Annotated in this window: 56 protein-coding genes (2 of these 56 cut by a window edge); 31 read left to right on the top strand and 25 right to left on the bottom strand. The window is 68.3% G+C overall.

Annotated elements, in window-relative coordinates:
* Positions 1-796: the 5' portion of a 2,3,4,5-tetrahydropyridine-2,6-dicarboxylate N-succinyltransferase gene (gene dapD / locus CH42_RS12120; RefSeq protein WP_053353625.1), read on the bottom strand. Its footprint begins 161 nt before the window's first position; 796 of the gene's 957 nt are visible here — the first part of the coding sequence; the start codon lies at positions 794-796; its stop codon lies beyond the left edge, outside the window.
* 99 nt (positions 797-895) lie between these two features.
* Between dapD and dapE the strand changes: the two genes are divergently transcribed.
* Both dapE and CH42_RS16070 read left to right on the top strand, forming a co-directional pair.
* Positions 896-1,993: a succinyl-diaminopimelate desuccinylase gene (dapE, locus tag CH42_RS12115; RefSeq protein ID WP_053353624.1), complete on the top strand. Its 1,098-nt coding sequence runs from the start codon at positions 896-898 to the stop codon at positions 1,991-1,993.
* Positions 1,994-2,090: 97 nt separating this feature from the next.
* Positions 2,091-2,261 (top strand): DUF3117 domain-containing protein, encoded by a 171-nt coding sequence (locus CH42_RS16070; RefSeq protein WP_075201434.1) that lies wholly within the window; start codon positions 2,091-2,093, stop codon positions 2,259-2,261.
* 76 nt (positions 2,262-2,337) lie between these two features.
* On the opposite strand, the gene CH42_RS12110 is transcribed toward CH42_RS16070, so the two are convergent.
* Positions 2,338-2,970 carry an O-methyltransferase gene (locus CH42_RS12110; RefSeq protein WP_053353376.1) on the bottom strand — a complete coding sequence of 211 codons (633 nt, stop codon included), beginning with the start codon at positions 2,968-2,970 and terminating at the stop codon, positions 2,338-2,340.
* 183 nt (positions 2,971-3,153) lie between these two features.
* Between CH42_RS12110 and CH42_RS12105 the strand changes: the two genes are divergently transcribed.
* Positions 3,154-3,522: a twin-arginine translocase TatA/TatE family subunit gene (locus CH42_RS12105; protein ID WP_053353375.1), complete on the top strand. Its 369-nt coding sequence runs from the start codon at positions 3,154-3,156 to the stop codon at positions 3,520-3,522.
* Positions 3,522-5,273 (top strand): putative bifunctional diguanylate cyclase/phosphodiesterase, encoded by a 1,752-nt coding sequence (locus CH42_RS12100; protein WP_053353374.1) that lies wholly within the window; start codon positions 3,522-3,524, stop codon positions 5,271-5,273. Before CH42_RS12105 ends, CH42_RS12100 begins: the two co-directional genes overlap by 1 nt.
* A gap of 30 nt (positions 5,274-5,303) precedes the next feature.
* Here CH42_RS12100 and CH42_RS12095 read toward each other — a convergent pair whose 3' ends face one another.
* From CH42_RS12095 to CH42_RS12085, 3 genes are read right to left on the bottom strand one after another with little or no spacing between them, the layout of a single operon-like run.
* Positions 5,304-6,470, bottom strand: coding sequence for a P-loop NTPase (locus tag CH42_RS12095; RefSeq protein ID WP_053353373.1), 1,167 nt, complete (start codon positions 6,468-6,470; stop codon positions 5,304-5,306).
* Positions 6,467-7,054: a DUF1003 domain-containing protein gene (locus CH42_RS12090; protein ID WP_053353372.1), complete on the bottom strand. Its 588-nt coding sequence runs from the start codon at positions 7,052-7,054 to the stop codon at positions 6,467-6,469. The genes CH42_RS12095 and CH42_RS12090 overlap by 4 nt, the downstream gene beginning before the upstream one ends.
* Positions 7,051-8,367 carry a magnesium transporter MgtE N-terminal domain-containing protein gene (locus CH42_RS12085; protein ID WP_053353371.1) on the bottom strand — a complete coding sequence of 439 codons (1,317 nt, stop codon included), beginning with the start codon at positions 8,365-8,367 and terminating at the stop codon, positions 7,051-7,053. Before CH42_RS12085 ends, CH42_RS12090 begins: the two co-directional genes overlap by 4 nt.
* A 401-nt stretch (positions 8,368-8,768) precedes the next feature.
* Between CH42_RS12085 and CH42_RS12080 the strand changes: the two genes are divergently transcribed.
* The 3 genes from CH42_RS12080 to CH42_RS12070 all read left to right on the top strand — a co-directional run bounded on the left by CH42_RS12080 (position 8,769) and on the right by CH42_RS12070 (position 11,800).
* Positions 8,769-9,965: a YncE family protein gene (locus CH42_RS12080; protein ID WP_053353370.1), complete on the top strand. Its 1,197-nt coding sequence runs from the start codon at positions 8,769-8,771 to the stop codon at positions 9,963-9,965.
* A 72-nt stretch (positions 9,966-10,037) separates the two neighbouring features.
* Entirely contained in the window at positions 10,038-10,538 is a 501-nt protein-coding gene (locus CH42_RS12075) for a general stress protein (RefSeq protein ID WP_239684034.1), read from the top strand.
* Positions 10,539-10,546: 8 nt separating this feature from the next.
* Complete coding sequence (locus CH42_RS12070) at positions 10,547-11,800, top strand: hypothetical protein (RefSeq protein WP_053353368.1); 1,254 nt, start codon at positions 10,547-10,549, stop codon at positions 11,798-11,800.
* On the opposite strand, the gene hrpA is transcribed toward CH42_RS12070, so the two are convergent.
* The 4 genes from hrpA to CH42_RS12050 are packed head-to-tail and all read right to left on the bottom strand — an operon-like array spanning position 11,797 to position 17,630.
* The gene (gene hrpA / locus CH42_RS12065; RefSeq protein ID WP_053353367.1) at positions 11,797-15,786 is read right to left on the bottom strand and encodes an ATP-dependent RNA helicase HrpA; all 3,990 of its coding nucleotides are present in this window, start codon (positions 15,784-15,786) and stop codon (positions 11,797-11,799) included. The genes CH42_RS12070 and hrpA overlap by 4 nt on opposite strands.
* A 32-nt stretch (positions 15,787-15,818) precedes the next feature.
* Positions 15,819-16,109, bottom strand: a complete 291-nt coding sequence (locus CH42_RS12060) for a DUF3349 domain-containing protein (protein WP_053353366.1) — start codon at positions 16,107-16,109, stop codon at positions 15,819-15,821.
* A 1-nt stretch (position 16,110) separates the two neighbouring features.
* Positions 16,111-16,413, bottom strand: coding sequence for a hypothetical protein (locus CH42_RS12055; RefSeq protein ID WP_053353365.1), 303 nt, complete (start codon positions 16,411-16,413; stop codon positions 16,111-16,113).
* Between the two features lie 14 nt (positions 16,414-16,427).
* Positions 16,428-17,630 carry an inorganic phosphate transporter gene (locus CH42_RS12050; protein WP_053353364.1) on the bottom strand — a complete coding sequence of 401 codons (1,203 nt, stop codon included), beginning with the start codon at positions 17,628-17,630 and terminating at the stop codon, positions 16,428-16,430.
* Positions 17,631-17,817: 187 nt separating this feature from the next.
* Here CH42_RS12050 and CH42_RS12045 point away from each other — a divergent pair, with 187 nt between their 5' ends.
* From CH42_RS12045 to argG, 3 genes are all read left to right on the top strand, one after another.
* On the top strand, positions 17,818-18,654 hold the full coding sequence (locus CH42_RS12045; RefSeq protein WP_053353363.1) for an aldo/keto reductase: 837 nt from the start codon (positions 17,818-17,820) through the stop codon (positions 18,652-18,654).
* 7 nt (positions 18,655-18,661) lie between these two features.
* Positions 18,662-19,660, top strand: coding sequence for a malate dehydrogenase (locus CH42_RS12040; protein ID WP_053353362.1), 999 nt, complete (start codon positions 18,662-18,664; stop codon positions 19,658-19,660).
* A gap of 89 nt (positions 19,661-19,749) precedes the next feature.
* A complete protein-coding gene (gene argG, locus CH42_RS12035; RefSeq protein WP_053353361.1) occupies positions 19,750-21,171 on the top strand; it encodes an argininosuccinate synthase in 1,422 nt (473 codons plus the stop codon).
* A gap of 298 nt (positions 21,172-21,469) precedes the next feature.
* On the opposite strand, the gene CH42_RS12030 is transcribed toward argG, so the two are convergent.
* A complete protein-coding gene (locus CH42_RS12030; RefSeq protein ID WP_010156721.1) occupies positions 21,470-21,718 on the bottom strand; it encodes a WhiB family transcriptional regulator in 249 nt (82 codons plus the stop codon).
* Positions 21,719-21,909: 191 nt separating this feature from the next.
* On the opposite strand from CH42_RS12030, the gene CH42_RS12025 reads away from it, so the two are divergent.
* The gene (locus tag CH42_RS12025; RefSeq protein ID WP_053353360.1) at positions 21,910-22,329 is read left to right on the top strand and encodes a hypothetical protein; all 420 of its coding nucleotides are present in this window, start codon (positions 21,910-21,912) and stop codon (positions 22,327-22,329) included.
* A 237-nt stretch (positions 22,330-22,566) separates the two neighbouring features.
* On the opposite strand, the gene bcp is transcribed toward CH42_RS12025, so the two are convergent.
* The 3 genes from bcp to aroA form a co-directional block, all read right to left on the bottom strand.
* Positions 22,567-23,040, bottom strand: a complete 474-nt coding sequence (gene bcp, locus CH42_RS12020) for a thioredoxin-dependent thiol peroxidase (protein WP_053353359.1) — start codon at positions 23,038-23,040, stop codon at positions 22,567-22,569.
* 98 nt (positions 23,041-23,138) lie between these two features.
* A complete protein-coding gene (gene rsgA, locus CH42_RS12015) occupies positions 23,139-24,200 on the bottom strand; it encodes a ribosome small subunit-dependent GTPase A (RefSeq protein ID WP_053353623.1) in 1,062 nt (353 codons plus the stop codon).
* A 4-nt stretch (positions 24,201-24,204) separates the two neighbouring features.
* Positions 24,205-25,710, bottom strand: coding sequence for a 3-phosphoshikimate 1-carboxyvinyltransferase (gene aroA / locus CH42_RS12010; RefSeq protein WP_053353358.1), 1,506 nt, complete (start codon positions 25,708-25,710; stop codon positions 24,205-24,207).
* Between the two features lie 44 nt (positions 25,711-25,754).
* Here aroA and CH42_RS12005 point away from each other — a divergent pair, with 44 nt between their 5' ends.
* Together CH42_RS12005 and CH42_RS12000 are read left to right on the top strand one after the other, a co-directional pair.
* Complete coding sequence (locus CH42_RS12005; RefSeq protein WP_156316697.1) at positions 25,755-26,369, top strand: sigma-70 family RNA polymerase sigma factor; 615 nt, start codon at positions 25,755-25,757, stop codon at positions 26,367-26,369.
* The gene (locus CH42_RS12000) at positions 26,366-26,623 is read left to right on the top strand and encodes a zf-HC2 domain-containing protein (protein WP_053353356.1); all 258 of its coding nucleotides are present in this window, start codon (positions 26,366-26,368) and stop codon (positions 26,621-26,623) included. Before CH42_RS12005 ends, CH42_RS12000 begins: the two co-directional genes overlap by 4 nt.
* A 20-nt stretch (positions 26,624-26,643) precedes the next feature.
* Here CH42_RS12000 and CH42_RS11995 read toward each other — a convergent pair whose 3' ends face one another.
* From CH42_RS11995 to CH42_RS11980, 4 genes are all read right to left on the bottom strand, one after another.
* A complete protein-coding gene (locus CH42_RS11995; protein WP_053353355.1) occupies positions 26,644-27,564 on the bottom strand; it encodes an alpha/beta fold hydrolase in 921 nt (306 codons plus the stop codon).
* A 9-nt stretch (positions 27,565-27,573) separates the two neighbouring features.
* Positions 27,574-27,942, bottom strand: a complete 369-nt coding sequence (locus CH42_RS11990; RefSeq protein WP_239684033.1) for a Fe-S oxidoreductase — start codon at positions 27,940-27,942, stop codon at positions 27,574-27,576.
* Positions 27,939-28,820, bottom strand: coding sequence for an arginase family protein (locus tag CH42_RS11985; protein WP_075205359.1), 882 nt, complete (start codon positions 28,818-28,820; stop codon positions 27,939-27,941). The genes CH42_RS11990 and CH42_RS11985 overlap by 4 nt, the downstream gene beginning before the upstream one ends.
* A gap of 66 nt (positions 28,821-28,886) precedes the next feature.
* Positions 28,887-29,723: a DUF3097 family protein gene (locus tag CH42_RS11980; protein WP_053353352.1), complete on the bottom strand. Its 837-nt coding sequence runs from the start codon at positions 29,721-29,723 to the stop codon at positions 28,887-28,889.
* A gap of 192 nt (positions 29,724-29,915) precedes the next feature.
* Between CH42_RS11980 and CH42_RS11975 the strand changes: the two genes are divergently transcribed.
* The 3 genes from CH42_RS11975 to CH42_RS11965 are packed head-to-tail and all read left to right on the top strand — an operon-like array spanning position 29,916 to position 32,962.
* Complete coding sequence (locus tag CH42_RS11975; protein WP_156322547.1) at positions 29,916-30,440, top strand: hypothetical protein; 525 nt, start codon at positions 29,916-29,918, stop codon at positions 30,438-30,440.
* A gap of 24 nt (positions 30,441-30,464) precedes the next feature.
* Positions 30,465-31,787: an MFS transporter gene (locus CH42_RS11970; protein ID WP_082309417.1), complete on the top strand. Its 1,323-nt coding sequence runs from the start codon at positions 30,465-30,467 to the stop codon at positions 31,785-31,787.
* A 41-nt stretch (positions 31,788-31,828) separates the two neighbouring features.
* Positions 31,829-32,962 carry an enoyl-CoA hydratase/isomerase family protein gene (locus tag CH42_RS11965; protein ID WP_053353350.1) on the top strand — a complete coding sequence of 378 codons (1,134 nt, stop codon included), beginning with the start codon at positions 31,829-31,831 and terminating at the stop codon, positions 32,960-32,962.
* 13 nt (positions 32,963-32,975) lie between these two features.
* On the opposite strand, the gene CH42_RS11960 is transcribed toward CH42_RS11965, so the two are convergent.
* Positions 32,976-33,332, bottom strand: a complete 357-nt coding sequence (locus CH42_RS11960) for a VOC family protein (RefSeq protein ID WP_053353349.1) — start codon at positions 33,330-33,332, stop codon at positions 32,976-32,978.
* A gap of 85 nt (positions 33,333-33,417) precedes the next feature.
* Between CH42_RS11960 and CH42_RS11955 the strand changes: the two genes are divergently transcribed.
* The 4 genes from CH42_RS11955 (at position 33,418) to CH42_RS11940 (ending at position 37,411) form a co-directional block, all read left to right on the top strand.
* Positions 33,418-34,284 (top strand): DNA-methyltransferase, encoded by an 867-nt coding sequence (locus tag CH42_RS11955; RefSeq protein ID WP_053353348.1) that lies wholly within the window; start codon positions 33,418-33,420, stop codon positions 34,282-34,284.
* Positions 34,281-35,879 carry a MocR-like pyridoxine biosynthesis transcription factor PdxR gene (gene pdxR / locus CH42_RS11950; RefSeq protein WP_075205358.1) on the top strand — a complete coding sequence of 533 codons (1,599 nt, stop codon included), beginning with the start codon at positions 34,281-34,283 and terminating at the stop codon, positions 35,877-35,879. The genes CH42_RS11955 and pdxR overlap by 4 nt, the downstream gene beginning before the upstream one ends.
* A 4-nt stretch (positions 35,880-35,883) precedes the next feature.
* Positions 35,884-36,606 (top strand): metal-dependent transcriptional regulator, encoded by a 723-nt coding sequence (locus CH42_RS11945; protein ID WP_082309438.1) that lies wholly within the window; start codon positions 35,884-35,886, stop codon positions 36,604-36,606.
* A 148-nt stretch (positions 36,607-36,754) separates the two neighbouring features.
* Positions 36,755-37,411 carry a hypothetical protein gene (locus CH42_RS11940; protein WP_053353346.1) on the top strand — a complete coding sequence of 219 codons (657 nt, stop codon included), beginning with the start codon at positions 36,755-36,757 and terminating at the stop codon, positions 37,409-37,411.
* 42 nt (positions 37,412-37,453) lie between these two features.
* On the opposite strand, the gene CH42_RS11935 is transcribed toward CH42_RS11940, so the two are convergent.
* Complete coding sequence (locus tag CH42_RS11935) at positions 37,454-37,774, bottom strand: GNAT family N-acetyltransferase (RefSeq protein WP_053353345.1); 321 nt, start codon at positions 37,772-37,774, stop codon at positions 37,454-37,456.
* 61 nt (positions 37,775-37,835) lie between these two features.
* On the opposite strand from CH42_RS11935, the gene CH42_RS11930 reads away from it, so the two are divergent.
* The 7 genes from CH42_RS11930 to CH42_RS11900 all read left to right on the top strand — a co-directional run bounded on the left by CH42_RS11930 (position 37,836) and on the right by CH42_RS11900 (position 45,583).
* Positions 37,836-38,492 carry a hypothetical protein gene (locus CH42_RS11930; protein WP_156322546.1) on the top strand — a complete coding sequence of 219 codons (657 nt, stop codon included), beginning with the start codon at positions 37,836-37,838 and terminating at the stop codon, positions 38,490-38,492.
* On the top strand, positions 38,482-40,113 hold the full coding sequence (locus CH42_RS11925) for an adenosylhomocysteinase (protein WP_239684032.1): 1,632 nt from the start codon (positions 38,482-38,484) through the stop codon (positions 40,111-40,113). Before CH42_RS11930 ends, CH42_RS11925 begins: the two co-directional genes overlap by 11 nt.
* Complete coding sequence (locus CH42_RS11920) at positions 40,110-41,435, top strand: amidohydrolase family protein (RefSeq protein WP_053353343.1); 1,326 nt, start codon at positions 40,110-40,112, stop codon at positions 41,433-41,435. Before CH42_RS11925 ends, CH42_RS11920 begins: the two co-directional genes overlap by 4 nt.
* Positions 41,436-41,503: 68 nt before the next feature.
* Complete coding sequence (locus CH42_RS11915) at positions 41,504-42,334, top strand: ABC transporter substrate-binding protein (RefSeq protein ID WP_053353342.1); 831 nt, start codon at positions 41,504-41,506, stop codon at positions 42,332-42,334.
* Between the two features lie 7 nt (positions 42,335-42,341).
* Positions 42,342-43,226: an amino acid ABC transporter permease gene (locus tag CH42_RS11910; protein WP_053353341.1), complete on the top strand. Its 885-nt coding sequence runs from the start codon at positions 42,342-42,344 to the stop codon at positions 43,224-43,226.
* Positions 43,223-43,990, top strand: coding sequence for an amino acid ABC transporter ATP-binding protein (locus CH42_RS11905; protein ID WP_053353340.1), 768 nt, complete (start codon positions 43,223-43,225; stop codon positions 43,988-43,990). Before CH42_RS11910 ends, CH42_RS11905 begins: the two co-directional genes overlap by 4 nt.
* Positions 43,991-44,110: 120 nt before the next feature.
* Positions 44,111-45,583: an MDR family MFS transporter gene (locus CH42_RS11900; RefSeq protein WP_053353339.1), complete on the top strand. Its 1,473-nt coding sequence runs from the start codon at positions 44,111-44,113 to the stop codon at positions 45,581-45,583.
* A 49-nt stretch (positions 45,584-45,632) separates the two neighbouring features.
* On the opposite strand, the gene CH42_RS11895 is transcribed toward CH42_RS11900, so the two are convergent.
* A complete protein-coding gene (locus CH42_RS11895; protein WP_075205381.1) occupies positions 45,633-46,547 on the bottom strand; it encodes a LysR family transcriptional regulator in 915 nt (304 codons plus the stop codon).
* A gap of 123 nt (positions 46,548-46,670) precedes the next feature.
* Here CH42_RS11895 and CH42_RS11890 point away from each other — a divergent pair, with 123 nt between their 5' ends.
* Positions 46,671-48,296: an aminotransferase class I/II-fold pyridoxal phosphate-dependent enzyme gene (locus CH42_RS11890; RefSeq protein ID WP_082309416.1), complete on the top strand. Its 1,626-nt coding sequence runs from the start codon at positions 46,671-46,673 to the stop codon at positions 48,294-48,296.
* A 101-nt stretch (positions 48,297-48,397) separates the two neighbouring features.
* Here CH42_RS11890 and CH42_RS11885 read toward each other — a convergent pair whose 3' ends face one another.
* The gene (locus CH42_RS11885) at positions 48,398-48,622 is read right to left on the bottom strand and encodes a hypothetical protein (RefSeq protein WP_053353337.1); all 225 of its coding nucleotides are present in this window, start codon (positions 48,620-48,622) and stop codon (positions 48,398-48,400) included.
* Positions 48,623-48,753: 131 nt separating this feature from the next.
* Between CH42_RS11885 and CH42_RS11880 the strand changes: the two genes are divergently transcribed.
* Positions 48,754-50,442, top strand: coding sequence for a DUF885 domain-containing protein (locus CH42_RS11880; protein WP_053353336.1), 1,689 nt, complete (start codon positions 48,754-48,756; stop codon positions 50,440-50,442).
* Positions 50,439-50,825, top strand: coding sequence for a YchJ family protein (locus CH42_RS11875; RefSeq protein WP_053353335.1), 387 nt, complete (start codon positions 50,439-50,441; stop codon positions 50,823-50,825). The genes CH42_RS11880 and CH42_RS11875 overlap by 4 nt, the downstream gene beginning before the upstream one ends.
* Before the next feature lie 19 nt (positions 50,826-50,844).
* Here CH42_RS11875 and CH42_RS11870 read toward each other — a convergent pair whose 3' ends face one another.
* The 3 genes from CH42_RS11870 to CH42_RS11860 are packed head-to-tail and all read right to left on the bottom strand — an operon-like array spanning position 50,845 to position 53,410.
* Complete coding sequence (locus tag CH42_RS11870) at positions 50,845-51,387, bottom strand: hypothetical protein (protein ID WP_053353334.1); 543 nt, start codon at positions 51,385-51,387, stop codon at positions 50,845-50,847.
* Between the two features lie 11 nt (positions 51,388-51,398).
* Positions 51,399-51,968: a hypothetical protein gene (locus CH42_RS11865; protein ID WP_053353333.1), complete on the bottom strand. Its 570-nt coding sequence runs from the start codon at positions 51,966-51,968 to the stop codon at positions 51,399-51,401.
* 53 nt (positions 51,969-52,021) lie between these two features.
* Positions 52,022-53,410, bottom strand: coding sequence for an aminopeptidase P family protein (locus CH42_RS11860; RefSeq protein ID WP_053353332.1), 1,389 nt, complete (start codon positions 53,408-53,410; stop codon positions 52,022-52,024).
* A gap of 63 nt (positions 53,411-53,473) precedes the next feature.
* Between CH42_RS11860 and CH42_RS11855 the strand changes: the two genes are divergently transcribed.
* Positions 53,474-54,328, top strand: coding sequence for a PHP domain-containing protein (locus CH42_RS11855; RefSeq protein ID WP_053353331.1), 855 nt, complete (start codon positions 53,474-53,476; stop codon positions 54,326-54,328).
* A 28-nt stretch (positions 54,329-54,356) separates the two neighbouring features.
* On the opposite strand, the gene CH42_RS11850 is transcribed toward CH42_RS11855, so the two are convergent.
* Positions 54,357-55,738, bottom strand: partial view of an ABC transporter ATP-binding protein gene (locus CH42_RS11850; RefSeq protein WP_053353330.1) — the 3' portion only. It continues 406 nt past the right edge of the window; the window shows 1,382 of its 1,788 coding nt (coding positions 407-1,788); its start codon lies beyond the right edge, outside the window; the stop codon is at positions 54,357-54,359.

Here is a 55,738-nt window from a genome sequence, read left to right as displayed (position 1 = left end):
GCGGCAACACAACCTTCGTGCCGGCGGTGACGTACAAGCCGGCCTCGACGACACTGTCGTCGCCGATCGAGATGCCGATACCCGAGTTCGCGCCGAGGAGCGCACGCTCACCCACCGAGATGCGCTGCGTGCCGCCGCCCGACAGCGTGCCCATGATGGACGCGCCGCCGCCGATGTCGGAGCCGTTACCCACGACGACGCCCTGCGAGATGCGGCCCTCGACCATCGACGCGCCGAGCGTGCCCGCGTTGAAGTTGACGAAGCCCTCGTGCATGACGGTGGTGCCGGGAGCGAGGTGCGCGCCGAGGCGCACGCGCGACGCATCGGCGATGCGTACGCCCTGCGGTACGACGTAGTCGGTCAGGCGGGGGAACTTATCGACGCCGACGGCGGTGATGCCGGCGCGCTTGAGCTGGGGGAGACGAGCCGCGAAGGTTTCGGGCTGCATTGGGCCGGCGGTGGTCCACGCATTGTTGGGAAGCTGACCGAAGATGCCGTCGAGGTTGAGCTCGTTCGGACGCACGAGGCAGTGCGACAGGAGGTGCAATCGCAGGTACGCATCCTCGGTCGACGAGGGGCCGGCGTCGAGATCGATCTCGACATTGACGAACTGCAGCGTCACCTCGCGTGTCTCATCGCGACCGACGAGCCCCTCGAGATCCGCGGGAGCGATGTGCGGATCGCGATCGGCGGGTCGAGCTCCGAGTTCGGGAGCGGGGAACCAAGCGTCGAGAACGGTGCCGTCGGTCGCGATCGTAGCGATACCGGCGGCCCAGGCAGTGCGAGAAGCAGTCATGCGATCCATCGTATCGTCGCGGGTACGGTCGCCGACGGGCGGAAGGCCACAGAAAGCAATAGGCTGATTCGGGTGAGCAACACATCGAATCCGACGCCGATCACCACCCTCGACCCCACGGCGGGCCCGGTCGCGCTGACGCGTCAGTTGTGCGATATCGCCTCGGTCTCCGGCGACGAGCGGTGCATCGCCGACGCCATCGAGGCGACCTTGCGCGAGCACGCCCCCCACCTCGTGGTGACGCGCGACGGCGACACGGTCATCGCGCGCACCGAACTCGGCCGGTCGCGGCGGGTGGCGATTGCGGGGCACCTCGACACGGTGCCCATCAACGAGAATCTGCCGGTGCGCGATGTGACCGACGACGTGTCGGGCGAACCGATGATCTGGGGCCGCGGCACGGTCGACATGAAGGCGGGCGTCGCGGTGCAGCTCGCGCTCGCCGTCGAGCTCGTGGAGCCGACCGTCGACCTGACCTGGATCTGGTACGACCACGAGGAGGTCGCTTCCGAGCTCAGCGGTTTGGGTCGCGCGATGCGTCACCACCCCCAGCTGTTCGGTGCAGACTTCGCGATTCTGGGGGAGCCGTCGAACGGCACCATCGAGGGTGGCTGCAACGGCACGCTGCGAGCACGCGTCACCCTGCGCGGCACCCGTGCCCACTCCGCGCGCAGCTGGATGGGCGTCAACGCGATCCATCGCGCCGGAGCACTGCTCGAACGCTTGGCACAGTTCGTCCCCGAGCGGATCGTCGTCGACGGCTTGGAGTACCGGGAGGGTCTCAATGCCGTGCGTATCGAGGGCGGTGTCGCAGGCAATGTCATCCCGGATGAGTGCGTATTCGAGGTCAACTACCGATTTGCTCCGAGCCGGAGCGGCGCCGAGGCGAGCGCGTTCGTCGAGCAGTTCTTCGCGGATGCGGACGCGGTCGACATCGTCGACCTGGCTCCGGGAGCGCGGCCCGGGCTCGACGCGCCGCTGGCGCAGCGATTCGTTGATGCGGTGGGAGAAAATCCGACGGCGAAGTTCGGCTGGACCGACGTGTCGCGGTTCTCGGCACTTGGCATCCCGGCGGTGAACTTCGGCCCGGGCGACCCCCTGCTCGCACACGCCGACGATGAGAGCGTTCCGATTGCGCAGATTGAGTCGAGCGCGGCGGCTCTGCGTGCGTGGCTGACGAGCGAGTTCGACGACTAAGCGCGAACTTCCGCGTCATTCCGCGACGATCAGTTGGCTCTCGCCTGCCTGAAACCGATAAAATGGAATCTATCCATCAAACCTGCAAGGAGGCGTCATGGCTGCAATGAAACCGAGGACCGGGGACGGGCCCATGGAAGCGGTGCGTGAGAGCCGCTTGATCGTGGTTCGTGTACCGCTCGAGGGCGGCGGACGTCTGGTGGTGTCGGTCAACGATCAAGAGGCCGCTGAACTCCGCGATGTGCTCGCAGGCGTGCTCGACGGCTGAGCAACGCCATAGCAATAGCTGAGCCCCCGTGATCCGCATGGACACGGGGGCTCAGCTGTTGCTGGAGACGCGCGACTCAGCCGTCGAGGCGAACGAGTGTGAGCAGACCGTCACCCGCCGGCGACAGGATCGGAGCGATCGCCGTCGACTCCGCCACGAGCGCCAGCAGATCACGCATGGCCTGCGTGCCCTCGTCGCGTGCCGCAGGGTCGGGGACCCGGCCGTGGGCGAAGGCGCCGGGCACGATCACGCTGCCACCGGGGCGCACGATGCCGAGCGCGTGCTCGAAGTGTTCGAGCAGCTGAGACGGCTCGGCATCGAGCAGCACCAGGTCGTAGGCTTCCAAGTTCAATCGCGGCATGACGTGTCGCGCGTCGCCCTCGATGAGTCGGAGACGCGATGTGGCGATGCCCGCTTCGGAGAACACGCTTTTGGCTTCGCGCAGATGCTCCGACTCGAGCTCGATCGACGTCAGCGTCGCGCGATCCGAGTAGCGCAGCAGCGCGAGTCCGCTGACGCCCACGCCGGTGCCGACCTCGCAGATCGCCTGCGCGCGCGACAGCACGGTCAGCCCCGAGAGCTGAGCCGCGATCGAGCGGCTCACCGGCTCGATCCCGAGTTCGAGCGACAGCCGGCGGGCCCGCACGAGGGCTTCGGTCTCGCCGGGGTACTGCTCGGCGTACTGCCAATTGCGTTCGAGCTTGCTCACGATTTCCTCCGGTGCTGCGGGCGCTCAGGCCAACGACGAGCGGCCGTGGCGGGATGCGATCCTGCACCATAGCGTAGGCCCCGGGCCGCGGCGGGCGCGTCGTACACGCGGAGGCGGTGCAAAGCGGTCAGACCGCATGCGTTGCGCACAGCGTCTCGCAGCGCCGTGAGCGGTACGATGAGCATGATGGGCCTGACGATCGACAAACTCATGGTGATCCTTGTGATCGCCCTGTTTGTGCTGGGTCCAGAGCGCCTTCCGGTGTATGCCCGAAAGCTGGGGGAGCTCGTGCGCTCGCTCAAACGCATGGCCAACGGGGCGAAAGATCGCCTGCGCGACGAAATGGGCCCGGAATTCGATGATGTCGATTGGCGGCAGCTCGACCCCCGTCAATACGATCCGCGTCGCATCATTCGTGACGCGCTGCTCGAAGACGAACGCGACGCGCAGGGCGAGGCCAGGCGATCGCGGATGGCCGAAGCCGAAGCCAGGCGCGGCATTCGTGAAGAGTCGACCGTGGGCAGCCTGCACTTCGACGAGGAAGCGACGTGATGGTGGCTCCCGAACCGGCGCGGTTCTTCGACGAGATCATGGGAGCGCTCAATGCGCACTCGATCGTGGTGATCACCGATCTCGACGGGCGCATCACGTATGCGAACGACCGGTTCTGTCAGATTTCGCAGTACTCGAGCGATGAGCTGATCGGGCAGACGCATCGCATCGTCAACTCCGGGTTCCACCCGCCCGAGTTCTTCGCCGAACTCTGGCGCACGATCACGCGCGGCGAGGTCTGGCAAAACGAGATCTGCAACCGGGCGAAAGATGGCTCGGAATACTGGGTGAATACGACGATCGTTCCGCTGCTTGACGCCGATGGGGCTCCGACGAGTTACGTGTCGCTCCGCACCGAGGAGACGCAGCGGCATCTCGCGGAGCAAGAGGTGCGGCGACTCGCCTACGTCGATCCGGTCACCGGGCTCGACAACCGTGCGGCGATGCTGCAGGCGATCGAAGATCACGGGGCACTAGATGCCGACGGACAGACGTTCGCGGCGTTTCTCACCGTGAGCGTCGACCAGCTCTCGACGGTCAACGATGCGTTCGGCTTCGAAGCCGGTGACCGATTGCTGCTCGACGCCGCCCAGCGGCTGTGTCGGCTCGAAAGCGGCGCGGTGCGCATCGGCCGCATCGGCTCCAACACCTATGGACTGCTGCTGACGGACCTCGGAGCAGACCTCGACGTCGCCCAGCGTCGCACCGTGACCATGATCGAATCGGTGCTCGATCTGCTGGTCGACACTGTCGAACTCGGCTCCGATATCACCGTCGGTTCAGGCGCCAGTGTGGGCTACGTGATCTGGGCGTCCGAACGGGCCGATATCGGGGCGTGGCTCGACGCGAGCACCTTCATCGTCTCGAACGATCCGAACGAGATCGTCAAATGCTCGGAGATCGCGCGCAAGCGGGCGCGCCGCCTGAGCGGTCAGCGCCGCGTGCAACCCTTCGAGCAGCGCATGATGACGGCGGTTCAGGAGCGCATGATGCTCGTCTCCGAGCTGCGCACCGGAATCCGCCAGGGCGAGCTCCGGCTCTTTGCGCAGCCGATCGTGGATCGCGAGCGGCGAGTCATCGGGCATGAGGGGTTGATTCGCTGGCAGAACGGGTGCCGCGGGTTGGTGCCGCCCGACGACTTCATCCCGCTGGCCGAGCAGACGGGCCTCATCGTCGAGATCGGCGAATTCGTGCTCGAGGAAGCCTGTCGCATCCTCTCGACGTGGGCGTTGCGCCCGGAGACCCGCGACCTCACCTTCTCGGTCAATCTCAGCGAGCGACAGCTTCGTGTGCCCGATTTCGCGGAGCACATTCGCGACGTCATCACTCGTCACGGTATTCCGGCTGATCGCCTCAAGCTCGAACTCACCGAGAGCGTGCTGCACAGCGACCTCGACCGCACGGTGCGCCTGCTCAAGAGCCTGCGAGCGGAGGGGGTGATGTCGTCACTCGATGACTTCGGCACCGGCTACTCGTCGCTCAGCTATCTGCGGCAGTTGCCCGTGCAGCAGCTGAAGATCGATCGCTCCTTCGTGTCTTCGGTCGTCGAAGACCCGCAGGCTGCGGCAATCACGGAAACGATCGTGCAACTCGGCCGCATTTTCGATCTGCAGGTCGTCGGCGAGGGCGTCGAGACGGAGGAGCAGTTCGAGATGCTGCGCAGCCTCGGTGTCGATGCGTTCCAGGGGTATCTGTTCGGCCGACCAGTTCCGATGGGTGCCGAACTCGAAAGTACGGCGCCGCGCGACTGAATATCGGGCGCGTGAGCGCCGAACGCTCCGTCAGGGGCGCACGCTGATGCCGAGCGGCTTTCCGGCGAGTCCGCGACCCGATGCGCTGATGGCGTCGGCGATGCTGATCACGGCAGCCGCTGCAGGATCGCCGGGGCGTTCGAGTACCGCAGGTGTGCCGGCATCCCCGCCGGCACGGAACTCTGCACTGAGCGGCACACTGCCGAGGAGCGGCACCGTACCGTGCTCCGCGTCGCTCAGCCGATCGGCGACGAGGGCGCCGCCGCCGGTGCCGAAGAGGTCGAGCACGGTGCCGTCGGGCTGTGCGAGACCCGCCATGTTCTCGACGACCCCGATGACTCGTTGCCCGGTCTGACGGGCGACGAGTGCGCTGCGCACGGCGACATCGGCGGCGGCCTCCTGCGGCGTCGTCACGACGAGTACTTCGGCCTGGGGCAGCAGCTGACCGACACTGATGGCGATATCGCCGGTGCCGGGGGGTAGATCGAGCAGCAAGACGTCGAGATCGCCGAACCAGACATCGCGCAAGAACTGTTCGATCGTGCGGTGGAGCATCGGCCCGCGCCACGAAACGGCGGTCGTGCGCGGGTCGGCGTCACCGAGAAACATGCCGATCGAAATCACCTTCACCCCGTGGGCGACCGGAGGCAGAATCATGTCGTCGACGCGGGTCGGCTGCTCGGTGCGCCCGTCACGGCTGAGCCCCAGCAGGCCAGGAATCGAGAATCCGAAGACATCGGCGTCCACGATGCCGGCCGCGAGGCCGCGCGCCGCGAGCGCGACGGCGATGCCTGCGGTCAGCGATGACTTGCCGACACCGCCTTTGCCGCTAGTGACCGCGATGATGCGGGTCAGCGAGTCGGGTCCGAACTGCTGCGGACGCGTGCCGCGATCGCCGCGCACGCGCTCGATGAATCGCTGCCGTTCGTCGCGGCTCATGACGCCGACGACCACCTCGGCATCGGTCACGCCGGTCGCAGAAACGGCGGCTGCGTGCGTATCGGCTTCGATGCGCCGTGCGGCGGGGCACCCGGCGATGGTGAGCAGGATCTCGACGCGGGCGCGACCCGATGCGTCGACCTCGACGGCCTGCACCATGCCGAGGTCGGTGATCGGGCGCAGGATCTCAGGATCTCGAACGCGATCCAGTGCCTCCCAGACCGCCCGAGCCGCACCGTCAGCCGGGCGGGCGTTCATCGTTCGGACTCGGATTCGGATACGGAGGCGGAGTCGACGGCCCGGGGCACGACGTCTGGCGCGTCATCGGTGTCGTCTGCATCGTCTTCGGTGGCGAGCTCGGCGAGCAGCGACTTCAACTCGGCCCGCACGAAGTCGCGGTCGGGCAGGTCTTTGAGCGCCAGCCGCAGCGCGACGACCTCGCGAGCGAGAAACTCGGTGTCGGCGAGATTGCGCTCGGCGCGCTGGCGATCCTGCTCGATCTGCACGCGGTCGCGGTCGTCCTGGCGGTTCTGCGCGAGCAGCAGCAGGGGAGCGGCGTATGAGGCCTGCAGCGAAAGGATGAGCGTCAGCGCAGTGAAGCCGAGTGCGGCGGAATCGAACCGGTAGGTTTCGGGCCCGAACGTGTTCCATGCCAACCACGCGACGCAGACGACCGTCAGCGCGAACAGGAACCACGGGGTTCCCATGCCGCGCGCAATGCTCTCGGTCCAACGCCCGAATCGTTCGCTCTGGCCCGATTTGCCGTCTTCGGATCGGGGCGTGACTCGGCCAGCGAGGCCGAGTGGTGCGTCGAGGCCGTCGCCACGCTTGAAGAAGCTCATCGCCGCGTCTCCGCGGTCGAACTTGCGGTCGAACGTGTGGGGGTCGTCTGCGCCGAGGTGTGCGCGTCGTCGTCTGCGTGGCGCCAATCGTCGGGGAGGAGGTGATCGAGCACGTCGTCGACCGTGACGACCCCGACGAGCCGCTGCTGATCATCGACCACGGGGAGTGCGACGAGGTTGTAACTGGCCAGTCTGCGAGAGACCTCGGCCGCGCTGGCGTGCACGGTCACGGGCTCGATCTCGGCGTCGAGCAGGGACGCCATACGCTCATGGGGCGGAAACCGCAGCATGCGCTGGAAGTGGGCCAGACCGATGTATTCGCCGGTCGGCGTCTCGTACGGGGGGTGGGTGACGTAAACCGCAGATGCCATCGCCGGTGAGATCTCGGCGCGACGAATCATCGCGAGGCCTTCGGCGACGCTCGATTCTGCGGCCAGCACGATGGGTGCGGGGCTCATGAGACCACCGGCGGTGTCGGCGTCGTACTCGAGCAGGCGGCGCACGTCTTCGGCTTCTTCCGGCTCCATCAGATCGAGCAGTTCGGCGCCCTGGGCGGCAGGCAGCGCTGAGATCAGGTCGGCTGCATCGTCGGGCTCCATCTGATCGAGCACGTCGGCGGTTCGATCTGCGGGGAGCTGCGCGAGAAGCTCGAGCTGATCCTGCTCGCTCATCTCTTCGAGTGCGTCGGCGACACGCTCATCTGCGAGCTCCTCGATGACCTCGATCATGCGTGGCTGCGGCAGCTCGAGCAGTGCTTCGGCGAGATCGGCGGGCTTCAGATCGACCAGCGTTTGAATGAGGAGCTCGGCCGATCGCGTGCCTTCGGCGTCGCTCGGGAACTGCAGCTCCGACCAGCGGACAATGCGCGCGTCACCGCGACTGAACGGCGCGGCGGGCTTGGGAAGGCGCACGAACACCTCGGAGACGAGCCACTCGCCCGTGCGCGAGCGTTCGATCGCGGCGTCTTCGATGCGGGCGGAGATCGGTGCACCGCCCGGCTGGTCGCCGGTCAACTGGGCATCGCGGCCGATGAGCTCTGCAATCATGCGAGTCTCGCCACCGCGCTGCTCGAATCGTCGCACATTGATCAGCCCCGTGGTGATGACCTGCCCCGAGCCGATCGACGTCACTCGGCCGATAGGCACGAACACGCGGCGCTTGCCCGGAATCTCCACGATCAAGCCGACGACGCGTGGAGCGCTCGCTGCGCGGAACACGACCAGCACATCGCGCACCTTGCCGATGCGATCGCCGACCGGGTCGAAGACGCCGCGCCCGGCGAGCCGACCGACGAAGACCCTCGAAGTACTCACCCTCCTACGGTACCGCTCCCGGTGCACAGGGGATGCCCTACGCGGCGAAGTCGGCAGGCATGTTCACCCGGGGTTCAGGTGCGCCAGGACTCGGAACCCAATGAATATCACCGAAACTGAAACCCTGGGGTGTTTTATGTTAGAATTTCAACATCGGATGCGCGGCACAACGCTCACCCGATATCGGTACATCGACATCGACATCCTCCCCCACTTGACGGCGTCGATGTGCCGCAGAGCCCCGGTCTCACCCCATTCGTGACCGGGGCTCATTTTTGTTCGCGCAACGCAATGCAACGCAGCGCAACTCGTCGCGAACACCGCACTGTGCGTGTGCACGTCGCGCACAGATCCATCGATCGGTTGAGGCGCTCGTTGAGAGCCGCCGCGACACTGGGATCATGACTGCTTCTTCCTCGCGGCCCGTTGCGCGTCGCAGACTGCTGACCGCCGTCGTCGCGATCGGTGTCTCGGCGGCTGCGCTCCTGCTCGCCGGGTGTGCCCCCGAACCCCGCCCGACGTCCGCGGCCCCGTTGGAGCCCTCCGTGCAGGCGGATCCGACGCCACTGGAGACACCCGCGCCCGAAACGGAGTCTTCGCTGCTGCTTGCGTCACTCGCGCACACCGATGCCGTCGCGATCATCGACCCCGCGCAGCCCGAGGCATCCGCGGTGCAGCGCATCACCGTGGGCGCTGCCCCCTGGGGCGTGGGCGTCGCTGACGACGGTGCTACCGGGTACGCGGCAACCGCAGAGGGCCTTGCCGTCATCGACCTCGACTCCCGTGAGCGCACCGCCCTCGTCCCGTTCCAGCACCCCGCCGACCGCCTCGGTGTCGGCGAGTACCGTGCTGGTGGGTTGGGGTTGACCGTCTCTCCGAATGATGCCCCGGGTGGTGCGCGGGTGTACGTGGCGACGACGTCGGGCGACGGAACGTACTTCCTCGAGGTGTTCGACGTCGCGACCGAGCAATTCATTGCTGCGGTGCCGGTCGGTCTGCGCCCGTTTGACGTGCTGGTCGCGCCCGATGGCAGCTGGGCCGCGACCGTCGACCACGACGGATTTACGGTCACTGTGGTCGATGCGCAATCGCTCGAGGCCACGACGCATACCGTTGCGCCGTTCGGTACCGAGGGCGGCCTCGCCTCTTGGGAGAAGCCGCACTACGGTGCGGTCGCCGCTGACGGCTCGATCTTGCTGCCGTACCAGGGCAAGGTCGTCGTCAGGCTCGATCCCCGCTCCGGGCTGATGTCGACGATCGCCAGCGCCGCCGACTCTCACGCGCACGGCACCGCGCTCGACGGTGATCTGCTGCTGACCGTCGGCACCGGGTCGTTCGGCAATGCGACCGGATCGCCCAACCTGTCGCTGCTCGACGCCGTGAGCGGCGAAGAGCGCATCGTGCCCCTCGACGTGCCGCACGAGACGGTCGCGGTGTGGACCGCCGCCGACGGTGCCCACTTCGCTGCCGTCGCCGGGGGAAATACGCGGAACGAGGGGTGGGACGGCATCACTCTCGTCTCCGTGGACACGCTCGACACCCGCGCACTGCCGGTCGATGGGTACCCGCAGGCCGTCGTCTCGTACGCGCACAGCTGAACTCACCTCAAATTCGACCTAGTTTCGCGGGTTCCTGGGCGCGCAGCCGGTCGAAATGGGAGAATCGGGGGTATGAGCTCTCCTGGTGGACCCATCCGATCGTCGCGTCTCCCGATGGTGCCCGAGATTCCCAAGGGCGACATCGTCTCGACCTACGACCGGTACGAGGACGCGAAGCATGCCGTCGACGTGCTCGCCCGTGCGAGTTTTCCGGTGCAGCAAATCAGCATCGTCGGCAACGACGTCCGCAGTGTTGAGCGTGTCACCGGCCGATTGACGTACGGTCGCGTGGCGCTGATGGGGGCGCTCTCGGGGGCGTACCTCGGTCTCTTCCTCGGCCTCCTGCTGTTCATCTTCCAGCCAGACAACGGCGCGATTCTCGGGGTCTTCGTTGCCGCCGTGGTGATCGGTGCGGGCTTCGGCATGCTGTTCGGTGTGCTCTCGTACGCCATGAATCGCAACCGCCGCGACTTCTCGTCGGTCATGCAGATGGTCGCGACGCGGTACGACCTCGTGACCGAGCCCGAGCTCGTGCACGAGGCACGGCGCGTGCTCACCGAGTCGGCCCGCTGACCCCAGCAGTGCGCGAGCAGCGGCGACGGGCGTCGAGTCAGCATCGCGAGTCGTCACGAACACGACGTGCGTGGCGATCCGCGCTCGCCTGGGTCGTGGTGCTCGCGGTGCTGGGCTCGATCTTCGGCGTGCCGCCCCTCATCCGCTATCTCAAAGCGCCGAACATCTCAGAGGATTTCGGCATTGAAGATGCGGTCGTGGCGCTCCGGCTCGAGGCGCGAGATGTGTCGTATCTCACGCTGATCTCCGAGACCGGGGAGACCCGATCGGTGCGCGTCGATGAGCGCGGGTTCGAGCAGGCCAGAATCGCTTGGTCCGAGCACGGGCTCAGCACGGGGAGTCGCGACACGGAGTACCTGTTGCGTGCCCACGACCTCACGGCGCTCCCGCTTCCGGCGTCGACGGCCAATCGCACGGAGAGCCGTCGCGTCGCCACCGATGACGGCTTTGTCGTCTGGTCGTCTTCTCCCGTCGAAGAACGCATCGTGTCGTTCATCGATGCCGAGCACGGCACGATGGAGAATGCGGAGGCCGTGTACGGGCCCCCGGGTCTCACCGTTTGCGCTGGGGCGCCGGTCTTCGTGCGCGATGCGGAGGCGCCGATGAGCGGTGTCGGCACCGATGCCGATGCGCCCGACGATCGCCCGCTCATCACTGAGCTGACCCCCGCAACCGCGGGCATGCCAGGTCTCGGGGTGTTCGACGATGTCGAGGCGCTGGCGTGCGACTCCGGGACGGTATTCGGGCTCGGCCACGTCTGGGGCGCACCGGATTCGCGTCAGGTGCTGCGCGCGTGGAGCGAGGGGGACGACGCCCCGCGCGAGATCGAGATCCGGTACCCGCAGGCGTTGACCTGGACGACGCCGTCGACTTTCTGGGTCAGCGAGGGCACCGCCTACTGGGCGATTGACAGCACCCTGTGGTCGGCACCCGTCGCGGCCGACTCCGAGTCGGTCGACGCGACTCCTGTCAGCGATATTCGGGATTCCCTCGGTGACGGGTTCTGGCCGGTGGTGGGCACCGACAGCGGGGTCCTCGACCATATCGGTGACCGGGTGTACGGCGTCGCGGTCGATGAGGAGTTCGTGCAGCGGCGTCGCGGGTCATCGTTCGACCGACTCGATGGCTTGGCGATCTTCAGCGCCGATGTCGCCGGCGACGCACCGCGCATCGAACTCACCGTGAGCGACTTCGACATTCCGCGCCGTGATCTTCGGGTCAGCGCGATCGCCGTCAACCCCGAGTGGGCCGCTGCACGCTAGCCGTCGCGCAGGGCCTTCTGAATGCGCTGCAGCGATACCGGCTCCGCCGTGCGCAGCTGCTGCGCGAAGAGGCTGACGCGCAGCTCCTCGATCAACCAGCGGGTGCGGTGCAGGCGCTGTGGCGCGTCGGGCGGCAGCGGGATCGTGCCTCCCGCCTCCGAGTACATGATGAGGGCACGGTCGACGTCGTTCTGCCAGGCGCGGTCGCGGCCGGCATTCTCGGTGAGACCCTGCATGCGCTGTTGGAGCGCTTCGAGGTAGACCGGCACACGTTCGAGCTGCGCGAGGCCGGTCACCGAGACGAACCGGTCGAAGACGAGCCCGTCGATCAGCTTCGCGGCGTCGGCGACCTGGCCCAGCACCTGGATCGACTTTGCGCCGTCGATCGCCTTCCGCGCCAGACGCGCGCCGTCGAGCACGCGCGCGGCGAGCGCGATGGCGCCGTAGATGTCATCGATGAGGGATCGCGCATAGTCGTCGGCGAGCGCCTCGAAGGCGGACGCCGTCCAGATGAGCCCGTCGGGCGCGTGCCGTCGAATCACCCGGTCGGCCACCGCGAGCGACACGTCGGCGATCGCGAGATCGAGCGAGCGGTACGGCCCGGCGCCGAGCAGCAACTTCTCCTGGTTCGAGAGATGGTCGCGCACGTAGGAAGCGGGCGACGGCGAGCTCAGCACAAGTAGCCGTCGAATACCGCGGCGAGAGATCCGCGCCTGCTCGGCCTCGTCGGCGACGAGGGCCAGGTCGACCGAGGTACGGCGATCCACTATTGCGGGGTAGGCCCGCACCACGCCCGCGCCCGCTCCGCCGCGTCCCTTGGCGTACGCCGAGTCGACGTGGCGCGGGATGTCGCCGAATGTCCAGGTCGTCGCGCCCGTGCGCTCGAGATCGCTCTTCGGCAGTGCCGCGGCGGCGACCTTCGCGACGCCGTGGGTGGCTTGCTCCTTGTGCTTCGATTGCAGCTCGCCGAGATCCTTACCGGTTCCGACGGTGCGGCCGCGCCCATCGACGACGCGGAACGTCGGGGTGAGGTGGCTCGGCAGCCGGTCGGCGTCGAAGTCGGCGGGGGAGACCGGCACGCTCGTGCGTCGTTTGATCTCGGTGGCGAGGAGTGCGGTGAGCGCGGGCGCGGCGGCCCCGGGGGCCACGGGGGCGTCGAGCTGCGGGCCGACGGTGGCGAGCAGCGTGCGCGCCCAGTCGGCCGCGGGCACGACGTGCTTGCGGATCGCCTTCGGCAGCGTCTTGATAAGTGCGGTGACGAGCTCCTGACGCAGACCGGGCACGAGCTTCTCGAAGTCGGAGCCCTCGAGTCTCGGCAGGAGGGGGAGCGGCACGTTGACCGTCACGCCGTCGTCGTCTGCGGTGGGGTCGAACCGATAGCGCAGCCGCAGCGTTTGATCGCCGTGCGTCCACTGCTTCGGGAACTCCTGCTCATCGACGGCGTCGGTCTCGTCTTCGATGAGGTCTTCGCGACGCAGGTGCAAGAACTGCGGGTCGGTGGCGCGCTTCTGCTTCCACCAGCCCTCGAAGCTGCGCGTCGAGACCACGTCGGCGGGGACGCGGGCATCGTAAAACTCGAAGATCGCCTCGTCGTCGCCCACGATGTCGCGGCGGCGGGTGCGCTCCTCCAGCTGCTCGAGTTCACGGCGCAGCTGCCGATTCGCGCGGTCGAAGGCCTGCGGGGAGTCCCACTCGCCATCGACCAGGGCGTGGCGAATGAAGAGTTCGCGGGCGTGCGCCTGGTCGTACCGCGCCAGTTGCACGCGGCGGCGATCGACGATCGCGACGCCGTAGAGCGTGACGCGCTCGTATGCGACGGCCGCCCCTTGGCTCTTCTCCCAGTGCGGCTCAGAGAGCTGCCGTTTCGCGAGCGGCCCCGCCAGTTCTTCGGCCCACGCCGGATCGACCACCGCGTTGGCGCGCGCGAACAGCCGAGAGGTCTCGACGAGCTCGACGCTCATCACCACCTCGGGCGGCCGCTTCGCGAGCACCGAGCCCGGGTAGAGCACGAAGCGCGTACCCCGCGACCCCAGATACTCCTGCGCGGGCTTGCGCTTCACCGCGCCCGCAGCCGATCGGCCGCGGCCGGGGGCCGTGCGATCCTGCCGGTCATCGCGCACGCCCAACTGCGACAGCAGACCCGCGAGCACCGAGCGATGGATCGCCTCGCCCGAGCCCCCGGTCGCGCCGGCCGCAGCGCGCTCGCGCGGCAGCTTCGCGATGCGCGCGATCTGCCGGTACAGGTCCATCCACTCGCGCACGCGCAAGAAGTTCAGGTACTCCGCTTTGCAGAGCCGTCGGAACGCGCTCGACGACAGCTCGCGCTGCTGCTCTTGCAGGTAATGCCACAGGTTCAGCAGCGTCATCAGGTCGCCCTGGGGGTCGGAGAACCTGCCGTGCAGCTCATCGGCCCGGCCGCGCTCCGCCTGCGGGCGCTCGCGCACGTCTTGAATGGTGAGCCCAGCCACGATGGCGAGCACCTCGGGGACCACCTCGTGGCGCCGCGCCTCGAGCACCATGCGCGCGAAGCGCGGTTCGAGCGGCAGTCGCGAGAGCTCCCGCCCGATCTTCGTAATGCGATGGGTGCCGCCGCGCTCGCCGCCGGCACCGTCGCCGCCCCTGCCGCGACCGCGGCCGCCCCGACCACGCGCGTCGCCGCCCGACCGCGCACCACGAGCGGCCTCGACCGCCCCGAGCTCGGTCAGCAGCCCGAGTCCGTCGGCGATGCCGCGCTGATCCGGGGGAGTGAGGAACGGGAAGCGCGCGATGTCGCCGAGGCCGAGCGCGAGCATCTGCAAGATGACCGAGGCGAGCCCGGTGCGCCGTACCTCGGGTTCGGTGAACTCGGGGCGCGACGCGAAATCCTCGTCTGAATACAGGCGGATCGCGATACCCGGGCTGGTGCGGCCCGAGCGGCCGGAGCGCTGGTTCGCGCTCGCCTGCGACACGGCCTCGATGGGCAGGCGCTGCACCTTGCTGCGTGCGCTGTAGCGGGAGATGCGCGCGGTGCCCGCGTCGATGACGTAGCGGATGCCGGGTACCGTCAGCGAGGTTTCGGCGACGTTGGTCGCGAGTACGATGCGGCGGTTGCCGCCCGCACCGCGTTCAAAGACGCGGTGCTGCTCGGCGGCGCTCAGGCGCCCGTAGAGCGGCAGAATCTCCGTGCGTGCGGATCGGGAGGATCCGCGCAGTCGACCCTGCAGCGCGTCCGCGGCGTCGCGAATCTCGGCCTCGCCCGACAGGAACACGAGAACGTCGCCGGGCGCCTCCTTCGCAAGTTCGTCGACCGCGTCACCGATACCGTCGAAGAGGTCGCGCTCGACGGTCGTGATCTTCGGGGCGCCGCCCTTCGGGTCGGGGCGCTCGATGCGCTCGACGAGCGGCCGGTAGCGCACCTCGACGGGGAACGTGCGCCCTGACACCTCGATGACGGGAGCGGGCTCGCGCGTCTCGACGTCGGCGAAGTGCTGCGCGAACGATTCGGGGTCAATGGTGGCCGAGGTGATGATGACCTTGAGATCGGGCCGCCTCGGGAGGAGCGTCTTCAGATAGCCGAGCAGGAAGTCGATGTTCAGGCTGCGCTCGTGAGCTTCGTCGATGATGATCGTGTCGTAGGCCGTGAGGTCGCGGTCGCGGTGGATCGCGTTCAGCAGAATGCCGTCGGTCATCAATCGCACGCGCGTCTCGGCAGAGACCTGGTCGGTGAAGCGCACCTGGTAGCCGACCAGCCCGCCGAGTTCAGAGCCGAGCTCCTCCGCGACGCGCTCCGCGATGGTGCGCGCGGCGATGCGGCGGGGCTGTGTGTGCGCGATGCGTTCCCGGCCGAGGGCGAGCGCGATCTTCGGCAGCTGCGTTGTCTTGCCCGAGCCGGTCTCGCCCGCGACGATGACCACCTGGTGCGATCGGATGGCGTCCGAGATTTCGTCGCGCATCTGCGAGACGGGCAGCTCCTCGGGGAACGTGATGCTGAGCGGGGGGAGCGTCATGATCCCTCCATTATCCCGCGCGGAGTGGTGAATCAGACGAGCGTGACGCCCACGCGCTCGAGGCGCTCGCGCACCCGCGCCAGATCCTCCTCCGAGGGCAGGCCGTTGAGCACGCGACTCATGACCACTCGGGCGTCGATCGACGAGATCTCGCGATCGTCGCCGGCTTCGAGCTGCAGTGCCTGCGCGACCTCGGTGATCTCCTCCTCGGAGAGCCGGCGTCGCAGCAGGGCGAGCAGCGGAATGAAGTCTGCGCTCGGCACGCCCTCGGGGTAGCCGGCGCGCAGCCAGCGGAGGATCGCCGCGATGATGCTGTCGCTCATGTCAGCCTCCGAACACGGTGATGCCGAAGTAGTGGTGCAGGCTGTGCCGCGTGATGAAGAGCACGCCCGCGATCACCGCGCAGATGACGAACGCGAACAGTACGATCGCGAGCGCGGAAAGTGCCGGATTGCGGGGGCCTGACGCCGTGACCGTGCCCGACGCGTCGATCGTGACGCCGCCGGCACCGCGCGCCTGGAGGTGCATCGCGATGGCGAAGATCGCCGGGAGCCCCGCGCCGAGCGCCAGGCCGATGCCGAGCACGCGGAGCGCGGAGAGCAGGATGGTTGCGAAATCGATGTCCATGAGAGGCTCCGTGATCATTTGGCCGCGGGGGCCGGGTCAGTGGAGGGAACGACGTCGCCGGTCCAGTCCTCATTGACGTTGGACGCGTCGACGCGCTGGCGGCGACCGCGCAGGTACATCCACACCGAAGCGATAACGAGGATCGCGAATACGGTGAGGGCCCCGGGCAGACGGCCGATGCCGTTTTCGATGAAGAAGCAGACCGCGCCCACGAGGCCCGCGGCGGGCATGGTGATGAGCCACGCGGTCGCCATGCGGCCCGCGACGCCCCAGCGCACCTGCGCGGCCGGCTTGCCGACACCGGAACCGAGGATCGATCCCGTGGCAACGTGCGTGGTCGAGAGCGCGATGCCCATCGACGACGAGGTCAGGATGATCGCGGCGGAGGAGGCCTCGGCCGCCATGCCCTGGGGTGAATCAATCTCGACGAGCCCCTTGCCGAGCGTGCGGATGATCCGCCACCCGCCGAGGTAGGTGCCGAGCGCGATCGCCACGCCGCAGACGACGATGATCCAGACCGGCAGGCCGTTCTGTTCGATGCCCTCGGTCGTGAGCGACCCGTGGGCGATCAGCGCGAGTGCGATGACGCCCATCGTCTTCTGCGCATCGCCGGTGCCGTGCGCGAGTGACACGAGCGATGCCGTGCCGATCTGACCCCAGCGGAAGCCGCGCTCGCGACGGGCTCCCGACACGCGCTTCGTGAGCGCGTAGACGAGGTAGGTGCCGACCGCCGCCACCGCGCACGCGATCACGGGGGAGAGGAATGCCGGAACGATGACCTTCGCCAGGATCCCGGACCAGTTGACGCCGGCCGCGCCGATGCCCGCAATGCCCGCACCGATGAGTCCGCCGAAGAGCGCGTGCGAGGAGCTGCTCGGCAACCCGAGCAGCCAGGTGATGAGGTTCCAGAGAATGCCGCCCACGAGCCCCGCGAAGATGATCATCATCGCGGTCTCCGGAGAGAGCCCCTCGACCAGCGCGCCGCTTTCGGTCTGAATCTTCAGCACGTCTTTCGTGATCGTCGCGGCGACCTCGACGGAGAGGAATGCGCCGACGAGGTTCAGGATGGCCGAGATGGTCACCGCCGTCTTCGGCCGGAGTGCGCCGGTGGCGATCGAGGTCGCCATCGCGTTGCCGGTGTCGTGGAATCCGTTGGTGAAGTCGAAGCCGATGGCCGTAATAATCACCAGGATCAGGATGAGGATTTCGGGGCTCATGACGCTCATCGTCGCACCGCAGATACGGTCGCAAAAACGAAAAGTTCCTGAACAGCGCGTTATTCGCTCGCCGTTTACGCAGTGTTCACGGCACTGACCCCCACTCAGGTGTCCGGGCGTAGACTGGCCGCGGTCGCGCCGCGCGGAATCGACCGCCCGGCACCTCGCGTTGAAACGAAAGGGTCTCATGCCTGCACTCTCGATTCCGAACGTTCCGCTCTCGTCAGGTACTGCGATCCCGCAGCTCGGCGTCGGCGTCTATCTCGTCGAACCCGCCGACACCGTGGACGTCGTGAGCACCGCGTTCGACCTCGGCTACCGTCACATCGACACCGCCGCGCTGTACCGCAACGAGGCCGAGGTTGGGCAGGCGATCGCGCAGAGCGGGCTCGACCGCGACGACGTCTTCGTGACCACGAAGCTCTGGAACACCGATCAGACGCGTGCCGCCGACGCGTTCCAGGAGAGCCTCGACCGGCTGCAGCTCGACCGCGTCGACCTGTATCTGATCCACTGGCCGCAGCCCATGCACGGCGAGGCGCTCGGCGCCTGGCGATCCCTCATCGACATCGCGGAGTCGGGCCGAGCATCGGCCATTGGCGTCTCGAACTTCGAGGTCGAGTACCTGCAGCAGCTCATCGACGAAACCGGGGTCGTGCCCGCGGTCAACCAGATCGAGCTGCACCCGCTGCACCAGCGCCGCGAACTCGCCGAGTTCTGCGCCGCTCACAACATCGTGATCGAGGCGTGGGCTCCGCTCGCGCAGGGCAAGTCCGACCTCTTCGAGCGCCCCGAGCTTATCGAGATCGCCCAGGCCCACGGCAAGAGCCCGGCCCAGGCCGTGCTGCGCTGGCACGTGCAGCAGGGCCGCGTCATCTTCCCGAAGACGCTGCGCCGCGAACGACTCATCGAGAACGCCGACATCTTCGACTTCGAGCTCAGTGCCGATGAGATCGCCGTCTTCGACAGTTTCGAGGCCGGCACGAACTTCGGCCCCGACCCCCGCACCTTCGATCGCCGATAGGACCGTCATGACGCACGCACCCGTCACCATCACGCTCACCGGCGCCGGCGGCCAGATCGGTTACGCCGCACTGTTTCGTATCGCGGCAGGCGACCTGCTCGGCCCCGATCGGCCCGTGTCGCTCCGACTCCTCGAAATCCCGCAGGGCATGCGCGCTGCCGAGGGGGCGGCACTGGAGCTCGCCGACTGCGCCTTCCCGACGCTCGCCGGGGTCGAGATCACTGATGACGCAAAAGTCGCGTTCGACGGCGCCAACCTCGCGCTGCTCATCGGCTCGCGCCCCCGCACCGCCGGCATGGAGCGCGGCGACCTGCTCGCGGCCAACGGCGCGATCTTCGGGCCGCAGGGCGCCGCGATCAACGCCGGCGCCGACGACGACGTGCGCGTCGTCGTGGTGGGCAACCCCGCGAACACCAACGCGCTGATCGCGCAGCAGCACGCGCCCGACGTTCCCGCCGACCGATTCACCGCGCTCACGCGCCTCGACCACAACCGCGCCGTCGGGCTGCTCGCCGCCGAGGCGTCGGCGCCGGTCGCCGAGGTCGAGGGCGTCACCATCTGGGGCAATCACTCCGCGACGCAGTACCCCGACCTCAGCCACGCGACCGTGCGCGGCGCGGCAGCACTGGAATCGGTCGACGCCGGGTGGGCCCGCGGGGCGTACATCGAGCGGGTCGCCCAGCGCGGCGCCGAGATCATCGAGGTGCGCGGCGGATCCTCCGTCGCCTCCGCAGCAAACGCCGCAATCGAGCACGCGCGCGACTGGATGCTGGGCACCGGCGAGTCGGCGTCGTCGCACTGGACGAGCGCCGCTGTGGTGTCGCGCGGCGAATACGGGGTGCCCGAAGGGCTCATCTCCTCGTTCCCGGTGACCGCCGCGAACGGCTCCTGGCAGATCGTCGAGGGGCTGGAGATCGACGCGTTCTCGCGCGAACGGATCGACGCCTCCGTCGCCGAACTCGTCGCCGAGCGCGAAGCGGTGCGCGAACTCGGCCTGATCTCCTGACAGCGTCGCGCGCGGCCGATCAGTCGCGCGCGACGCTGTGAGCTCGCCCGCGGATTTCTGAAGGTCGGATGAGCCCTAGGATAGAGAGCATGTCCAAGGTTCTTTCTTCCCTTCCCGTGGGCGAGCGCGTCGGCATCGCCTTCTCCGGCGGTCTCGATACCTCCTGTGCCGTCGCCTGGATGCGCGAGAAGGGCGCGGTGCCCTGCACGTACACCGCTGATATCGGTCAGTACGACGAGCCCGACATCGACGGTGTCGCGGGCCGCGCCAAGGAGTACGGCGCCGAGATCGCGCGTCACGTCGATGCGAAGCGCCCGCTCGTCGAAGAGGGACTCGTCGCGCTGCAGACCGGCGCGTTCAACGTGCGCTCGGGCGGCAAGACCTACTTCAACACCACGCCGCTCGGTCGCGCCGTCACCGGCACGCTCCTCGTGCGCGCGATGAAGGAAGACGGCGTCGACATCTGGGGCGACGGCTCGACCTACAAGGGCAACGACATCGAGCGCTTCTACCGCTACGGTCTCATGGCCAACCCCGCGCTGCGCATCTACAAGCCGTGGCTCGACAAGACGTTCGTGGAAGAGCTCGGCGGCCGTCATGAGATGAGCGAGTGGCTCGTCGCCAACGGCTACCCGTACCGCGACGCGACCGAGAAGGCGTACTCGACTGACGCGAACATCTGGGGCGCGACGCACGAAGCGAAGAAGCTCGAGTTCCTCGACGCCGGCCTTGACATCGTCGATCCGATCATGGGCGTCGCTGCGTGGCGCGAAGACGTTGAGATTGCCACCGAAGAGGTCTCGGTGCGCTTCGAGGCTGGCCGCCCCGTCGCGATCAACGGCGTCGAGTACGACGATCCGGTAGCGCTCGTGCTCGAGGCGAACGCCATCGGCGGCCGTCACGGTCTCGGCGCCTCCGACCAGATCGAGAACCGCATCATCGAGGCGAAGTCGCGCGGCATCTACGAGGCCCCGGGCATGGCGCTGCTGCACATCACTTACGAGCGCCTCGTCAACGCGATCCACAACGAGAACACGCTCGCGAGCTACCACACCGACGGCCGCAAGCTCGGCCGCCTGATGTACGAGGGCCGCTGGCTCGACCCCGAGTCGCTCATGCTGCGCGAAGCGCTGCAGCGCTGGGTCGGTTCGGCGATCACCGGCGAGGTCACGCTGCGCCTGCGCCGCGGTGACGACTACACCATCCTCAACACCGAGGGCCCCAGCCTCAGCTACCATCCCGAGAAGCTCTCGATGGAGCGCACCGTGGGCGCGGCGTTCGGCCCCGAAGACCGCATCGGCCAGCTCACCATGCGCAACCTCGACATCGCCGACTCGCGTCAGCGCCTTGAGCAGTACGCGCAGCTCGGCCTCGTCGGCGGCTCGATCGCGGGTCTCGTCGGCCAGCTCGAGCAGGGCGGCGCATCCGAGATCGCGAACGCCGTCGGCGGCATCGACGAAGACGCTGACGAGCTCGGCCTGTCGGCCGCGTTCGACGCCGGCACCGACTGATCTGCAGCGGGTTCGCTGATCGCAGCGGGGTGCGACCTTCGGGTCGCGCCCCGCTGCGGCGTTGTGGGGTTCGCGGCGGCGCTGCGCTGCAGCTGCGCTGTGGGCGCCCCAGCGCCTACATGCGATCGGGGTAACTTCGGACCAGTGCTGACGTCAATTGAGGTCGCAACACTGGTCCGAAGTTACCTCAATCCGCGAATTGGGTAGCTCGGACGGGGGAGTAGGGCGGTCTGTGCCGCGCACGCAAAGGGGGTCCGGGTTCTCAGTGAGAACCCGGACCCCCTTTGCGTTGCTGCGACTAGGAGGCGCGGCGCGCGCGTGCGGCGCGGCGCTTGAGCGCGCGGCGCTCATCTTCGCTCAGCCCGCCCCAGACGCCCGAATCCTGGCCGGTGTCCATGGCGTACTGCAAGCACATCTCGGTGACGGTGCATCGTGCGCACACTGACTTCGCGCGCTCGATCTGCTCCACCGCGGGGCCGGTATTCCCGACCGGGAAGAACAACTCCGGGTCTACGGTGAGACACGCTGCCTGTTCACGCCAATCCATGGGGTCCTCCTCTGTAACGCACGCACGCGAACACTCCGGAGACCGGATAGCCTAGAATTCGCGCCGTAACTACCTAATACGTGGCTGAGAATGCTCACGTCGGTGTGCGCGATACTCGACGGGTTATATAGTTTCACGGAAATAGATGCAAATCAATAGGTAACCTGCAATTGATTGGAAAGCGAGCCGCAATGCCTCAGACACCTGCTGATCACCCCCGTTCACGGTTGGGGTGGCGCGTGCTGCGGGTGCTGCTCGTGCTGGAATCGCTCCTGCTCGCGGGTGTCTCCGTCTTCGCGCTGGTCGCGGCAGTGCGCTCGGCCGGCCCCATTGCGCAGAACATCAGCCTGGTACTCATGGCCGTGATCGCGTTCGTGTGGGTCGTCGTCACCGCCGTCGCCGCGGTGCGCGGCCGCCCGAGCTGGGTGCGCGGCTCTGCCCTGACCCTGCACGTGCTGCTCTTCGCGGCGGGTACCGGCTGCTTGCAGCTCGGGATCGGGTCGTGGCAGTTCGGCTTCGGCCTGGTCGCGATCGCGCTGCTCGGGTTCGCCGCGGCCGTGATCTCGCGGCCGGATCCGCGGGTCGAGTACGACGCGGCCCTGCACGGCTGAACCGCGCCGCTGCCCTGCGCCCTGGGTGCACCTGCGCGCTGGGGTGTATTTGCTCACTGTGCGCTGGGCTACGCGCGCGCCCACACGCGAACGCACCCCTTTCTCCCGAACGGACCTGTAAAACATCGGTGCGTTCGGGAGAAAGGGGTGCGTTCGCGGTGAGAGCGCGCGCGGCGTGGAGCGCGCGGTGCGTTCGGGAGAAAGGGGTGCATTCGCGACGTGGGAGCGCGCGCGGTTCTACACCTCGAGGAGCTTGCGCAAGCGCGCGACGTGTCCCGTGGCCTTCACGTTCGTCAGCGCGTGCGTGATCGTGCCCGACTCGTCGATGACGAAGGTCGATCGAATCACGCCCTCGACGATGCGGCCGTAGTTGTTCTTCTCGCCGAAGGCGCCGTAGGCGTGGTGCACTGCGGCGTCGGGGTCGCTCAGCAGTGGGTACTCGAGACCGTCACGGTCGGCGAAGCGGCGCAGCTTTTCGACGGCATCACGGGAGACACCGAGCACGTGGTAGCCCGCGGCTTCGAGCGGTGCGGTGGAGTCGCGGAAGTCGCACGCCTCTTTCGTGCATCCGGGGGTCATCGCTTCGGGGTAGAAGAAGAGGATGACGCGCTTGCCCTGGTACTGCGCAAGCGCGCGGGTGTTGCCGTCTTGGTCGAGGAGGGTGAAATCGGGGGCCTGCTGGCCGGCTTCGAGCACTACGCGATCAGTCATGCTGCCAGCCTAGCGGCCGGCATTGTTTCGGTGCGCGCAGGGCAGCAGCTCTCGCACAGAGGCGAAGCAGTGCGCAGAGCATCTATGCAGAAGAACGACTACTTCAAGAGGCGGCGCAGCGATTCGACGCGGGCCGCGCCGGCTGCATCGAGGCGCCCGTCTGCGACAGCGACGTCGAGCTCGCAGTCGGGGGCGTCGTCTTGATGCGTGCACCCGCGAGGGCACTCGTCGATAATCTGCGCGAGGTCGGTGAACCCCCGCAAGATGCCCTCGGCGGTGACGTGCCCGAGGCCGAACGAACGGACGCCTGGTGTGTCGATGACCCATCCCGTATCGCCGCCGGCGGCACCCGGTGTCAGGGCGCGCAGCGCGACCGACGATGACGACGTGTGCCGACCGCGCCCGGTCACTTCGTTGACATGCCCCGTCGCACGGTCGGCTTCGGGTACGAGGGCGTTGATGAGCGTGGATTTTCCGACGCCGGAGTGCCCGACGAACACGGTGGTGCGCCCGGCGAGCGACTCGCGGATCTCGGCGAGCGGCCAGGCGTCGGGTGCGGAACGGAAGACGGGTACTTCGAGTGCGGCGAAGTGGTCGAGGAACGGCCCCGGGTCGGCGAGGTCGACCTTGGTGATGCAGATGAGGGGAGTGATGCCGGCGTCGTACGCGGCCACGAGATAGCGGTCGACGAGTCGCACCCGCGGTTCCGGGTTCGCCGCGGCCACGACGATCAGCATCTGGTCGGCGTTGCCCACCATCACGCGTTCGACGCGGTCGCTGTCGTCTGCGCTGCGGCGCAGCAGGGTGCGTCGCTCTTCGACGCCGACGATGCGCGCAAGCGAGCCCTCGTCACCCGAGGTGTCGCCGACGAGTTGCACGCGGTCTCCGATGACGATGGGGGTGCGGTGCAGTTCGCGTGCACGCGAGGCGAGCACGGAGCGCTCGTGCGGATTCGACGGGTCGGCTGCGGCGTCGACGAGTGCGGTGTAGCGGCCCCGGTCGACCGCGGTCACCATGCCGATGACTGCATCCGCGTGCTCGGGCCGACGCTTCGTGCGCGGTCGGTTCGCCTTCGGATTCGGGCGTTGACGTACCTGGTGGTCGGCGTATGCGGCGTACGGATCATCGCCGTCATCGTCGTCGGGAGTCAGCCAGCTCACGCGGTCAGATCCCTTCGAGGAACCCGCGAGCGGCCCGGCCAAGCGCCCCGAGGTGGGGAGCAACGGTGGAGCCCGCCTCGAAGGCGACGTCGATCGCTGCGCCTCTGGTCTCCGTGGTCGACGGGCGGGTGAGCATGCGGTCCCAGAGCTCGGTAAAGCGGGGGAGGGTCTTCGCCGTGGAGGCGACGTCTTCGACCTCGACGCCGGGAATACGGAGGCCGATGAGCGCCCCGGTGGTTGCCATGCGATGGTCGGCGTAGCTGTGCCAGACGCCCCCGTGCAGTGCGGCGGGCCGGATCGCGATGCCGTCTTCGAGCTCTGACGCGTTGCCCCCGAGCGCGTTGATTTCTGCGACGAGCGCGGCGATACGATCCGTCTCGTGATGACGGATATGCCCGATGCCCGTGATCTCGCTGGGTGCTCCGTCGGTGCCGTCGGTACCGTGCGCCGCGAGCGCGGCGAGCCCGATCAGAGTCGGGGCAAGTTCACCGGCCTCGGGAACGTGGATTGACACTCCCGGAACGTTGCCGTCGCCGCGCACCGTGAGCGATCCGTCGGCCCCGTGCTGCACCTCGGCTCCGAACTCTGCGTGCAAAAGTGTGCGCAAGAGGTCGCCCACCTGCGTCGTCTCGGTCGGCCAGAGCGGCACGGTGACGGAACCGCCAGCGGCGATCGCGGCGGCCAGGAACGGTGCGGCGTTCGACAGATCGGGCTCGATCGTGACATCGGCGGCCCGGATCGCCCCGGGGTGCACGATCCATTCGCCGACGGCAGGTGTCTCGACCGAGACTCCGCGGGCCCGCAGTGCGGCAAGGGTCATCTCGATGTGCGGCAGGCTCGGCAGGCGGTCGCCCGTGTGCACGACGTGCACGCCCTCGGAGAAACGGGCCCCCGTGAGCAGCAATGCCGAAACGAACTGGCTCGAGAGCGAGGCATCGAGTTCGACTCGGCCGCCGCGCACACCGCCGGTGCCGTGCACCGTGAAGGGGAGCGCTCCGCGGCCCTCGTCGGCGATGTCGACGCCGAGTGCGCGCAGCGCGTCGAGCACGGGGCGCATGGGACGCTTGCGCGCGTAGGGATCGCCGTCGAACGCGACGGGGCCGAGCGCGAGCGCGGCGACGGGAGGCACGAATCGCATGACGGTGCCCGCGAGCCCGCACTCGATGGTGGTCGACCCCGTAAGTTCGGCGGCCGGTGTGACCCGCAGGTCGGGATCTGCGCCGTGCGCAGCGGGGATCTCCTCGATCTCGGTGCCGAGCGAGCGGAGTGCATCGACCATGAGCGCGGAATCGCGGGATTTCAGGGGTGCCTGCAGCAGGCCCGGCCCGTCGGCGAGCGCCGCAAGTACGAGCTCTCGGCCGGTCAACGACTTCGACCCCGGGAGCGCCACGGTCGCGTGCAGCGCGCCCTCGGCGACCGGCGCCGGCCAGTGCGCGGCAGCACCCTCGACACCCTCTCCGGTGCCCGTTCCTTCGCCGTCTTTTCCGGGGTTCATCTTCGCGATCAGCATCGTCGTCGAGTCTACCGGTCGTGCTCGACAGTAGGATCGAGAGTGTGAGTGATACCGCAGCGCAGGCGAAGCTGGAACAGCGCTTCACATCGGAGGCGCTTCCGATGCTCGATCAGCTGTACGGCGCAGCTATGAAAATGACGCGAAACCCTCAGGATGCGCAGGATCTGGTGCAGGAGACCTACCTGAAAGCGTTCTCCGCGTTCGCGTCGTTCCAGGAGGGAACCAACCTCAAGGCGTGGCTGTACCGCATCATGACGAACAGCTACATCAATACCTACCGCAAGAAGCAGCGGGAGCCGCATCTGGGGGCGGTTGACGAGCTCGAGGACTGGCAGCTGGGCGGAGCCGAATCGACGACCGCCATGTCATCTCGATCGGCCGAGGCCGAAGCGATCGACCGCACGCCCGACTCGGTCGTGACGCAGGCGCTCAACGCGCTGCCCGAAGACTTCCGCATGGCGGTCTATCTGGCCGACGTCGAAGGCTTCAGCTACCAAGAGATCGCTGACATCGCGGAGGTGCCGATCGGCACGGTGATGAGTCGATTGCACCGCGGCCGGGCACGATTGCGGAAGACCCTCGGGGAATACGCGAACGAGCAGGGCGTTGGACTCAATGCGGGAACGAAACCGACGAAGAAGGGAGCAGCGCGATGAGTGATTGCGAGCAGGCCAAGGCGAATCTGTACGAGCTGCTCCGCGGCGAGCTCTGCGCGGAAGAATCGGCGCCGATCAGAGAGCACATCGCCGAGTGCTCGTCGTGCCAGAACGAACAGCACGTGTGCGAACAGCTCACGAGTGTCGTCAAACGCGCGTGCGCCGAAGAACGGGATAGCAACTGCCCGCCTGTCGACCTGCGCAACGCGATTCTGCGGAGCCTGCAAGCCGAGGAGCCCGGCGCGGTCGTGTGACCTGAGCGGGCGGGCGCTGGTCAGCCCTGCATCAGGCTGCGAACGGCATCCGCCAGTTCGCGCGGAGCCGCCTCGTGGAGGTTGTGGGGGCCAGTCAACGTGATGACTGCGCTGTGCGGCAGCGCCTCGCGCCACTGGTCCAGGTGATCTGTCGTGAGCATGCCGTCTGACGCCGCGATGAGCGCGAGGGACACGTCAAGCGATTCGAGCGACGCCCAGATCTGCGCGTACGGCTGCGGATCTTCCGGGTTGCCCGCGGCGGGAAGCCCGTCGAGATGCGCCAGGTGGTGCGTCCACTCAAGGCGTCCGTCGGGCCGCAGTCGCGTATTCAGCGTCACGCCACGGGTGAGCGCGGTGCGGTCGCGGCCGATGCCGAACCGCTCGGCGCGTTCGACGATCTCGGCGATGCTGCCGAAGTCGCGCTGGCCCTGAATGAACTCGCGCACGACCCCGGCGTCGCGCGCCGGTGAGACACCGGGAGTCATATCGACGAGGATCACCTGACGTACAAGTTCCGGTCGTGCCGCGGCAGTAAGCGCGGCAGCCAAACCCCCGAGGGAGTGGCCGAGCAGGATGACGGGTTCGGGCGCGAGATGCTCGATGGCGTCCGCGATGTCGACCGCGAGGTGATCCGGTCGGTAATCGGCGTCGTCGCGCCATGAGCTGCGCCCGTGTCCGGGCAGATCGAGTGCGAGCGCGGGGCGGTCGAGCGCCAGCAGCATCGGATCGAAGCTGTGCGCGTTGAGGCCGGCGCCGTGCAGCGTCACGAGCTCGGGTGCGAACGCACCGTCGAAGCTGAGCCCGCTGACTGTTCGGTGATCCGCCGTGCTCGCAGTCACTCGGGAGACCGGCGGCAGCGGGGTGGTGCGGCCGACTCGAGCGGCATCGCCATCGAGAAATCGGAACTCGTCGTCGGAATCGGGTGCCGAAGGAGCGCTCATGCTGGCAGTCTATGCGTCGCGGACGTAACCGCCGTCGCGCAGACCGGCCTCGATCTCGAAGCGATTGCGCAGGGGGTCGCGGCCCGCGAGCGCGTAGAGGATCGGCATCGCCATGCCATAGTGCCGCCATTGCTCGCGGTGCACGCGTTCGTGCCGCAGTACGCGTTCGGAGACGTTGCGATCGGTGAGGTAGCACCCGCCGACGCAACTGCCACCGCGCCCGAATGTCCACTTCGGCATGCCCTGGAACACCCACAGCCCGTCGCGTCGTTCGATGCGTCCCTGGCTCCAGATCGCGCCCCAAATGAAACCGACGGCGGTGGCGTAGGCATACCCGAGTCGGGCGAGCGGCCAGGCTCGGCGGGTGCCCCGGGTCACGCGTCGGATCCGGCGACTCGGGGGCCCGACGCAGATGTCAGGGCGGCCAAGATGCGAAGTACCGTCGGCAGATCTTCGGCGCCGCGGTCGCGGTCTGCCGGGGCGAATTCGCAGATCGCCGCACCCGCCAGCGGCACCGAGCTCACAGCGGCGCGGATCGCGTCCGTCAGCTGAGCGACGGTGAGCCCGAATGGCACTGGCGCGTGCACCGAGCCGAACTCGGCCGGGTCGAGCACGTCGAGATCGAGATGCACGTAGACGGCGTCGGCCCCGGCGATGCGCTCGCGGATCGCCGAGACGAGCGCAGCTGTGGGGTCGTCGGCGAAGCTGTCGATCTGCAGCAGGTGCAGACCGCGCGATGCGAGTTCATCGTCTTCCTCGGGATCGATCGCACGTGCGCCGACGAGCGTGACCGTCGCCGGATCCAGCGGCGAGCTCGACACGAGGTCGGGTGCTCCATCGCCGAGCGCGTGGCGCAGGGTCATGCCGGAGGCCGCGCCGGAGGGAGAAGTACTCGGATGCTGCAGATCGGGGTGGGCGTCGAACCACAGCACGGCGAGGCGCTCGAAGGTTCGCGATGCCGCCTCGAGGCCGGGCAAGGATGTCGCGCAATCGCCGCCGACGATGATGGGCGGGCGCCCGTCGGCGTGCACCGGCTGCAGTTCGGCGCGTGCTGCATCTCGCGCGCGGATCAGGCTGCTGAGGCGCGCGACCGGAGTTCCCATCGCATCACCCGCCTCGAGCGGCACCTGCACCTCGCGCAACGCCGAGGCCGGGAGGTCGTCGCGAAGCATTTCGGCCCCCTCGGCGAGCTGCATCGCTCGCGTCGACGGGGATCCCTGCCACTGGGGCATGAGCACAAACATCGGTCGAGTCACCGCAACCTCCTCAGAGATCCAACTCCTCCAGAATACGCGCGCGCAGCCGTGTGATCGCTCTGGGCGTCACCCGACGGTGACGAAGTCGATCAGGTGCTCCACCCGGCCGACGAGTTCCGGCTCCAGGTCGCGGAAACCGCGCACCCGACCGCGGATGCGCGACCAGGCGTCGGCGATATCCGCGGGTTCGTCACCGGGCCACCCGAGCGCTCGGCAGATCCCCGACTTCCATTCGATGCTGCGCGGGATCACCGGCCATTCCTGCAACCCGACCCGCTCGGGTTTCACCGCCTGCCAGATGTCAACGAAGGGGTGGCCGACGATGAGTACGTGCCCGCCGTGGGGTCCGCGCGCGATCGCATCGGCGATCCTCGTTTCTTTGCTGCCGGTCACCAGGTGATCGAGCAGCACCCCCGCCCGTCGATCGGCAGCCGGCCCGAATTCGGCCAGCACCTGTTCGAGGTTGTCGGCCCCCTGGAGGAGCTCGACGACGACGCCCTCCACGCGGAGATCGTCGCCCCACACCTGCTCCACCAGCTCGGCGTCGTGCTTGCCCTCCACGAAGATGCGACTCGGCATCGCGACGCGCGCCCGTTGCTGCGGAGCGGCGAAGGACCCGGAAGCGGTGCGCTGCCGACCCGCAGGGCGAGCCGCTGGTCGCACGAGCTGCACCGGCACGCCGTCGATCAGGAACCCATCGGTCAGCGGGAACGCGCGCACCTTGCCGCGGAAGTCCTCGAGCTGCACCAGGCCCTCACGCGCTCCGACGATCGCGCCGCACCACTCCGATTCCGTGTGCTCGACGACGAGACCTTTTGCGAGCGGCACCTCACGGCGTTCGACGGGCCCGCGACGCGGCTTCATGCGAGCGACGGGGTCGAGGTCATAGCGGTCGTCGAACATGGCTCGAGACTATCTGTGATCGCCCCCATCACGCGTGCGGCACACTGCCAGGCGGACGCATTGCGAGGCGAGACGGCGAACCCCTAGATTGGGAAGTGATCGGGCTCAAGAACGTGGGGGAGCCTGCGATCGTGCGAGCGATTCGGGATGGGGCGCTGAGCACCGCCACCGATGATTTTCGAGGAGCACGCGATGCGCATACGCCACCACCGAACCCTCACAGCGGTCACTGCGGCCGTGATCTTGCTCTCCGGGTGTAGTGCGCTGGAACCCGAATCGACGAGTGCCACGACGCCGACCACGCGCCCCGAGGCAGCCTGGCAGGTCGCCAAGCGGGAGGCGCAGCGCCTCGAGACCGTCGCGGTGGGTCTGCTCGCGCCCGATGCGGTCGCCACCATCGAACAGGCGAACACCGGAACGATCGAACCGTGCAACTCCCGTGAGTATCGGTGGCGCGGAGGCACGACCGTGCAGCTGCGCGAATCGGTGCGAGCGGATCAGGTCATCGCAGATCTGCAGGCCCGCCTCACCGAGAACGCGTGGAATGTGCAGGGCGACAGCGACGTCATGCGCACGCCGAGCATCATCGCCAGTGACCCCGAGACACGAACGCGCCTGCACATCACGACCGACGTCGATACCGGCACCGTGCGATTCGCGTCGGCCTCGCCGTGCTTCGATGCCGCCGACGATGTGACCGCCGGTGACGGGTACTGACCTGGCGCCGTCTAGTCTGGTGCGGTGAGTGATGTCCCCGAACGCCGCCGTCGTTCCCTGCGGTCGTTGCTGGTCGACACGACGCCGCTCCGCGCGAGTCCGGCGTTCGCGAAGCTCTGGACCGGAACATCCATCGCGCAAATCGGTGCGCAGGTCACCATCGTCGCGGTCGGGCTGCACATCTATGAACTGACCCACTCGACCTTCGCCGTCTCGCTCGTCGCCCTGTGGGCACTCGGGCCGATGATTCTGGCGGGGTTCGTGGGCGGTGCCCTCGCCGACGCATTCGACCGGAGACTCGTGGCACTCGTCACGGCCGTCGTCGCCTGGGCCAGCATCGGCACGATGGCCGTGATTGCGTTCGTCGACGTGCAGCAGACCTGGCCGTACTACGCGCTCGCCGCCGTCAACGCGGCCTCGGCAACCATCATGGGTGCCACCCGCGGCGCGATGCTGCCGCGGCTGCTGCCCGCGCAGTTGCTGCCCGCCGCCGCGGCGCTGAGCGGCATCACCATGGGGCTCGCGATCACCGTTGGCCCGGCGGTGGCCGGAGTGCTCGTGGCGAGCGTGGGTGTGCCCTGGACATACTTGCTCGACGTCGTGCTGTTCTCAGCCGCATTCCTCGGCATTCTCAGCCTGCCGCGCATGGCGCCCGAGGGGAACCGGGTCTCGCCGGGCTGGAGCTCGATCATCGGCAGCCTCAGATTCTTGAAGCGCGCACCGAACGTCCGCGCGACGTTCATCTGGGATCTGGTCGCGATGATCTTCGGTACCCCGCGCGTCGTATTCCCGGCAGCGGGAGCACTGGTGCTCGGCGGCGGCCCGGTCACCGTCGGCGCATTGACCGCCGCCTTCGCGCTGGGCTCGCTCGTAAGCGGGCTGTTCTCGGGCCCGCTGGGCTCGGTGCGGCGGCAAGGGCGCGCGGTCACGCTGGCCGTCGCGAGCTTCGGCGTCTTCACCGCGCTCTTCGGCCTCGTGCTGCTCATCACCGCGCTCTCCGCTGGCACCGAGGATCGCATCGACCACGCGATCATCCCCGCGATCGTCTGGGCGGGTCTCGCACTGGCGGGCACCGGTGCCGCCGACAACGTGAGCGCCGTGTTCCGCACGACGATTCTGCAGGCGGCCGCACCTGACGACGTGCGCGGGCGCATGCAGGGGCTCTTCTACGTGGTGGTGGCGGGCGGCCCCCGCGTGGGCGACCTCCTGGCGGGCGGTATCGCGACCGCGATCGCACTCTGGGCGCCCCCGCTCTTCGGAGGGATCGTGATCCTCGGCATCATGCTGGTCCTGCTGCGGGCGGCACCGGGATTCCAGCGCTACGACGCGCATCGCCCGACGCCGTGAGCACGCCCCGGCGCCGGCTGGAGCGGTGATACGGTGCTGCCATGAGCGCCGCACCCACCCACGCCGCCCCCGGCTCGCCGCAGCCGCCACTCGTGATCGCCCGTCGCATCGGTGCGATCACCCACGTGACGCTGAACCGACCGCGAGCGATCAACGCGCTGACGAGTGAGATGTTCGCGCTGCTCGACGCGGCGCTGTCGACGGCGCAGCACGACGGATCTCGGGCAATTCTGCTCGACGGCGCCGGCGAACGCGGCTTCTGCGGCGGAGGCGATGTCAAAGAGATCTCGAGCGGAGACACCCGCGCCATTCTGTCGAGCGAATACGCCGTCGACGCGGCGATTGCGACCGCATCGGTGCCCGTTGTCGCGGTCATGGACGGCATCACCATGGGAGGCGGCATCGGACTGGCCGGCCATGCCGCAGTGCGCATCGTCACGGAGCGCAGCCGACTCGCCATGCCCGAAGTGCGGATCGGAATCGTGCCCGATGTCGGCGGGCACCTGCTGCTTGCGGCTGCACCCGGGCGACTCGGAGAATTTCTCGCGGTGACCGCAGGCGAAATGACCGGGGGAGACGCAATCGCGCTCGGATTCGCAGACGTATTCGTGCCGTCAGAACGTCTGCCCGCGTTGGCTGATGCGCTCGCCGCAGAAGATGAGATCACGGGCGACGCACTCACGGACGTCGAGGCGGTCGTCGCGAGGTTCGCGGAACCAGCCCCGCCCTCGGCGCTGCTCGAGGTGCAGGCATGGTGGGATTCGATCGCTGAGCAGGCGCTCGGGGGAGCGCCGGGCAGGGTGTTTGCGGATCCGGCCGGAGCAGCGCTCCGACTCGCCGACGCGCTGGCCGCTGCGGGCTCGCCCGAAGCTGTGAGCACCGCAGAGATCATGCGTGCCATGAGCCCGACCTCCGTGGCGATCACACTCGCGCAGATCGAACGCACCCGTGACGAGCGGCTCGACCTCGCTCAGGTGCTCGCCGATGACCTGCGCGTGCTCGGTCGGCTCGGTGCGCTGCCCGACTTTCGCGAAGGCGTGCGCGCGCAGGTGATTGACAAGGATCGCGCGCCCCGGTGGAGCCCGGCGCGGCTTGAAGATCTCAGCCCCGAGGTGCTCGCCGCGGTGCTTGACCCGGCGGCGCGAAAAGATGAGGCGACGCTTCGCCCTGCGTGAACTGACCCGACACTCAGTGCGGATCGCCGATGCAGAACTCGTTGCCATCGGGGTCGGCGAACGTGTCCCAGGAGAATCCGGCCTCGCCTCGGCGCCCGAGATGTCGAGCGCCCGCGGCCACCCACTCGGTGACGAGCGCGGCACGGTCGACACTCTGATCGACGTCGAAGTCCAGATGCAAGCGGTTCTTGCCCGCGGTGGGGTCGTCGACCTTTTGGAAGCCGATCGCCGCGGGGAGCTGAGGAGCGCGCACGATACAGAACCAGCCATCCGCCTCATGCACGATCTCACCGCCGAGTCGCTCGGCCCACCAGCCGGCGAGTGCGCGCGGATCGGCCGTATCCATCGTGATCATGCTGAGCCCCACCATGAACTGCTCCCTTCGTCGGTGTGCGTTGCGCTCTACCGTACGGGGTGGCACCGACATCTGCGACGAGCGGTAGCCTGAGAGTGTGATGGAACCGTGGAGCATGAACGGGCCGAACCGGGTGCTGCAGGGCGACAATCTGCCGATCCTGCGCGGCTTGCCGACGGCGGCGTTTGCGGTGGTGTACCTCGATCCGCCGTTTAATACGGGGCGCGCTCGTCGAGCGGAGCGGGTGCGTGGCACACGCGTGACCGGCCCCTTGGCGCCCGACTCGGGTGACCGACTCGGCTTCCGTGGTCAGGGGTATCGCGTGACCCGCGAGATGACGCACGCCTACGACGATCGATTCGTCGATTACTGGGATTTCCTCGAACCGCGCATCGAAGAGGCCTGGCGGCTGCTCGCGCTCGACGGGCTGCTCTACGTGCACCTGGACTATCGCGAGGTGCACTACGCGAAGGTGCTGCTCGACGCGCTGTTCGGCCCGGAGTGCTTCATCAACGAGCTGATCTGGGCATACGACTACGGCGCGCGCACGAAACGCAAGTGGCCGACGAAGCACGACAACATTCTGGTGTACGCGAAGCACCCCGATTGGTACACGTTCAACGCTGATGCGGTCGATCGCGAGCCGTACATGGCCCCAGGGCTCGTGACACCGGAGAAAGCGGCGCTCGGCAAGCTGCCGACCGATGTGTGGTGGCACACGATCGTGTCGCCCACGGGCAAAGAGCGCACGGGGTATCCGACGCAGAAGCCGGTCGGCATTATGCGCCGCATCATCCAGGCGTCATCACGCACGGGCGATTGGGTGCTCGACCCCTTCGCGGGGAGCGGCACCACCGGGGCCGCCGCCGCCGAGCTCGATCGGCGCTTCGTGCTCATCGATGACAATCCTGCAGCGACCGAGGTCATGCGCGAACGTCTCGGCACGGATGGCGTGCAGTACGCATGAGCGCGGCGTCGGAGCGGTCGGGGCGTCTGCGCGACGTCGGCGGAAGTCGGGGCGTCGCCTCCTTTCCGGTCACGCTCGACCGCGACGCGAGCTCGCCACTGCCCGTGCAGCTCGCGGCGTCACTGCGTCTGGCGATCGATGCCGCGACGCTGCGCCCGGGGGAGCCGGTGCCCGCCACGCGTGAACTCGCGAGCCGGCTCGGTATTGCCCGCGGAGTGGTGGTCGCCGCCTACCAGCAGCTGATCGCCGAAGGGTACTTGAGTGCGGCGCAGGGGCGCGCGACGCGCGTGAATCCCGATCTCGTTCCCGCTGACGCCCCGACGGAATGGGTGTCGGGCGCGGGGTCTGATGCAGGAGTGGCCGCGGCAGACGCTTCGACGGGTGCAGGAGCATCCGAGCCGCCACTCGAATCGATGCCGCCGGCCCCGCTCGCTCCCGGCGTCGCGATCACCGATGGCGTGCTGGGTTCGGCTTGGCGGGCGGCGTGGAAAGACGCCGCGGCGGCGTTCGACGAAGTCGCGACGGCGGCACCACCGCTCGGCGTACCGGCATTGCGCAGCGAGATAGCGGATCACCTCCGACGCATGCGAGGCACCCGTCGCACGCCCCGCGACGTGATCGTCACCGCGGGCACTCGTGACGGGCTCTGGTTGCTGTTGACGTCGATCGGCGGCAATCGGGGTCGTGAGCTGGTCGTCGGCGTCGAAGATCCCGGCCTGCCCTCGCTGCGCGGGGTCGCGGCCCGTGCGGGCGCGCGCATCGTCGCGCTTCCGGCCGACGATGAGGGCCTCGATACGTCGCGGCTGCCGCGCGGCATGCTCGATGCGGTGATCGTGACACCGAGCCACCAGTATCCGTTGGGCGGATCGCTGCCGCTCACGCGCAGACGCGAACTGCTGGCCTGGGCACGCACTGAGGGCGTGGTCGTCGTCGAAGACGATTACGACTCAGAGCTGCGCTACACCGGGCAGCCGCTGCCCACGCTCGCTGCACTCGATGATCCGCAGCGCGGCGTCGTCGTGCTGCTCGGCACATTCTCGCGCACCCTCACACCGGCGCTGGGCGCGGGGTACTTGATCGCGCCGCAGCCGCTGCGCGCCCGCATGGAGCCGGTGCGGGCAGAGCTCGGGTCTGCGGTCTCGGGGGTGGTGCAGCACGCACTGGCCCGATATCTCGCAAGTGGGGCGCTCAGACGCCATACGGCGCGCATGCTGCGGCGGTATGCCGCGCGTCGCGACCTCGTCTCCGAGCGCCTCGCGGGCCTTCCGGGAGCGCGCGTGAGACCCATGGACGGCGGCCTGCATGCGGTGCTCGAGTTCACGGATCCGCCAGAAATCTCGCACGCCCGGGAGGCGCAGGTCACGGCTGCGGCACGTGACGAGGGTCTCGCGGTGGAAGCGCTGAGCCGGTACTGGCAGCGCCGCGAGGCGAACGGGATCGCCGGTCTCGTGCTCGGTTTCGGCGGATCCGACGATGCTGCGTTCGACGCGGCATTGCGGCATCTGCGCGCTCGGATTCTCGCGGAGTCGGGTGCCCATGAGGGCCACGTGAGGCGTGCCGGATCATCGAGAGCTGATGCCGGGCACGTATTCTGATGACGTGAGCGTCGACGATCTCTCCCCGAGCATGCAGAACTACCTCAAGGTGATTTGGGGGCTGCAGGAGTGGTCGGACGCGCCCGTATCGAACTCGGCCATCGCGGAATCCGCGGGGGTGCGGCTCTCCACGGTCTCGGATGCGCTCCGCAAGCTGTCAGACCTGGAGCTCGTCGGGCACGCCCGCTATGGCAGCGTCACTCTCACTGATCTCGGCCGCGTCCATGCCGTGTCGATGATCCGTCGGCACCGTCTGATCGAAACATTCCTCGTGCGGCATCTCGAGTACGAGTGGGACGAGGTGCATGACGAGGCCGACCGGCTCGAGCACGCGGTGTCGGATGCGTTGATCGATCGGATGGATCGCGTGCTCGGGTTTCCGACGCGGGATCCCCACGGCGATCCCATTCCGAGCGCTTCGGGGGCGGTGCACCGACCCGATGCGGTGCAGCTCATCGCGGCGCCCGCGCCCTGTCGCGTGCGTGTCGAGCGCATCTCTGATGCCGACAACGGCATGCTACAGTTTTTCGCGAGTCGCGACATCGTGGTCGACGCGGTTCTGCATGTGCTCCCGGGGCAGCCGTACTCCGAGACCGTGACGGTGCGTGTCGGGGATCTCGAAGCCGTTGCCGAGTCAGACGATGCTTCCGCCGTCAGCCTCGGCCCGGCCGCAGCTGCATCGGTGTGGGTGTCTCTGGAGACGACGCCGGAACGTTCGCGACCCTGAGCCGGCGACCCCGTCGTGTCGTGCGTGGCGAACACCCCGCACGACACCGGCACTGCTGGGCGCGCCGTGAGCCTGCCGGAATCAGGGCACCCGGCCGAGCATGCGCGATAATGATTCGGAGTGGCCTCCACGGCCGGGAAGGAGCGCGATGTTCGGCTGGCTCAAGAACCGCAAGCGGAAGTCGTCGCGCCCACCCCGCCGGCTGCCGAGACGCGTGCTCGCGCCGGTAGAAGAGATCGCCGAGCAGGGGCTTCTCGTCGCCGATGTCGCGGTGCGCATGACGGTCAAGAACGCGATCATCATGAACGCGCTGAAGAAGCACGTTGATTACGACGCCGCGCAGATCGTCGACATGGTGCGCGAAGCCACCGTCGATCTTGCGGTCGAACGGGAACGGGATGCGCAGCACATCGCGCGCATGCGCGGGGAGATTCGCGATACCGGTCGCAGCTCGTGGAGCGAGTCCGATTACGGCAACGACGACAATCGCACACTCCGCCACCGCCAGGAAGTGTACGAGAAGGTCGCCGAAGAGCTGCGCGCGCGAGCGGCAGACGAGGCGTACCTGGACTCGGCGGCGGAACGCGCGCGCAGCATGGCCTGGGACGAAATCGGCACCTCGCTCGCCGATCGCGCGCAGCATCCCTATTACAGTGGCGGCGACAACGACGAGTACCGCGACGAGCGCGATCAGCGCATTCAGCAGTTGATCGAGAAAGATCTCACGGCGCTCGTGCAGCAGCACTCCGCGCCGCCCGCGAAGAAGGGCATGTTCAAGCGCAAGGATCGCGACGGGGCCGAATAGTCCAGCGGGTCGCGGGTGGGCCCCGCGTTCCGAACGGTTCGGTCAGCCCGCGTCGCTGACGAGTTCGGGGTGTCGCTCGAGGTACCCGGCGATGAACCAGCACGATGCGCGAATGCTGCGTGCACCGACCGCGTCTCCGGTGACCGCGCGATGCGCGAGGAGACCCGAGATGCCTGATCCGCGCAAATCGGGAGCAACGACGGTGTGGTCGAAATCGATCTCGCCGTCTCCGAGCAACGAGTAGTGCGCTTCGCCGACGAGACGGTCACCCTCGGCATACACCGCATAGCGAGCGCGCTCCGGTTCGTGCACGATGGTGAAGCCGGCGGCGGCGGCTTCCGCTTCGTTCTGATATCTCGACATGGCGTCAGCCTACTGCCGGAGCGCGGCGCGCGGTCAGTAGGTGGTCAGTAGTCTGGGGGGCATGCGTGTATCGCTTCGTGTGTTCGTGCCGCTGGGCGCCATGATGCTGGTCTGCGGCCTCACCGGATGCGCTGAGGAGGCTCCGGAGCCGCAGGAGCTCACGGTGTCGCAAGCCGGCGCGAAGTATCTGGATGCGGTGTGCCCGGTCAACGCCGCCTGGGACGACGCCGATGTCGCGCTGGACCGCCTGCGGTTGGAAGCGGATCGTGTCGTCGAGAGCGACTCCCGCGACTCCGAGAACGTTGACGTCACCGACTTCGCGAATCGCATGCGCGCGGTCGCGAAGCAGAGTGCCGAAGCTGCGTCTGCCCTCACCGCCTCCAACACGCTCTGGCCAGACGCTGCAGCCGACAGCATCGCCGAGGTCGCCCGCACGCTGCACGATGACGAAGACCAGGCGGCTCGCGTCGCGCAGCTGAGCGCCGAAAAAGCGCTTGACTACCGCTGGGAAGGTGCCGAAGACGTGGGGAGTGCGGCCGCATCCGCGCGTGCCGCACTCGGGTTGCCCGATGACGCCGATGCGGCGTGCGCGGAATGGCGTGATGCGTCGGATGACGCGGAATCGGCTGCTGACTCCGCGTCGCCGACACCGGGTGCGTCCACGTCACCAGACGCGAAGGACTCGAAGAACTCGAAGGGGGAGACCCGTGACCCGTGATCCTACTGCTGCACTGCGCAGCGAACGCGCGGTGCGATCCGCAGCTCGCGTCGGCAACCGATTGCTCGCGGGGCGCACCGCCTCCGTTGCGATGTCGGACGCCGAGCTGCAACACGAACTCACGCGGGTGCTTCGGGGCATGGGCGTGCGTCTGCGAACGGCCGGTGGCCACGTCGATTTCGCGTTCGTGGATCATGCCGATCCTGCAGAGAGTTCTGCGGTCAGCGCAGATCGCGGCGGCCGCTCGAATGGACTCCCCGGCGTGCGCATCGGGCTCGACGGTTTCACGGAGTCGGTGCGTGCAGCCGACGCAGAGTCGCGGATCGCCTGGGCGGTCGCCGGCATGCCCGCAACGGCGGCGCTCGCCGACGAGGTGCGCGCAGCGGCATCGCACCGAGACGACGGCGCACGTATCGGCGTGAGCCTCGTTCTCGAACCGAAGACGGCGGCATTCGCCCGCACGCTGGCCGATGCCGGATGCGAGGTGGCGGTCTTCAGTGCGGTGTCGGAGACCGACCCCGAGATCGCTGCGGCGCTTGCGGGTGACGGCCGTGTCGCGGTGTTCGCCCCGCAATACGCGGTCGATGCCGCGAATGTCGCCGAGGTCGACGCGCGGCACGCCGCAGCACTGCTCGACTGGGCCCCGGCCTATCTCGTCGATGACGGGGCGCACCTGCTGCGGCTCGCCCACACGGAGCGGCGCACGGCGCTGGCGGCGCTGCGAGGCGTCGCTGAAGAGACGACGAGCGGCGTGCGACCCGTGCATGAGATGGCGTCGCTCGGTGCACTTCGGGTGCCGGTGATCGCAGTCAATGACGCTCGCACCAAAACAGATTTCGACAACCGGATCGGCACCGGCCAATCGTGCGTCTTCGCGATCGGAGACGTGCGCGATCACGCCGCCGGGCACGACTACCGCGGGGTGGCGGGCGAGCACTGGGTCGTCTACGGGTACGGGCCGGTGGGGCAGGGCGTGGCACGATTCGCCGCCGCACTCGGTGCTCGCATCACGGTCGTCGAACGCGATGCGGTGCGCGCGCTGTCGGCCGTGCACGACGGGTACGAGGCCGCGACCGCCGCGGCATCGCTTCCGACTGCCGACGTGGTGGTCAGTGCGACGGGTGTGTGGCACACGATCGGTGCGGCCGCGTTCGCGCTCATGCCGGCCGGCGCAGTGGTCGCGGTCGCGGGCGGCATTGATGACGAACTCGCGCTGGACGAGCTTCGCGACGCGGGCTGGAGGGCGGCGATCGTGGGCCCCGACATCGTGGAGTGGCGCGCTCCGGGCACCGACGGCCCGGGCCCGCGAGTGCTCGCGTGCGGCGGCGGGATCAATTACACCGCAGCCGAGGGCAACCCGATCGAGGTCATGGACTTGTCGTTCGCCACCCAGCTCTCGGCGATCGCACGACTCATCGCGTCCGAGGACGCCGAGCCGCGACTGCACACGCTGTCGGTCGATGCCGAGGATCGCGTGGCCCGTGCCGCACTCGATGCGCTGGGGGCCTCGATCGAGCCGTCGCCCGTTGACGCGCGACCGGGGGGCGCCGCGCAGCACTGGACCGTGCACCGCTATCGTGCGGGGGCATCGGAGCCGAACGCCCTACACTCGAACGGGTGAACCCTCGAGCACCGATCGTCGTCTACAGCGCGGCCCTCGTCTTCCCAGTGACCAGCCCCCGCATCATCGACGGTGCGGTCGCGGTGCAGGAGGACCGCATCGTCCATGTGGGCGATCGGCGGTGGGTGCTCGAGGTGCTCGCCGAGCGGGGTGCGTCGTTCACGGAAGAGCGCTGGGACGGGGTGCTCGCACCTGGTCTGGTCAACGCGCACACGCATCTGCAGTACACGGGAATGCGCGAAGTCGCCGCCCGCAATTACACGGGCTTCGATCACTGGGGCGATGCGTTCGACGCGGTGTACGCCCGCGAGTCGCACGATTGGGCCGCGGCCGCAGCCGAGGGCGCTCAACTCTCGCTCGCCGCGGGCGTGACCGCCGCGGCGGACGTCGTGACCGACCGAGAAGCGCTCAGCGCACTGCACGACGCGGGCATGCACGGCATCGCCTACTGGGAGGTCTACGGGGCGAACAACGCCGACTGGACCCCGGAGGCGAAGGACGCCGTGCGCGAGCAGATCCGGAACATTCCGACGCCTCCCGGCGCCGGCGTCTCGCCGCACGCACCCTATTCGCTCGAGGTGCAGCCGCTTCTCGAGCTTCCTGACATCGTGCGGGAAGAAGGGTTGCGCCTGCACATTCATCTCGCCGAGGCCCACATGGAGCGCGAGTTCGACGGCATCGACGGCTACGTGGGCGCCGGCCCGGGCGGGCACGGGGCCTGGCCCGAACTCGGCGCCGATAGTTTTCGCGCGCTGCGGTCGCACGGCATCGGTGTCTCATCGACGCAGTTCGTCGACCACCTTGGGGTGCTCGGGCCCGACTGCCACATTGCGCACGGCGTCTACGTGAGTGCCGAAGATCGCGCGCTGCTGCGCGCTCGCGGCACGAGCGTGGCACTCTGCCCGCGGTCGAATGAGGTGATCGGGCTCGATATGCCCCCAGTCGCCGCGTACCTCCGCGAGGGCAACGCCATCGCGGTCGGCACCGACTCGCTGTCGTCATCGCCGTCGCTCGACCTGCTCGCCGATGTTGCCAAGCTCTACCAGGTCGCGCGTGCGCAGGGATACCGCGGCGACGATCTGCACCAGCGACTGTTCGGCGCGGCAACCCTCGGCGGGGCGACCGCACTCGGGCTGAACGTGGGTAAGCGTCGCATCGGCCAGCTCGGCGTCGGCGCCATGGCAGACCTCGCATTCTTCGCAGTTCCCGTGCACGACCCCGATGCGGCGCTGGCCGAACTCGTCGAAGCCGGCGCCGGGCGGGCGCGGCGCACGATCATCGGCGGCGAGGAGCGTTACCGATCCGTTCATCACGCCCGGTGATGTCTCGTAGAATGAACCCCGTCCGGATGCCCGCGATCCTGCGCGTCCGCCCGAAGCCAAGGAGTTCCATGTTCCGCACGTCACGCCTCGCCTCGACTCTCGCCGTCGGCGCAGCAGCGATGCTCGCTCTTTCCGCATGCACCAGCGGCGCGACCGGCGATGACGCCGGTGTCGGCGCGGTGACCGAGGGCAAGCTCACCATCGCCACGGGTGAGCCCGCCTACGCGCCGTGGGTGATTGATGATGCTCCGGAAAGCGGCGAAGGTTTCGAAGCTGCGGTTGCCTACGCGGTCGCCGATGAGCTCGGGTACGCGAAGGACGACGTCGAGTGGGTGCGCACCAGCTTTGACGCCGCGATCGCGCCGGGGCCGAAAGATTTCGACCTCAACATTCAGCAGTTCTCGGTGAGCGATGAGCGCAAGCAGGCCGTCGATTTCTCGTCGCCGTACTACACGACGACGCAGGCCGTCGTCGCCGCGGGTGGCACGGACGCCGCGAAAGCGACGAGCATCGCCGACCTGAAGAACGCGACCATCGGCGTCGCCTCCGGTACCACCTCGCTTGAGGTCGCGGAGCAGATCATCGCGCCGACCCAGGAACTGCAGGTCTTCAACTCGGTCGACGACACCGTCGCCGCACTGAAGAACGGCACCATCGACGCACTGGTCACCGACCTGCCGGGCGCGTTCTACGTGCGAGACGCCCAGCTCGACGACGGCGTCATCGTCGGCCAGCTCGATTCGCAGTCGGGCGGCGATGACTTCGCCTTCGTGCTGCCCAAGGGCTCCGCGCTCACCGCCGACGTCACGAAGGCAGTCGACGCGCTGCGCGAGAACGGCACGCTCGATGAGCTCGCCGCCGAGTGGATCGCCGACCAGGGCGCTCCCGTACTGAAGTAGTTGTCGGGTGACCCACTCACCTGATCGGGCCGGCTCGTCGGTCACGCAGCTCGACGGCGTCAGCCAGATCGAGCTCGATCGACGCGCGTACCGACGGTCGCGCGGGCAGCAGTCGGTCCTGATCAGCATCGCGAGCACGCTCGTGTTCGCGACGCTGATTCTGCTGGTGCTGGTGAACAGCCCCGGCTGGGAGCGGGTGCGCGAGACGTTCCTGGATCCGCAGGTCGCGGTCGAGTCCTTCCCGCGCGTGATCAAGGGATTGTGGCTCAACATCCAGGTGCTGTTCGTCGCGGTGATCGGCGTGGCCGTGCTGGGCACGCTGCTCGCGATTGCTCGGACGCTGCGCGGCCCAGTCTTCACCCCGATCCGGTTGCTCGCGGCCGGCTACACCGACATTTTCCGCGGCATCCCCGTACTGCTCGTGCTGTACCTGGTGGGTTTCGGCATTCCCGGGCTCGAGCTGACCGGGCGACTTCCCGCGCAGTTCTGGGGCGCGACCGCCCTCATCCTCTGCTATTCGGCCTATATCGCTGAGGTACTTCGAGCCGGCATCGACGCCGTGCACCCGTCGCAGCGTCTGGCGGCCCGCTCGCTGGGGCTCAGCCACGCGAAGACGCTGCGGCTCGTCGTGCTGCCGCAGGCCGTGCGCAAGGTCACGCCCGCCCTCATGAACGACTTCGTCTCGCTCCAGAAAGACGTCGGACTCATCTCGGTGCTCGGCGCGGTCGACGCGGTGCGCGCCGCACAGATCGAGTCGGCGTCCGCCTACAACTTCACCCCCTATGTCGTCGCTGGGGTGCTGTTCGTGCTGCTGTCGCTGCCCTTCATTCGCATCACCGACTGGGTGACGGCCCGGGCACAGCGACGCGAACAGATCGGAGGTGTGGTGTGACCGCGCAGGATCACCTAACCGACCCCGTGCTCGACGTGCAGGGGGTCGTCAAGCGCTTCGGCGATCAGGCCGTACTCCGCGGCATCGATCTGACCGTGCGCCGGCACGAGGCTGTGGTGCTGATCGGCGCGTCAGGTTCAGGGAAGTCGACGCTGCTGAAGACGGTGAATCTGCTCGAGCAAGTCGATGACGGGCGGATTCTGCTCGCCGGTGACGACATCACCGATCCGCGTGCCGATGCCGACACCGTGCGCGCTCGAATCGGCGTCGTCTTCCAGCACTACAACCTCTTTCCGCACATGACCGTGCTCGACAACGTCACCCTCGCCGCGCGAAAGGTCTTCCGCACGCCGCGAGCCGAGGCCGAGCGCCGCGGGCTCGAACTGCTCACCCGCATCGGGCTCGGCGAGAAATCGGGGGAGTACCCCGATCGTCTCTCGGGTGGTCAGCAGCAGCGCGTTGCGATCGCGCGTGCGATCGCAACCGATCCCGAACTGTTGCTGCTCGATGAGATTACGAGCGCGCTCGATCCGCAGCTCGTGGGTGAGGTACTCGATCTGGTGCGCGAGCTGAAAGAGGCTGGGTCAACGATCGTGATGGCAACGCACGAAATGTCGTTCGCGCGGCGCGTCGCCGACCGGGTGGTCTACCTGAAAAACGGTGTCATCATCGAGTCGGGCACGCCCGAGCAGATCTTCGAGCACCCCGAGCGCCCAGAGACGCGGGAGTTCCTCGCACGACTCGGCGATCCGTTCGGAACGTAAACAGTTGGGGATCCGCGGAATGGAAACCCGCGGATCTCGGTTAGACTCATACGTCTGCCTACGAGGAGCTTCGCGCGCTCCTGGCCCGGGGCAGCGTCGTCTTCTCGAGGAGTGCCACTCTTGACACCCGATACCGCTTCCGTACGCACGCCGAAATCGGCGGGCGACACCATCGACCCCGCAGGCATGCGGGTCATCTGGCTGCTGCTGATCGCCGCGTTCGTCGCGATCCTGAACGAAACCACGATGGCGATTGCCATTCCCGAGCTCAACGTCACGCTCGGCATTCCGCCCGAGCTGGGGCAGTGGCTCACCAGCGCCTTCATGCTCACCATGGCCGTGGTCATCCCGACGACTGGCTTCATGCTGCAGCGCTTCACCACCCGTCAGGTGTTCCTGGCGGCCATTTCCACCTTCGTGCTCGGCACGCTCATCTGTCTCGTCGCGCCCGGGTTCAGCGTGCTGCTCGTCGGCCGCGTCGTGCAGGCGGCCGGCACCGGCATCATGATGCCGCTGCTCATGACGACCGTCATGAATGTCGTGCCGCCGCAATCGCGCGGCCGCATGATGGGGCGTGTCGGCCTCGTGATCAGCCTCGCACCCGCGCTCGGCCCGACGCTGTCGGGCGTCGTGCTCGACACGCTCGGGTGGCGCTGGCTCTTCGGCATCATTCTGCCGATCGCGATCATCGCGCTGCTGTTCGGTGCCAAGTGGATGACCAATCTCGGCGAGACCACGCACGCGCCGATCGACGTACTGTCGATCGTGCTCTCGGCGCTCGCCTTCGGCGGCATCGTCTTCGGGCTCAGCCAGTTGGGCGGACACGGCGCCTCGACGGGCGGCCCTGCGATGACCGCCATCATCATCGGCGGCGGAGTCGTGTTCCTCGCGCTGTTCGTGTGGCGCCAGCTCGCGCTGCAGAAGAAGAACGATGCACTGCTCGATCTGCGCGTGTTCCGCTCGAGCAACTATGTGCTGTCGGTCATCATCATGGCGATCATCTCGCTGGCGATGTTCGGCACGTTCTCGCTGCTGCCGCTGTACCTGCAGAACGTGGCGGGGCTCGACCCGACCCAGGCCGGCCTCGTGCTGCTGCCGGGCTCGGTGCTCATGGGCGTCCTCGGGCCGGTCATGGGGCGCATCTACGATGCGCGCGGCCCGAAGACGCTGCTCGTGCCCGGCACGATCTTGATCGCCGCGGCAATGTTCGTGTACTCGACCGTCGGCACGCACACGCCGATGTGGTTCCTCATGATCGTGCAGATCGCGATGTCGCTGGGTCTTGCGGGCTCGTTCACCCCGCTGTTCTCGGCATCGCTCGGCTCGCTCGAGCGTTCGCTGTACTCGCACGGATCCGCCGCACTGAACACGCTGCAGCAGGTGGGCGGTGCCGCGGGCACCGCCGTGCTGATCTCGATCTACTCGAGCTTCTTGCACGCCGGTGAGGCCGAGGGTCTCGCCACCGCCGATGCGGGTGCGCCGGGTGCGCACGCGGCGTTCTTCACCGCGGCGTGCATCGCGGTCGTGCCGATCGTGCTGGCATTCTTCATCAAGAAGCCCGAAGAGACCTCGGGCGGACACGGCGGGCACTGACCCGTTCGGCGGGCGGGGTGCTGTCTGGCCCTGCCCGCCCCGTCACGCGTTAGCCGAGGGCACTGATCGAGCGCCGCACCGCCTCGGCGAGCTGGCGCACGGCCGCTGAGGGGCCGCCTGGCCCGGCGGGCGCCGCAAGCAGAAGTTCGCGCGCGTATCGCGGATCGTCGATGGGACGCAGCACCACGCCCTCCGGAGGATTGAACCTCACGAGACTCGGCACGAGTGCCACGGCCATTCCCGCCGCGATGAGTCCAAGTACCACCGAGTAGTCGTCGGTGCGGATCGCGACGTTGACCTGCAGCCCTTCGGCATGAAAGAGCTCGCGCACGAGATCGTCGAGCGTATCGCCCGGCGTCGACCCCATGACCCAGCTGTCGTCGGCGAGCGAGAGGAGCGCCTCCCGGTCGAACGACGTGTGCGACGCGGCGGGGTGCGTCGCGGGCAACGCGATGAGCATGGGATCGGTGAACAGGTGCGTGGTGTGCACCTCGGCGCGGAACGGGAGCCGGTACCCGCCGGCGGCATAGACGAGCGCGGCGTCGAGCGTGTGCTGATTGATGCGGGTGATGAGCGGCGCGAGCTCTTCGAGCGTCGCGTCGAGTTCGATGCCGAGTTCGGCGACGCGGCTGGCGATGCCGGGGAGTAGGCGTGAGGCCGCCGTCGGGAAGGTGCCGAAGCGCAGGCGAATCTTGCCGAGCTGCGCCAGATCGCGCACGTCGGTGAGCGCGCGATCAGCGAGGCTCAAGATCTCGTCGCCGCGTTCAAGCATGAGGTTGCCCGCGGTGGTGAGCTTGCTGCCTCGGGTACTCCGCGTCGTCAGGTCCGTGCCGACAAGGCGATCAAGGTTCTTGAGGTGATAGTCGACGGTCGGCTGACTCCAGCCCAGCCGCTTCGCCGCGCGCGCGACGGAACCCTCCGCGGCTACCGCGCTGAGCGCTTGGAGCTGTCGGAAATCAATCACCGCGTACCTCGGTTCTTCTGGATCAACCGGGGTCATTCGCCCCGGTGCGTTCCAGACAGTATATGGCTCCCGGGAGGCGATTGCGGGCTTCACGCCGACCCCCTGCGCGGCCACGCTGGAGTCATGCTGGAACAGGATTCGCGTATCGACCCCCGTCTTTCGTCGCTGGGCAATGAAGCCCCGACCGTGGCGCCGCTTGGCGGTGCCGCTGGACCTGCGGAGCGTGGCATCGATGTCGCGCCGCGGTCGCGGCAAGCCGCCGCCGCATCTGCTGCACAGCGCACGGCTCCGTATGCCGACGCGCTGCGCCGCTTCGCCGACGCCCGCCCCATGTCGCTCATGGTGCCGGGGCACGGCAGCGACCCCGAGCACGGTGCCTCCCACCTCACCGACCTGCTTGGCGAGCGGGTGCCCGCGGTCGACATCCCGCTCATGCTCGAGGGCATCGACCTGGGCGAGGACTCGCCGCTCGCGCAGGCGCAGCAGCTTGCCGCCGAGGCCTGGGGCGCGCGTCGCACCTGGTTCCTGACGAACGGTGCCTCGCAGGCAAACCGCACCGCCGCCATCGCCGTGCGTGGGCTCGGCGAACGCATTCTCGTGCAGCGCAGCATGCACTCGAGCCTCACCGACGGAGTACTGCTCTCAGGTCTCGTACCCGCGTTCTTGCGCCCCGGAATCGACGCGCAGCACGGCATCGCCCACGGATTGACGCCCGCGGCGCTGGATGCCGCGCTCACGCGAGAGGCCGAGGCCGGCCGCGCGGTGTCGAGCGTCTACGTCGTCTCGCCCAGCTACTTCGGGTCGACCGCAGATGTCGCAGGACTCACCGAGGTGGCGCACGCGCATGACGCGGCCATCATCGTGGACGGCGCCTGGGGAGCGCACTTCGGCTTCCATGCCGACCTGCCCGAATCTCCGGCACGTCTCGGTGCCGACCTCGTCGTGTCGAGCACGCACAAGCTCGCCGGTTCGCTCACGCAGTCGGCGATGCTGCACCTCGGCGAGGGGCCCTTCGCCGACCGTCTCGAGCCGCTGGTCGCCCGCGCCTACTCGATGACGGCGTCCACTTCGATGAGCAGTCTGCTGATGGGATCGCTCGATGAGGCGCGGCGCGCGCTGGTGCAGGGTGAGGCGCGCATCGGCGAGGCGATCCGCGCGGCCGATGCAATTCGGGATCGGCTCCGCGCAGACGACCGCTTCGCCATCATCAGCGACGGCTTCGACGCGTTCCCCGATATCATGGCGACCGACCGCCTGCGGGTGCCCATCGACGTTTCTCGCATCGGCCGCAGCGGCCACTGGGTGCGCGGTCGCATGAGCGCCGAGCACGGCATCTACCTGGAGATGTCGACGGCGACGAGCGTCGTCGCCGTGATTGGTGCACTCAGCGTGCCCGACGTGGAGCGCGTGATCTCGGCGCTCGACGAAGTCGCGACTGCGGCCCTCGCCGATCCTGACACCGCGGCCGCAGCAGGCTTCCCCGAGTTGCCCGAGCCCGGTGCACTGCGCGCACTGCCGCGCGACGCGTACTTCGGTGAGAGCGAAGTCGTGCCCGCTGCCGAGGCGGTCGGCCGCATCTCCGCCGACACGCTCGCCGCGTACCCGCCGGGAATTCCGAATCTGCTGCCGGGCGAGGAGGTGACGGCCGAGACCGTCGCGTTCCTGCAGGCCGTCGCGGCGTCCCCCACGGGATATGTGCGCGGCGCCGTCGATACGGCGGTGTCTGGCATCCGCGTGGTGCGCAACTGAACTCGGTGCGAGCCTGAGTGCACTCAGGTGCCGCAACGCCGAAGGGCGGCGATCCGAATCCGGATCGCCGCCCTTAGTGCGGTGAGGTCTCAGTGCGGCGCTTACTTCTTTTCGAAGAGGTTGCCGACGAGCGTGGAGCCCACGAGCACGATAAGCAGCAGCACGATGCCGACCGCGGCGATACCCGCGTAGTTGAGGGGTTCGCCCGCGTGCGACAGCATCGAGGCCGTGTCATCTCCGCCGCCGCTCGCAAATGCGGGGGCAGCGACGAACACCGAGGCGAGCGCGACAGTCACGGCGGTAGCGATGCGGGTGCGGATCTTCACGGGAACTCCTCAGTCGTGCGGGCGCGCGAATGCGCAGTGAATGCCCCCAGTCTAGCGTGCGCGCGCTCCGGTTCTCGCGTCGTCGCCGCGTCGCTCGGAAGAAGCCGAGGTTTCCGTCGTAGCGTTGTCGTATGACTGAACAGCGCCAGCAGACCGCGATCGACCGGATCGCCGAGGCCTGGGTGGACACCCTGGTTGAACACGACCCGACAATCGGCACCTATATCGGCCGAACCGTGGATGGCTTGCCCGACCTTTCCCCGCAGGGTACCGAGGCGCTCGCGGCCGATGAGCGTCGCGCACTCGCCGAGCTCGTCGCGACCGCGCCTGTTGACGAGGTCGATGCCGTGACCCGCGCCGACCTGGAGGCCGAGCTGCGCCTCTCGCTCGCTCAGCACGACGCGGGCGAGCACCTGCGCGACCTCAATGTGATCGCCTCGCCGTCGCAGAACATCCGCGACATCTTCGACCTCATGCCCACCGATACCGAAGCGGATTGGCAGCACGTCTCGGCGCGTCTGCGCGCCGTGCCGGCGTCGCTCGCGGGGTATCGCGAGACGCTTGCGGACGGGGTGCGGCAGCGTCTCGTTCCGGCGATCCGCCAGCTCGAAGAGGTTGCCGCCCAAGCGCGTCGCACCGCAGGCACGCCCGAAGATCTCGGTTTCTTCGGGCGGCTCGCAGGCACGGCGGGGATCCCGGCGGGTCTCGCGATCGAGGTGGCCGCGGCGGCCGCAGAAGCGTCGAGCGCGTACTCCGAGCTCGCCGACTTCCTCGAGCGCGAGGTCGCGCCGCATGCGCCCACCGCCGACGCGTTCGGTCGGGATCGCTACGCGCTCGCCTCGGAGGCGTTCTTGGGCGCGAAGATCGATCTCGACGAGACCTACGAGTGGGGGCTCGAGGAGCTCGCGCGCATGGTCGACGAACAAGAGCGCACGGCGGCCGAGATCGTCGGCGGGTCGCCCCGCCCCGGCATCGTCGCAGAGGCGATCGCGAAACTCGAACAGGATCCGTCGCGCAAGCTCCACGGCACCGAGGCGCTGCAGCGCTGGATGCAGGAGACCAGCGATCGTGCGGTCGCCGAACTCGCGGGCACGCAGTTCGAGATCCCCGAGCAGATCCGTGCGCTCGAGTGCCGCATCGCACCGACGCAGGAAGGCGGCATCTACTACACCGGGCCGAGCGACGACTTCACCCGCCCCGGCCGCATGTGGTGGTCCGTTCCCGAGGGCGTCACCGAGTTCGATACGTGGCGCGAACTCACTACCGTCTACCACGAGGGCGTGCCCGGTCATCACCTGCAGATCGGCCAGGCCGTAGTGAACCGAGGGTCGCTCAACGAGTGGCGCCGTCAACTCGCCGGCACCTCGGGTCACGCCGAGGGATGGGCACTGTACGCGGAGCGCCTCATGGAGCAGCTTGGGTACCTTGATGATCCGGCGGATCGCCTCGGCATGCTCGATGGTCAGCGCATGCGTGCCGCCCGCGTCGTGCTCGACATCGGCGTACACCTCGGCAAGCGTCGCCCTGACGGCGGCGTGTGGGATGGCGAGTACGCCTTCGGGTTCCTCGCAGACAACGTCAACATGAACGACGGGTTCGTGCGCTTCGAGGTGCTCCGGTACCTCGGCTGGGCCGGGCAGGCTCCGTCGTACAAGGTCGGTCAGCGCATCTGGGAGCAGCTGCGCGATGAGGCATCCGCGCGCGCGACCAGCGACGGGGGGTCGTTCGACATCCGCGCCTTCCACCGCGACGCGCTCGCACTCGGCGGCGTGCGCCTCGACACCCTGGAGCGCGCCCTGCGGGGCGGCCTCGGCGCGTGACCGACCCGCTCTGCCCCTGCGACCGCGGCATCGCCTACGCGGCGTGCTGCGGCCCGTTGCACGCGGGGGAGCCGGCGCCCACGGCCGAGCGCCTCATGCGCTCGCGGTTCAGCGCGTTCGCGCTCGGCGACGCCGCGTATCTGCGCGCGAGCTGGGACCCGGCTACCCGGCCCGATGACCTCGACCTTGACGACGGCACCGAATGGCGGCGACTGTTCATCGAGGAAGTTGAGGGCGGCGGACCGTTCGACGAGGCCGGCTCAGTGACGTTCACCGCGATCGGTCGCGGGCCGGCTGGGCGCATCGAACTGCGCGAGCGCAGTCGCTTTGCGCGATCCGGATCCGACCGCCGTTGGATGTACGTCGACGGCGACGTCGAATAGCGCCGCTCGCGCCGCACCCTTAGAGGCGTACCGCCAGAAGCGGTTGGACGTCGGGCTCATCGGGATGCTCCTGATGCAATACTGACTCCGCACGCAGTCGGGGGAGCGCTTCGTCGAGGGTCGCCCCGAGCAGATGCAGTGTGTCGGCGCGGCGCGACTCCCAGACCGGGAACTCTCCGTCTGCGCGAGCGCTCGCCGGATCCCAGAGCAGAAAATCACCGTTCTCGCTCCAGCCGAACACGTCCAGACGTTCTGCGATCTCCCACGAGCCGTCGGGCTCGATCATCCAGTCGAAGTCTTCGGTACGGCCCTCATGAAATTGCGCGCGAAAGCGCGTGGTGAGGTGCTCGGCGCGTGCCCGACCATCGGCGAAGCCGGGGTGCACGGGCGGGTAGATCAGCCACAGGCCGAAGGTGCGGGCCCATCCGTACCGCTCGATGAAGTCGACATACGATTTCGGAAAGCCGAGGTCGTTCGCGAATCGGAACTGCTGCAATGCCTCGTGATCGAGGTGCTCGGTGGTCGGGTCGCCGTCGATGCTCCAAAGCTGAGAGTGATGCATGCGAAACCGAATCAGCGGATGTAGACGTCGAGGTGCGTGCCGAACGTGCCGCGGTCGTAGATTTTGCCGGGGTGCCCGAAAGGCGTCTCGAATACCGTGCCCTTCGGAGCGTCGCCGGCGAGCACGATGTAGCCATCGGAATCGCTGACGTAGCCGTCATCGTTGACGTGGCGGCCGGGAATCTCGAGGCCGGGCCCGGGAAGCACCTGCTCGCTGTAATACGTGAAGCGGTAGCCGCCCCAGTTCACGGCGCCGCTGAACATGAACTGCTCAAGCGTGTAGAGCGCGGTGCTGGCAGTGCCGGCGGCGGGTTGCTTCGCCGGTGTCGTCGCGGCCGGCTCCTCTGCCGCCGCGATGTCGAGTACGGCCAGCGTAGCGCCGCCGGTCGCCGTCGCAGCGGTGACCGAATGCGTGCCGCGCGTGTTCGTCGCAGTCGCATCGCCGGGTGCCGCGAACGCTGCAGTCATGGAAAACGGTGCAAGCACCGTGGTTCCGAGCAGCAGCGCGGCCGTGCCGGTCGCACCCACGGCGTGCACGCGGGTGCGCCACGGGGCGCGCGTGCGTGCAGTACCGGAGACCATGGCCACAGAGTCTAGCCTCCGGTACTGCGTGCCCGCGACGCGTACGCCTCGCGTCAGCTGCGCGACGCGCGCAGGCGCTGCACCCACGCTTCGACCGCTGCGGCCTCGCGCGGAATCCCCGCCGACAGGTTCACGCAGCCGTCAGCCGTCACGACGATGTCGTCTTCGATGCGCACGCCGATGCCGCGGTACTCCTCGGGCACGGTGAGGTCGTCGGGCTGGAAGTAGAGGCCGGGCTCGATGGTGAAGACCATGCCGGCCTCGAGCACGCCGTCGAGATACAGGTCGCGGCGCGCCTGCGCGCAGTCGTGCACGTCCATGCCGAGATGGTGGCTGGTGCCGTGCACCATGTAGCGACGGTAGTAGGCGGTGCCGTCGTCTTCGGGGAGGAAGCCCCACTCGCGCGTGCGGCGCTCGATGATCTCCATCGCGGCGGCGTGCACCTCCCGGAAGCGGATGCCCGGCTTCACAATGGCGCGTGCGGCGTCAGCCGCTTCGAGGACGGTCTCGTACACACGACGCTGCACCTCGCTGAAGGTGCCCGATATGGGTACGGTGCGCGTGATGTCCGCGGTGTACAGGCTGTCGAGCTCGATGCCGGCGTCGAGCAGCAACAGATCGCCGTCACGCACGGGGCCGTCGTTCTGAATCCAGTGCAATGTGCAGGCGTGGGGACCCGACGCGGCGATGGTCTCGTATCCGACTGTGTTGCCCTCGAGGCGGGCGCGCTGGTTGAAGACGCCCTCGACGATGCGTTCGCCGCGCGTGTGCGCGCTCGCCTGCGGCAGGGCCGCGAGGACGTCGTCGAAGCCCTGTGCCGTCGCGTCGACCGCGGCCTGCATCTCGGCGAGCTCGTACGAGTCTTTGACGAGGCGCAGCTCGGAGGCGACGCGGGCCACCTCGGGGTCGTCGAGCGTGCGGTCGGCGTCACCGGCAACGAACTCCCCGAGTGCGGCGGTGGCGACGCCGAGCGCCGCCGATACCTGCGCGAGCGACGGGCGCGGCCCGATCCAGAACTCGCCGATTTCGGGGTTCGCGAAGAACTCATCGCTGTCGCGACCGGCTCGCTCGCGGAAGTACACGGTGGCGTCGTGGCCGCCATCGCGCGGTTCAAACACGAGAACGGCACCGGGCTCGCTCGCGGACCCCCACCCGGTGAGGTGGGCGAACGCACTGTGCGCGCGGTACTGGTAGAACGTGTCGTTGGAGCGCTGCTTCATCGCACCCGCGGCCACGACGACGCGCTCACCCGGGAACTGCGCGGCGAAGGTCGCTCGGCGCTCGGCGGCGTGCGCCGCAACTGGCCAGGCCTCGGGGAGCGTCTCCGGGCGATCCGCCCAGTGCTTGGAGAGGTACTCCACGAACACGTCGGTCTGCGGAGTGGTGCTCCGGTTGCTGTTGTCGATTTCCACCTCGTGAGTGGTCTGAGCGCTGTCGGTCATGCGTCCATCTTCTCACTTCGACGACGAAGGCGACCGGCAGCGACCGCGCCGTAAGATGGCAGGATGACGGATTCCGCGGCGGGGCAGCCTGGCTTCGATCTGCACACGCACTCGGTGTTCTCGGACGGCACGACCCGGCCCGCTCAGATCGCGCGCGACGCCGCCGACATCGGCTTGGCCGGGTTCGCCCTCACCGATCACGACACCATCGACGGGTGGGAGGAAGCACGCGAGGCGGCGGCCTCGGCGGGCGTCGATTTTCTGCCGGGCATCGAGATCACGACGAAACACGGCGGCAAATCTCGGCACCTGCTCGGGTACGGCATCTCTCCGCTCGCCGGTGAACTCTTCGACGCCCTCGCTCATGTGCGCCGGTCGCGATTAACCCGCGCACGCCAAATGGTGCGTCTGGTCGCCGCCGATTACGCGATCACCTGGGAGGCCGTCGTCGGCGACGAAGACGCGCGCACTGTCGGGCGGCCGCACATCGCCGACGCGCTCGTCGCTGCCGGGTATTTTCCCGATCGCAGCACGGTGTTCGCCGAGCTCCTTCATCCGCGCTCCCGGTACTACCTCGGGACCGACGCGATCGAGACCGTGGAAGCGATTCGCATGGTGCACGCTGCCGGGGGCGTCGCCGTGCTCGCCCACCCGGCTGCGTTCCGACAGCGGACTCCCGTATCTCCGCGCGAGCTCGGCGAGCTCGCCGAAGCGGGGCTCACCGGGGTCGAGCTGCGCCATCCCGAGCACCGCGACGACTGGATGCCTCCGATCATCGCGGCGGTCGCTCAGCAGGGACTCGTGGCTACCGGTTCGAGCGACTACCACGGCGCTGGAAAGCCGAATCTCCTCGGGCAGCAGACCACCGATCTCGAGACGGTGGCGCGGCTCCGCGAAGGGCTCGCGACGCCGCGCTGAATCGACGCAGGGTGATGCGCCAGTCGTCTCAGTGGCCCTGCGACGCAGACCAGAGTTCGGCGTACGGGCCCGGCACCGCCAGCAGTTCGTCGTGCGTGCCGGTCTGGGCGATCCGGCCGTCGTGCATGACCACGATGCGATCTGCGCTCGCGGTCTGGGCGAGCCGATGCGCAATCACGACCGAGGTGCGGGGGCCGGCAGCGGCGCGCGACGCGGCGTCGAGCAACTCCGCGTCTTGCGAGCCTGCCTCAGCGGTCGCCTCATCGAGAATGACCAGCGGGGCTTCGGCGAGCGCGACGCGCACGAGCGCGAGGTGCTGGGCCTGACCTGGAGTGAGGGTGAGGCCGGTATCGCCAATACGGGTGTCGAGGCCCTCGGGCAGATGCAGGATCCACTCCGCACCCAGGCGCCCGATCGCCGCGGTGATCGTCGCGTCATCGGCGTCGGCGAAGAGTGTCAGGTCGTCGCGCACGGTGCCATCGAACACGTGCGGCTCCTGCGCGAGCAACACGGACGCCGCACGCTGATCGACGGGGTGTGCCTCGGCGAGCGCGCGTGCGTCGTGCCGCACCGTGCCGCGGCGCGGCACGAGCTCGCCGGCGACGACGCGGGCGAGCGTCGACTTACCCGCGCCGCTCGCGCCAACGACGGCGACGAACTCCCCGGGGGCGATGGAGAGCGCAACATCAGCGAGGTCGGTGGTGTCGGCGCGGTATCCGAATTCCAGATCGACGATCTCCAGGTGACCGCGCCGCACGGCAGCGGTTGGGGCGCCAGGCGTCGATGCGCCTGCTGACGATTCAACCGCCGTCGTCTGGCGATCCGGCACCGGCAGCATGATGACGCCGGTGAGCCGCGCGAGGCTCGCCCCGGCGTCCTGCAGATCGTCGATGCGTGCGAGCAGGCTGCCCATCGGGCCGAAGAGGCCGAGAAAGTACAGTGCGGCGGCGGTCGCAGCACCGATTTCGAGCGTGCCTGACGAGACCAGGAGGTATCCGACGAGCAACACGGCAGTAAGCCCGACGAACTCCGCAAAGTTGAGGTTGCCGAAGAACACGTTTCGTACATGCGTCGCGCGCACCTCCAGCCCGATGGCCTGCTCCGATGCGTCGCCGATGCGGGTCAGGTGTCGGGCTTCGGACTGGAGGGCGGCGACCGTGTCGGCGCCGCGCACGGCCTCGATGGTGCGCTGGCCCCGCTCGGCGACTGCGGCGCGGTGATCGCGGTAGACCGGAGCGCTGCGCCGCAGGAACACGCGCAGGGCGATGATCTGGATGGGGGCCGCGGCGAGAGCCGCCAGGGCGAGTCGCGGGTCGAGCACGCTCATGCCGACGAGGCTGAGCGCGATGCCGAACCCCGCACTCAGGAGCGCCGGCAGCGCTTCCGAGACGACCTCTCCGACGGCACGCA

This window comes from Leucobacter musarum subsp. musarum, from assembly GCF_001273845.1.
Lineage (GTDB): Bacteria > Actinomycetota > Actinomycetes > Actinomycetales > Microbacteriaceae > Leucobacter > Leucobacter musarum.
This window is presented reverse-complemented; position numbering and strand designations above follow the sequence as displayed.

Coding starts and splice junctions, on each gene's coding strand:
- CH42_RS11930 (WP_156322546.1), top strand. CDS start 37,836: ATGCGTGTATCGCTTCGTGTGTTCGTGCCGCTGGGCGCCATGATGCTG.
- CH42_RS11940 (WP_053353346.1), top strand. CDS start 36,755: ATGTTCGGCTGGCTCAAGAACCGCAAGCGGAAGTCGTCGCGCCCACCC.
- CH42_RS11855 (WP_053353331.1), top strand. CDS start 53,474: ATGACGGATTCCGCGGCGGGGCAGCCTGGCTTCGATCTGCACACGCAC.
- CH42_RS11880 (WP_053353336.1), top strand. CDS start 48,754: ATGACTGAACAGCGCCAGCAGACCGCGATCGACCGGATCGCCGAGGCC.
- CH42_RS12000 (WP_053353356.1), top strand. CDS start 26,366: ATGAGTGATTGCGAGCAGGCCAAGGCGAATCTGTACGAGCTGCTCCGC.
- CH42_RS11915 (WP_053353342.1), top strand. CDS start 41,504: ATGTTCCGCACGTCACGCCTCGCCTCGACTCTCGCCGTCGGCGCAGCA.
- CH42_RS12075 (WP_239684034.1), top strand. CDS start 10,038: ATGAGCTCTCCTGGTGGACCCATCCGATCGTCGCGTCTCCCGATGGTG.
- CH42_RS12090 (WP_053353372.1), bottom strand. CDS start 7,054: ATGAGCTTCTTCAAGCGTGGCGACGGCCTCGACGCACCACTCGGCCTC.
- CH42_RS11995 (WP_053353355.1), bottom strand. CDS start 27,564: ATGAGCGCTCCTTCGGCACCCGATTCCGACGACGAGTTCCGATTTCTC.
- CH42_RS11975 (WP_156322547.1), top strand. CDS start 29,916: ATGCGCATACGCCACCACCGAACCCTCACAGCGGTCACTGCGGCCGTG.
- CH42_RS11870 (WP_053353334.1), bottom strand. CDS start 51,387: ATGCATCACTCTCAGCTTTGGAGCATCGACGGCGACCCGACCACCGAG.
- CH42_RS12030 (WP_010156721.1), bottom strand. CDS start 21,718: ATGGATTGGCGTGAACAGGCAGCGTGTCTCACCGTAGACCCGGAGTTG.
- CH42_RS11955 (WP_053353348.1), top strand. CDS start 33,418: ATGGAACCGTGGAGCATGAACGGGCCGAACCGGGTGCTGCAGGGCGAC.
- CH42_RS12040 (WP_053353362.1), top strand. CDS start 18,662: ATGACGCACGCACCCGTCACCATCACGCTCACCGGCGCCGGCGGCCAG.
- CH42_RS11960 (WP_053353349.1), bottom strand. CDS start 33,332: ATGGTGGGGCTCAGCATGATCACGATGGATACGGCCGATCCGCGCGCA.
- CH42_RS12100 (WP_053353374.1), top strand. CDS start 3,522: ATGGTGGCTCCCGAACCGGCGCGGTTCTTCGACGAGATCATGGGAGCG.
- CH42_RS11860 (WP_053353332.1), bottom strand. CDS start 53,410: ATGACCGACAGCGCTCAGACCACTCACGAGGTGGAAATCGACAACAGC.
- CH42_RS11935 (WP_053353345.1), bottom strand. CDS start 37,774: ATGTCGAGATATCAGAACGAAGCGGAAGCCGCCGCCGCCGGCTTCACC.
- CH42_RS12060 (WP_053353366.1), bottom strand. CDS start 16,109: ATGAGCGACAGCATCATCGCGGCGATCCTCCGCTGGCTGCGCGCCGGC.
- CH42_RS12045 (WP_053353363.1), top strand. CDS start 17,818: ATGCCTGCACTCTCGATTCCGAACGTTCCGCTCTCGTCAGGTACTGCG.
- aroA (WP_053353358.1), bottom strand. CDS start 25,710: ATGCTGATCGCGAAGATGAACCCCGGAAAAGACGGCGAAGGAACGGGC.
- CH42_RS12050 (WP_053353364.1), bottom strand. CDS start 17,630: ATGAGCCCCGAAATCCTCATCCTGATCCTGGTGATTATTACGGCCATC.
- CH42_RS11965 (WP_053353350.1), top strand. CDS start 31,829: ATGAGCGCCGCACCCACCCACGCCGCCCCCGGCTCGCCGCAGCCGCCA.
- CH42_RS12025 (WP_053353360.1), top strand. CDS start 21,910: ATGCCTCAGACACCTGCTGATCACCCCCGTTCACGGTTGGGGTGGCGC.
- CH42_RS11865 (WP_053353333.1), bottom strand. CDS start 51,968: ATGGTCTCCGGTACTGCACGCACGCGCGCCCCGTGGCGCACCCGCGTG.
- CH42_RS12105 (WP_053353375.1), top strand. CDS start 3,154: ATGATGGGCCTGACGATCGACAAACTCATGGTGATCCTTGTGATCGCC.
- argG (WP_053353361.1), top strand. CDS start 19,750: ATGTCCAAGGTTCTTTCTTCCCTTCCCGTGGGCGAGCGCGTCGGCATC.
- pdxR (WP_075205358.1), top strand. CDS start 34,281: ATGAGCGCGGCGTCGGAGCGGTCGGGGCGTCTGCGCGACGTCGGCGGA.
- CH42_RS11890 (WP_082309416.1), top strand. CDS start 46,671: ATGCTGGAACAGGATTCGCGTATCGACCCCCGTCTTTCGTCGCTGGGC.
- CH42_RS12095 (WP_053353373.1), bottom strand. CDS start 6,470: ATGAACGCCCGCCCGGCTGACGGTGCGGCTCGGGCGGTCTGGGAGGCA.
- CH42_RS11980 (WP_053353352.1), bottom strand. CDS start 29,723: ATGTTCGACGACCGCTATGACCTCGACCCCGTCGCTCGCATGAAGCCG.
- CH42_RS16070 (WP_075201434.1), top strand. CDS start 2,091: ATGGCTGCAATGAAACCGAGGACCGGGGACGGGCCCATGGAAGCGGTG.
- hrpA (WP_053353367.1), bottom strand. CDS start 15,786: ATGACGCTCCCCCCGCTCAGCATCACGTTCCCCGAGGAGCTGCCCGTC.
- CH42_RS12080 (WP_053353370.1), top strand. CDS start 8,769: ATGACTGCTTCTTCCTCGCGGCCCGTTGCGCGTCGCAGACTGCTGACC.
- bcp (WP_053353359.1), bottom strand. CDS start 23,040: ATGACTGATCGCGTAGTGCTCGAAGCCGGCCAGCAGGCCCCCGATTTC.
- CH42_RS12055 (WP_053353365.1), bottom strand. CDS start 16,413: ATGGACATCGATTTCGCAACCATCCTGCTCTCCGCGCTCCGCGTGCTC.